The organism is Caulobacter sp. GW821-FHT05F04 (assembly GCF_059419665.1).
In genome coordinates, this window is record NZ_JBWKSF010000005.1 from 277,788 (window position 1) to 333,326 (window position 55,539).

The following is a 55,539-nucleotide window of genomic DNA, read 5'->3' on the forward strand; positions in this document are numbered from 1 at the left end:
ATCCGTCAACCGGTTCAGTTCGTCCTTCGAAAGGGCGGTGACAGGCTCTGAAGAGGCGGCGGCGTCGGTCATCGAAAAGCTCAACTGAAGAAGCTGCGGGCCTTGGCCAGCGCGTCCACGAACGCGTCGGCTTCGGCTTCCGTATTATATAGGGCGAAGGAGGCGCGGGCGCTCGATGTGACGCCGAAACGGCGCATCAAGGGCTCGGCGCAGTGGGTCCCGGCGCGCACGGCGACGCCGTAGCGGTCCAGCACCTGGGCGATGTCGTGGGCGTGAGCGCCCTCGACCGTGAACGACAGCACCGCGCCCTTGCCGGGCGCTTCGCCCAGGATCCGCACGCCGTTGACGCCACGCAGCCGCTCGGCGACCCGCTCGTAGAGGGCGTGCTCGTGGGCGAAGGCGGCGTCGCGATCCAGGCCGTTCAGCCAGTCGATCGCCGCGCCCAGGCCGACGGCCTCCAGGATCGCCGGCGTGCCGGCCTCGAAGCGATGCGGCGGGCCGGCATAGGTGATCCGATCCATCGAGACAGAACCGATCATCTCGCCGCCGCCCTGATAAGGCGGCAGCGCGGCGAGCCGCTCGGCCTTGCCGTAGAGCACGCCGATACCGGTCGGGCCGTACAGCTTGTGGCCGGAGAAGACGTAGAAATCGACGTCCAGCGCCTTCACGTCGACCTTGGCGTGGACGATGGCCTGGCAACCGTCCAGCAGCACCGGCGCGCCGGCCGCGTGGGCCAGGCGGACGATCTCGGCCACGTCATTGACCGTGCCCAGCACGTTCGACATGTGGGTGACGGCGACCATCTTGGTCTTCGCCGACAGCAGGCCCTTGAAGGCCTCCATGTCCAGGCGCCCGTCGTCCAGCACCGGGATGAACTTCAGGACCACGCCCTTGCGCTCGCGCAGGAAGTGCCACGGCACGATGTTGGCGTGGTGCTCCATCTCGGAGATCACGATCTCGTCGCCGGCGTTCAGCGACAGGCCAAACGAGCTGGCGACCAGGTTCACCGCTTCCGTGGCGCTCTTGGTCCAGACGACTTCAGTTGGCTCGGCGTTAATGAACTTGGCGACGGTTTCTCGCGCCTTTTCATAGGCTTCCGTCGTCTCGTTGGCCAGGGTGTGCAGGCCGCGATGGACGTTGGCGTACGAGGTGCGGGCCAGGTTCATCATCGCGTCCAGCACCGCGTCCGGCTTCTGGGCGCTGGCGGCGCTGTCCAGATAGATCAACGGCTTGCCGTGAACCGTCCGTTGCAGGATCGGGAACTGGGCGCGGATCGCCTCGACATCGAAGGGGGCGTCGCCAAGAGAAGTATTGGGAGCCATTACGCGGGACTCCCCAGCTTGTGGGCGACCCAGGCGGCGGCGATGGCGCGCGCGCCCTCGTGCGTGATGCGCTCGACCACCTCGCCGACGAAGGCGACGGTCAGCATGGCCTTGGCCTCAAGCTCCGGGATGCCGCGCTGGCGGGCGTAGAAGATGGCTTCCTCGTCCAGGGCGCCGATCGTGTTGCCGTGGGCGCAGGAGACGTCGTCGGCGAAGATCAGCAGTTCGGGCTTGGCGTCGATCTCGGCCTTGTCCGATAGGATCAGGGCGTGATGGCCCATCCGCGCGTCGGTCTGGTCCGCGCCGGGCGAGACCACGATGCGGCCCTGGAAGACGCCGCGCGCCTGATCATTGACCATGCCCTTGGTCAGCTGGCTGGTGACGCCGTCGACGCCGGCGTGGGTGACGACGGTGGTCTGGTCGGCGTGGCGCTGGCCGTCCAGCAGATAGACGCCGTCCAGGCGGACCTGGGCGTGGGCGCCAGGATGGTTGACCCGCGTCTCGATCCGCTGGCGACGCGCGCCCGAGGTGATCACGGTCTGGGCGTAGGTCGCGCCGGGGGCCAGGTCGATCTCGGCGGTGACGACACTGACGGCCTCGGCGTCGTCCTCGACCAGGATGATGCGTTCGACCGAAGCGCCCTCGCCCACGGCGATGTCGAGCACGACGTCGGACACATAGCCGGCGGCGCGACCCTCGTGGCTTTCCAGCAGGACCAGGCTTTCGCCCGGCTTGACCACCAGGGCATGGCTGGCGGCTTGCGAGGCCTTGTCGGCCAGGGCGACGAAGCGTAAGGCCGTGACGCCCGAGGCGATGTCGGCGCCAGCGATCCGGCGGCCGTTGACGAACACGGTTTCGGTCGAAGCCAGGTCAGCAAACGGACCGGCCGGAACCTCGCCGGCATGCGCGGGCGCGGCGGGCGGCAGAGTCCGCAGCAGGCCGCGCAGATCCGTCCAGCGCCAGTCCTCGTCGCGCCGCGAGGGCAGCTCGGTGACGTCGCCGGTCTTCAGGGCGGAGGCGAGGCTCATGCGGCGGCCACGTACTTGTCGTAGCCCTCGGCTTCCAGCTGCAGCGCCAGTTCCGGCCCGCCCGAGGCGACGATACGGCCGGCGGCCAGCACATGAACCTTGTCGGGTTTGATATAGTCCAGCAGGCGCTGGTAGTGGGTGATCACCAGCATGCCGCGCTCGGGCGAACGCAGGGCGTTGACGCCTTCGGAGACGATCTTCAGGGCGTCGATATCCAGGCCGCTGTCGGTCTCGTCCAGGATCAGGAACTTGGGCGAAAGCATCGACATCTGGAAGATTTCCATCCGCTTCTTCTCGCCGCCCGAGAAGCCGACGTTCAGGCCGCGCTTGAGCATCTCGAAGTCGATCTTCAGCGCCGCGGCCTTCTCCTTGGCCAGCTTCAGGAAGGCCGGGGCGGCGATCTCGTCCTCGCCCCGCGCGCGGCGCTGGGCGTTGAGGGCGGTGCGGATGAAGGTCAGGGCCGGAACGCCTGGGATTTCAAGCGGATACTGGAAAGACAGGAACAGACCCTTGGCGGCCCGCTCGTTCGGGTCCAGCGCCAGCAAGTCCTCGCCGTTGAGACTGGCCGAGCCTTCGGTGACCTCATAGCCGCCCCGGCCGCTCAGCACGTAGGACAGGGTCGACTTGCCGGCCCCGTTCGGGCCCATGATCGCGTGGACCTCGCCTGCGGGCACGGTGAGCGTGACGCCCTTCAGGATCGGCTTGTCCTCGACGCGGGCGTGAAGGTTCTGGATCTTAAGCATGGGTCTCGTTGAGTTTTCTGTATTCCGCCTCGTGGCCCGCGAAGGTTCCGGCGACGGCGATCTGGCCTTGGATGGCGGCGTTTAACAGCGAAAGATCCTCGGGCGGGATCCAGTATTCCTCGTGCCCCGGCGTGCCGGAGACCTTGTTCTCGTAGGCGTCCAGGAAGGCCTTCGAGACCTCGAAACGGACGACGTAGCCGCGCCGATAGGTCGTGTGGGCGGCGTTCCAGTTCCACGCCAGCTGGGCCGCATAGGCTTCGTTGGTGACGGGGCGGAAGACCGGCTGCTCGATGTCGTGCGGCGGAAAGGCCTTCCAGTCCAAAGCCTTGATATCCCGCAGCTCTTCCAAGGCAACCGGCTGGTAGAGAGTGACGGTCTTCATCCCACCGAGCCCTCCAAGCTGATCGCCACCAGCTTCTGGGCCTCGACGGCGAATTCCATGGGCAGTTGCTGCAGCACGTCCTTGACGAAGCCGTTGACCAGCAGGGCCACGGCCTCTTCCTGGCTAAGGCCGCGCTGCTGGCAGTAGAACAGCTGGTCGTCCGACAAGCGGGTGGTGGTGGCCTCGTGCTCGAACACCGTCTGGCCGTTGCGAGCCTCGATATACGGCACGGTGTGGGCCGCGCAGGTCTTGCCGATCAGCAAGGAGTCGCACTGGGTGAAGTTGCGCGCGCCCTTGGCCTTGGGGTGGGCCGAGACCAGGCCGCGATAGGTGCTGGTCGACTTGCCGGCGCTGATGCCCTTGGCGACGATCCGCGAGCGGGTGTTGGCGCCCAGGTGGATCATCTTCGTGCCGGTGTCGGCCTGCTGATGGCCGTTGGTCACGGCGATCGAGTAGAACTCGCCCGAGCTCCCTTCGCCGCGCAGCACGCAGGACGGATATTTCCAGGTGATGGCCGAGCCGGTCTCGACCTGGGTCCACGACACCTTGGAGCGGTCGCCGCGGCAGTCGGCGCGCTTGGTGACGAAGTTGTAGATGCCGCCCTTGCCGGTCTCCGGATCGCCCGGGTACCAGTTCTGGACGGTCGAGTACTTGATCTCGGCGTCGTCCAGCAGGACGAGCTCGACCACGGCCGCGTGCAGCTGGTTCTCGTCACGCATCGGGGCGGTGCAGCCCTCCAGGTACGAGCAGTAAGCGCCCTTGTCGGCGATGATCAAAGTCCGCTCGAACTGCCCGGAATCCTTGGCGTTTATCCGGAAATAGGTCGACAGCTCCATCGGGCAGCGCACGCCGGGCGGGATGTAGACGAAAGAGCCGTCCGAGAAGACCGCGCTGTTGAGGCACGCGAAATAGTTGTCCGAGGTCGGCACGACGCTGCCCAGGTACTGGCGCACCAGCTCCGGGTGTTCGCGGATCGCCTCGCTCATCGAGCAGAAGATGACGCCGACCGCGGCCAGCTCCTTCTTGAAGGTCGTGACGACGCTGACGCTGTCGAACACCGCGTCCACCGCATAGCGCGGCGCGCCTTCGACTCCGGCCAGAACCTCTTGTTCCTTAAGCGGAATGCCCAGCTTGGCGTAGACGGCCAGGATCTCGGGATCGACCTCGTCCAGGCTCTTGGGCCCTTCCTTGGTCGAGGGCGCGGCGTAGTAGTAGCTGTCCTGGTAGTCGATCTTGGGGAAGTTGACCTTCGCCCAGGTCGGCTCTTCCAGCTCAAGCCAGCGGCGATAGGCTTCCAGCCGCCAGTCCAGCATCCATTGCGGCTCGTCCTTCTTGGCCGAGATGAAGCGGACGATGTCCTCGGAGAGACCCTTGGGGGCGAACTCCTGCGCGATATCGCTCGTGAAGCCGTGCTCGTATTTTTCGAGCGCGGCGACGGTTTCGACAGTTTCCTTGACCGCGGCCACTACGCCACCTCCCGGCGCCGAGCGCCGATACGCTTCCAGGCGGCGAGCCAGGCGTCGCCGCACTTGATCCAATCGTCTTCCGTGCTGGCCCAGCCGCCGCTCACACGCAGGGCGAACGGAGCCAGATCGGCCCGGCCCATGGCTTCCACCACACGGCTGGCCTTGACCTTGCCCGACGAGCAGGCGCTACCGGCGCTGACCATGACTCCGGCGAGGTCCATGTTCATGACCTGGACCTCGGAGCCGAAGCCCTCGCCGGCGAAACACAGGGTTTGCGGCAACCGATCGGCGCCCTCGCCGAGCACGACCGCGCCTTGCGCCTTCAGCCGCTGGGCCAGGGCGTCGCGCCATTGAGCCTGTTCGGCCATGGAGGCAAGGCTTTCGCTTGCCATGCGGGCGGCCGCGCCGAAGCTGGCGATGCCGGCGACATTCTCGGTGCCGGCCCGGCGGCCGCGCTCCTGACCGCCGCCGTGCTGGCGCCGGGTGACGGTGGCGCGGGTTCCGGCGACAAGCGCGCCGACGCCTTGCGGGCCGCCCAGCTTGTGGGCCGATAGCGCCATGGTGTCGGCGCCGAGGGCCGAGAAGTCGACGGCGATCTTGCCGGCCGCCTGGACGGCGTCGACGTGCAGGAGGCCTTTAGCGGCGCGGACAAGGGCCGAGGCCTTGTCCACAGGCTGGATCACGCCGGTCTCGTTGTTGGCCAGCATCAGGCAAACCAGAGTCTTGCCTGGCTTTTCAAGCGCTTGCGCCAGCCAGGCGAGATTGACGATCCCCAGGCTATCCACAGGTATGACCTCTAGCGGGAGGCCGGACGCCTTGGCGGTCTCGGTCACCGCGTCGTGCTCGATGGCGCTGATGATGATGCGTTGGACGCCGGCGACCTTGGCGCTCTCGATGGCCAGGGCGTTGGCCTCGGTGCCGCCGCTGACGAAGGTCACCGAGCCGGCCGGCACGCCGACCAGGGCCCCGACCTCGGCGCGGGCGCGTTCCACCAGGTCGCGCGCGGCGCGGCCGGCGGCGTGGACCGACGAGGGATTGGCTGGGCTCTCCAGGGCGCGCAGCAGCGCTTCCCGCGCCTCCGGCCGCATCGGGGCCGTGGCGTTATAGTCGAGATAGACCGATGTGCGGGACATGCTCACTCGGCCGCGATCTCCATCGGACGGCCCACCGGGCCACCTTGGGGGCGAAGCTCGCCCTTCAGCACGTCGGCCACCGAGACCGAGGCCAGGTAGCCATGGATCTGACGGCCCATCTCTTCCCACAGGCCATGCGTCATGCAGCGCTCGCCGCCGGCCATGCAGCCCTTGGCCTGACCCTTGTTGAAATTGCAGCGGGTGGCGCGGAGCGGCTCGTCGACCGCCAGCACGATGTCGGAGATGAAGGTCTCGCCCGAGCCCTTGGCCAGGCGATAGCCGCCGCCGGGGCCGCGAGCGCTGATCACCAGGCCCTTACGGCGCAGGCGCGCGAACAACTGCTCCAGGTACGACAGCGAAATCTGCTGGCGCGCGGCGATCTCGGCCAGGGCCACGGCGCGGCCCTCGCTTTCGTCCTGGCGCTTGGCCAGGTCGGTCATCGCCATGACCGCGTATCGACCCTTGGTGCTCAGGCGCATCGCCTTACCCCTTGCAGATTCCGCGCGCATCGGCTTTTGCGTGTGCTACAAGCCGCGACTTCGCGCGCGGGCCCTATAAGCCCGCGACTGGTTGCGATCTAGGAAGACCAAGCGCAGTAGTCAAGTATTCTGGCGATCCAATCGTCGGATGACAGGCCGCTCGCGAGCTCAAGGGAACGACATGCCTGATGTGATTTTGACCGGCGCGTCCGGGCGGATCGAAGGTCGCTATTCTCCGGGCAAGACCGAGACGGCGCCGATCGCGCTGATCCTGCACCCCCACCCGAAGGCCGGCGGTCACATGAACCACCCGGTGTCGGTCCAGCTGTACCACCTGTTCATGAAGCGCGGTTTCGCGACCTTGCGCTTCAATTTCCGCGGCGTCGGCCGCAGCCAGGGCGAGTTCGACGCCGGCATCGGCGAGCTGGCCGACGCGGCCACCGCGCTCGACTGGCTGCAGACCAGCAACCCGGCCGCCAGCCAGACCTGGGTCGCCGGCTTCGACTTCGGCGCCTATATCGGCATGCAGCTCCTGATGCGCCGTCCCGAGACGGACGGCTTCATCTCGGTGTCGCCGCCGACCAACATGTACGACTTCAGCTTCCTGGCCCCCTGCCCGGCGTCCGGCCTGTTCCTGACGGGCTCGGCCGACACCATCACCCCGCCGGTCGAGGTGGAGCGCGTGGTCACCAAGCTGCGGACCCAGAAGGGCATCACGATCGACTACGAGGTCATCGACAAGGCCAGCCACTTCTGGACCGAGCACCTGCCCAGCGTCGAGAAGAGCGTCAGCGAGTATCTCGACAAGCGTCTGGCCGAAAACCCGATCTAGACGAGCCTACCGGTTCGAATTCCAGGCCTCCCTCCAGGGAGGCCTTTTTCGTTTATGCGGCGTGGCGGGGCGGCGATGGCGTAACATCGGTCACGATCCTATGTTTTCACTGATTGATGAATATCAGGGACGCGGTGATGCACTATGACATCGTCATTGTCGGCGGCGGCGCCGGCGGACTGGAACTGGCCTCGCGGCTGGGCCGCAGGCTGGGCGGCCGGCACAATACACCCCATCGGGGCAAGCGCCGGGTGCTGCTGATCGACCGCTCCAGCTTCCACATCTGGAAGCCGACCCTGCACGAGGTGGCGGCCGGCACGCTGGACGTCCACCAGGAAGGGATTTCCTATTCGATCCTGGGCCGCTCGAACGGCTTCAACTTCCTGCTCGGCGAGTTGGCCGCCTTCGACCCGGCCGCCAAGCGCCTGACCCTGAAACCCATCACCGACGCGGACGGCCAGTTGCTGGCCCCGGAGCGGACGATCACCTTCACCTTCGGCGTGCTGGCGATCGGCTCGGGCTCGAACCTCTTCGGCACGCCCGGCGCCGAACGGGCGCACCTGCTGGAGCGCACCGAGGACGCGGAGGCCTTCCACGCCCGGCTGCTGGCGGCCTTCACCAAGGCCTCGTTCTCGCCCGACAAGATCATGCGCGTGGCCATCGTCGGCGGCGGCGCCACCGGCGTGGAGCTGTCGGCCGAGCTGATCGAGGCGCATCGCGAACTGCTGGACAGCGTCGGCGACGAACAGCGTTTCCGCCTGGACATCACGGTGGTCGAGGCCGCGCCGAGGATCCTCAATGGCCTGCCGCCGAAGATCGCCGACAAGGCGACCTTGGCCCTCGAGCGCAAGGGCGTGGCGGTGAGAACGGGCGCCAAGGTGCTGGCCGTCCACGCCGACCGGCTGGAGACCAGCCAGGGCGACATCCCGGCCGACCTGATCGTCTGGGCCGCCGGCGTCAAGGCGGCCGAGGCCAATACCGGCTTCGGGCTGGAGACCAATCGCGGCAACCAGTTCGTGGTCAACGACCATCTGGAGACCTCGGCCCCCGACGTCTGGGCTCTGGGCGACTGCGCCGCCGCGCCGTGGAAGGATGGCAAGACCATCCCCGCCCGCGCCCAGGCCGCGCACCAGCAGGCCAGCTATCTGGAGCGGGCCCTGATCGCGCGACTGCACCAGGGCCGGATCAACGCGCCCTTTGTTTATCGCGACTTCGGCTCGCTGGTGTCTCTAGGCAACGACAAGGGCGTCGGCGCGCTGATGGGCGGCCTAGGCGGGCCGAACTTCTTCGTCGAGGGCCTGATCGCCAAGTGGGCCTACATGTCGCTGCACCTGGACCACCATCGGGCGATCCTGGGCGTGGGCCGCACGGCGACCCTGGCGCTGGCGCGACTGCTGCAGCAGCGGGTGTCGGGAAGACTCAAATTGCACTGAAGGGCTGCTCCCCCGCGTTGCGGGGGAGCTGTCGCGGAGCGACTGAGGGGGCTAGCTGGAGGTCGGCGGCACTCGCCCCCTCCGGCCCTCTGGGCCACCTCCCCCGCGACGCGGGGGAGGATCTAGGGCGTAACTATTCTTCCGCCCGGCATCGCCGCCTTCACGCCGGTCGTTCCCGGGAAGCTGATCGGCAGCCCCTTGGCCGTTCGCGCCGCCAGGTAGGCGAACGCCTCGGCCTCGATGCTGTCGCCGCGCCAGCCGTGGGCTTCGGCGGCCTCGACCGGCACGGGCGCGCGCTCGGCCAAGGTCCTCATGATCGCCGGATTGTGCCGGCCGCCGCCGCAGACGATCAGGGCGCTGGGCGTCTCGCCGCCTTGGCTGAAGGCGCGGAACACCCCCTCGGCGGTGAAGGCCACCAGGGTCGCGGCGGCGTCTTCGGGCGACAGGTGCGCCACGGGCTCCAGTGAGAAATCGTAGCGGTCCAGCGACTTCGGGACCGGCGCGTCGAAATACGGGCTCGACAGCAGGGCGTTCAGCGCTCGTTCGTCGACGCGCCCGACCGAGGCCAGCCTGCCGTCCTCGTCGAAGCGGGCGATGCCGCGCGCCTGCAGCATCAGGTCGATCATGCCGTTGCCCGGACCAGTGTCGAAGGCCAGCAGGGCTCCGTCCGGGCCGATCAGGGTGATGTTGGCCACCCCGCCGACGTTCAGCGCCGCCACCGGCGCGGCCAGCCCCGAGGCCCGGGCGCGGGCGGCATGGTAGATCGGCGCCAGGGGCGCGCCCTCCCCGCCAGCCGCCACGTCGGCGGTGCGGAAGTCGAAGGCCACCGGACGGCCCGTGGCCTTGGCCAGGCGCTCGGCGTCCAGCAACTGGACCGTGCGCCCGCTCCGCTCCGCGGTCGGCCGTTCGTGCAGCACCGTCTGGCCGTGGACGCCCAGCAGGTCGAACGCGCTCCATGACAGGCCGTGCTCTTCCAGGAAGCTCTCGGCGGCGTGGAAATGCTCGTCGGCGACGGCCTTGCGGGCCTCCTCGAAGATCGCCGGCTCGGGTTCGCCGCGCGGCCAGGCGCGGGCGATGTCGGTGGTCTTCAGCAGCAGATCGCGGGTCGCCTCGCGCAGCTTGCGCTCGCCCGCCGGGCCGAAGCCCTGGATGTCTTCGCCGTCGGTTTCCAGCACCGCCATGTCGACCGCGTCGAGCGAGGTGCCGGTCATAAATCCCAGGATCTTCATGGAGACGTTGACTGCCACGGGCGGCTAACGGTAGCTAGACCCATGATCGACGCTTTCGTCCTGGCCCGCCCCTATTACCGCCCGCTGCCATAGCGGGAGGCCGACCAGACATGTCGCCGCCCCGCCTCGCCGGGGTCGCTCTCATCCAGTCGATCATGCGCTCCGGCTCCCCTGCCCGGAGTTTGAAATGAAACCCTCACATTCAGGCCTCGCCGTGCTAGACGGCCCGCCATCCATTTCAGAGAGTCGAACCATGTCCGCCGCGCCGTCCTTCAAGTCGGAGTTCCTGCGAACCCTGGAGGCGCGCGGCTACATCCATCAGATCACCCATCCGGACGAGCTGGACGCCGCGGCCGCAGGCGGGATCATCACCGCTTACATCGGCTTCGACGCCACGGCCCCCAGCCTGCACGTCGGCAGCCTGATCCAGATCATGATGCTGCGCCGCCTGCAGCAGGCCGGCCACAAGCCGATCGTCCTGATGGGCGGCGGCACGACCAAGGTCGGCGACCCGACCGGCAAGGACGAGAGCCGCAAGCTGCTGTCGGACGCCGACATCGCCGCCAACATCGCCGGCATCAAGCAGGTCTTCGCCAAGTTCCTGACCTTCGGCGACGGCCCGACCGACGCCATCATGGTCGACAACGACGCCTGGCTCAGCAAGTTCGGCTACGTGCAGTTCCTGCGCGACTACGGCGTGCACTTCACGGTCAACCGGATGCTGGCCTTCGACTCGGTCAAGCTGCGGCTCGAGCGCGAGCAGCCGATGACCTTCCTCGAATTCAACTACATGCTGATGCAGGCGGTGGACTTCCTGGAGCTGAACCGCGCCCACGGCTGCGTGCTGCAGATGGGCGGCTCGGACCAGTGGGGCAACATCCTCAACGGCGTCGAGCTGACCCGCCGCGTCGACCACAAGGCCGCCTTCGGCCTGACGACGCCGCTGCTGGCCACCGCCTCGGGCGCCAAGATGGGCAAGACCATGGCCGGCGCGGTGTGGCTGAACGCCGAGCAACTGAGCCCCTACGACTACTGGCAGTTCTGGCGTAATACGGAGGACGCCGACGTCGGCCGCTTCCTGAAGCTGTTCACCGACCTGCCGCTGGAGAAGATCGCCGAGTTGGAAGCCCTCGAAGGCGTCCAGATCAACGACGCCAAGAAGGTGCTGGCCGACGAGGCCACCCGCATGGCCCACGGCGAAGAGGAGGCCCGCAAGGCCCGCGACGCCGCCGAGAAGGCCTTCGAGCAGGGCGCGCTGTCGGCCGACCTGCCGACCTTCGAGGTCCCGGCGGCCGAACTGGAAGCCGGTATCGTGCTGGCGGCCCTGTTCGCCGACGCGGGCCTGGCCGGTTCACGCGGCGAGGCCCGTCGTCTGGCCCAGGGCGGCGGCCTGAAGGTCAACGACAAGGCCGAGGCCAGCGCGGACCGGATGATTACCTCGGCCGACCTCGTCGAAGGCGTCGTCAAGCTGGCCGCCGGCAAGAAGAAGATCGTGTTGGTGAAGCCCGTTTAGTTATCGGTTGATTGTGCTCCCGGCCCTGGCGTAGCCAAGGGCCGGGGTGACCCTTTCCCCCAGGAGACGCGTTCGATGCTGCAGCCCGGCGACAAGGCCCCTGATTTCGACCTGCCGACCGACACCGGCCGCGTCAGCCTGGCCAGCCTGAAGGGCAAGAACGTCGTCCTCTACTTCTATCCGAAGGACGACACCGCCGGCTGCACGTCGGAAGCCCTGCAGTTCTCGTCGGAAGTCGAGGAGTTCCAGAAGCTGGGCGCGGTGATCGTCGGCGTGTCCAAGGACAGCGTCGCCTCGCACGCCAAGTTCCGCGCCAAGCACGACCTGACCATCGACCTGGCCGCCGACCCGCTGGGCGACGTTGTCGAGGCCTATGGCGCCTGGGTCGAAAAGAGCATGTATGGCCGCAAGTACATGGGCATCGACCGCTCGACCTTCCTGATCGACCGCGAAGGCGTCGTCCGCGAAGTCTGGCGCAAGGTGAAGGTGCCCGGCCACATCAAGGCCGTGATGACCGCCGCCAAGGCCATCAAGTAGATTTTCGTCTCGCTCTGTTCGCCTCGCCGCTTTCGTCTCGCGGGGGAACCCGTTGGTCGCCGAGGTGTTGTATCGGCGCATCCCCCTGTGGCTTTTGCGTTTGAATACAGCCTTAACGTTTGGTCCTGACGGTGAGGAAACGTTAAGGATCGAGGCGCAATGTGACTTTTCGCGAGTCGCGCTCACTTAGGGCGCGAAGAGTCTTGCGCGTTTCCGCTTTCTCGTAGCATATCGCCCAGACCTGAAACGGGGGGTTTCTTGGGCGATGGCGATCAAGCGCTTTAAGCGACTGCGGCACTCTCTCGAAGCCCTGTTTCCCGAACGGCACATCTATATCCGCTCCGGCGGCGAGATGCGCGGCTACGTCTTTTCCACCAACAAGCAGCTGCTGGGCGCGTCCGTCGTCGCCGTCACCGCGCTGTGGATGGGCGTCTGCACCGCGTCGATGGCGGTCAACGCCCTGGCGGTCAGCTCTACCGACCAGCAGGTCATCCGCCAGAAGGCCTATTACGAACGCCTGAACGCCGACCGCCAGGCTCGCCTGAACAGCGCCGTGGCCCAGCTGTCGGCCACCAATGGCTCGCTGGAAGACCTGGCCGCTTCGGTCGAGAAGCGTCACGCCGCCCTCGCCCTGCTGGTTTCCGACTTCAAGGGCGTGCCCGGCGCCGCCCAAGCCCTGACCGTCGCCAAGCCGCGCCTGCTGGCCGCCAGCCCGGTGCAGCGCATCCAGGCCACCCGGATGGATCAGGAGCGCCTGATCGACGCCGCCGAAAGCTTCGCCAAGAGCCGCGCCGAGCGCCTGCGCCTGGCCATGCGGATGGCGGGCCTGGACGCCGGCAACTTCACCGGTCGCGGCGTGTCGCTGGGCGGCCCGCTGATCGAGGCCAAGGATCCGCGCGCCCTGGCCGCGGTCCTCGACGTCGACGAGGATTTCGCCAGCCGTATCCAGCACGCGGCCAACGACATGTCGGACATGCGCAGCCTGGGCGCGGCGGCCAAGAAGCTGCCCTTCTACCGTCCGACCAGCAATCCGGCCCTGTCGTCCAGCTACGGCGTCCGCTTCGACCCGTTCACGCACCGGCCGGCCTTCCATTCTGGCCTGGACTTCCCCGGCGCCATGCGCACCCCGATCATGGCCACGGCCCCCGGCGTCATCTCATTCACAGGCGTCCGCTCCGGCTACGGCAACACGGTCGAAATCGACCACGGCGGCGGCTTCAAGACCCGCTACGCCCACCTGGCCTCCATCAGTGTCCGCGTCGGCGAGCGCGTGACCATCGGCAGCCGCGTCGGCGCCATGGGCTCGACCGGCCGTTCGACCGGGCCGCACCTCCACTACGAAGTCTGGGTCAACGGTAAGGCTCAGAATCCCAATCGCTACTTGAAGGCTGGTGAGTATGTTCAGCAAACAAGCTAAGTCGGGCTCGAAAAACCCGGCTCGCATCGAGCCCCTGCCGACCCCGATGACGGCGGCCCCCGCCGACCAGGCCCGCCGCGCGCCGCCGAAAGTGGCGTCCCTGCTGTCGGCCGACCTGACCATCGAGGGCAGCGTCACCGGCGAGGGCGAGCTGCAGATCGACGGCGTGGTCAAGGGCGATGTCCGCGTCGGCCGCCTGACCGTCGGCGAAACCGGCCACGTCGAGGGCGGCGTCTATGCCGAGGCGGTGGAAGTGCGCGGCCGCGTGGTCGGCGCGATCACCTCCAAGCAGGTCCGCCTCTATGGCACCTCATATGTCGATGGCGATATCACCCACGAGCAGCTGGCCATGGAAACCGGGGCCTTCTTCCAGGGGCGCAGCCTGAAGTTCCAGCGCCCCGCGCCGGTCGCCCAGCCGGCGCCGCCCCCGGAGCAACTGGCGATCGCCCAGGCCAAGCCCGTCGCGGGCTGAAGCTTCGGACTTTCCGAACGCAGGCTTCAGATACAAGAACGCCCCGGATCACCCGGGGCGTTTTCGTATTCCAGGGCGTGAACCTTAGCCTTCCGTCGCGTCGCGCGTGGCGCCGACGCGCTGGGCCAGCGAGGCGCCCATGAAGGCGTCGAGGTCGCCGTCCAGAACGCCTTGGGTATCGGAAGTCTCGACGTTGGTCCGCAGGTCCTTGACCATCTGGTAGGGCTGCAGGACGTAGCTGCGGATCTGGTGACCCCAGCCGATGTCGGTCTTCTGGTCCTCCAGCGCCTGCTGGGCGGCTTCACGCCGTTGCAGCTCGGCCTCGTAGAGACGGGCGCGCAGCATCTTCCACGCTTCTTCACGGTTCTGGTGCTGCGAGCGCCCGGCCTGGCAGGCCACGGCGATGCCGGTCGGGATGTGCGTCAGACGCACGGCCGAGTCGGTCTTGTTGATGTGCTGACCGCCGGCCCCGGAGGCGCGGTAGGTGTCGGTGCGCACGTCGGCCGGGTTGATCTCGATCTCGATCGTGTCGTCGACCACGGGATAGACCCAGGCCGAGGCGAACGAGGTATGGCGGCGGGCGCTGCTGTCGTAGGGGCTGATGCGCACCAGGCGGTGCACCCCGGCCTCGGTCTTCAGCCAGCCATAGGCGTTCGGGCCCTTGACCAGCAGGGTCGCGGACTTGATGCCGGCCTGGTCGCCGTCGGTCTCTTCGATCAGCTCGGTCGTCATGCCGTGGGCGTTGGCCCAGCGCGTGTACATGCGCAGCAGGATGCCTGCCCAGTCGCACGACTCAGTGCCGCCGGCCCCGGAGTTGATCTCGATATAGGCGTCGTTGCCGTCAGCCTCGCCCGAGAGCAGAGCCTCGAGTTCGGCGCGGCCGGCGCGTTCCTTGATGGCCTTCAGCTGGGCGCGGGCGTCGTTCAGGGAATCCTCGTCGGACTCCATGTCGGCCAGCTCGGCATATTCCAGCGCGTCCTTGACGTCGCGCTCGATGCCTTGCACGGCCTCGACCTTGGCGGCCAGGGCGGCGCGCTCGCGCGAGACGGCCTGGGCCTCGGTCGGACGATCCCACAGGGTCGGGTCTTCGACCCGGGCGTTCAGCTCATCGAGCTTTCGGAGGGCGACATCCCAGTCAAAGACGCCTCCTGAGCAGTCCAATGGACTGCTCGATGTCAGCCGCGGCGGCCTCGACATCCGGTCGCATCACGTTACTCCGTGACAGTGTTGAAGGGCGCGGGAAATAACGCGCGTCGCTCTCCCGCGCAATGAGAGTTCGTAGAGCCCGCCCTAATAGAGCCCACTGAGGGGATCGACCTTCTGCGGCGGCGGCTTGCCCGGCTGAGGCGCCGGCTGGACCGGTTGCGGCAGGCCCGGCGAGATCTGCTCGTACGGGATCGGTCCGGTCGGCGCGACCTCCACCTTGGGCTCGGTGCCTGGGCGGAAGGCCTCGCGGACGCCGCGCACCATGGCGAACTTGGCGTTCTTCGGCGGCTTGAAGTCGACGGCCGGCTGGCCGTCCAGCGCCACCTTCATGAAGTCCATGAACACCGGCACGGCGTCGGTCGCGCCCGTCTCGCCCTCCCCCAGCGAGCGGTTGTCGTCAAAACCGACGAAGACGCCGACCACGAGATTGGGCGAATAGCCGACGAACCAGGCGCTGCGGTACTCGTTGGTCGTGCCGGTCTTGCCGGCCAGCGGGCGACCGAGGGAGCTGACCGCGGCGGCGGTACCGCGCTGGACCACGCCCTGCAGCATGGAGGTGATCTGGTAGGCGGTGACCGGATCCATGATCTGCTCGCCTGGCGCGGCGAACCTGGGGCTTTCATCGCCGTTGAAGCCCGCGTCGCAGCGCTCGCAATCACGCTTGTCGGCCCGGAAGATGACCTTGCCCTCGCGGTCCTGCACCAGTTCGATCAGGTGCGGGTCGACGCGGCGGCCGCCGTTGACGAACGCGGCGTAGGCGGCCGTCAGCTTGAACGGCGTCGTTTCGCCCGCGCCCAGGGCCATGGCCAGGACGGGGTCCATGGTCTTGGTCACGCCGGCGCGCTGGGCGAAGTCGACGACCTTCTTCATGCCGACGCCCTGGGCCAGGCGCACGGTCATGGCGTTGATCGACTGCTCCAGGCCCTTGCGCAGCGGCTGAGCGCCGTAGAACTCCTTGTGGTAGTTCTCCGGGCTCCAGTCCTGGCCGTTCGCGCCCTTGAAGGTGATGGCGCTGTCGACGACGACACTGGCCGGCGTGTAGCCGTTCTCCAGCGCGGTGGCGTAGACGAACGGCTTGAACGACGAGCCGGGCTGGCGCATCGCCTGGGTGGCGCGGTTGAAGTTCGACAGTGAGTAGCTGTAGCCGCCGACCAGGGCGACGATCCGGCCGGTATAGGGCTCCATGGCCACCAGGGCGCCATTGACCGCCGGAACCTGGCGCAGGCGATAGCCGGCGTCGGTCTTCTCGACGAACACCAGGTCACCGGCCTTCAGGCCCTTGCCGTTCTTGGCCCAGGTGAGGTCCTCGCCGACGATCTGGCCCTCGCCCTCGTCCTTGACCAGGCGGACTCGGCCGTCGTTGGAGACGACCAGGGCCTGACGCCACTTGCCGCGCTCGGCTGGCGGGGCCTTGGCCAGGGCGGTCTTTTCCCAGGCCAGATCCGTCGATTCGACATGGCCCCAGGCTCCGCGCCAGCCGTGGCGGCGGTCGTACTTCTCCAGGCCGTCCATCAGCGCCGAGCGCGCGGCCGTCTGCAGCCGCGGATCCAGCGTGGTGCGCATGTAGTAACCGCCCTCGCTGAGGCGTGGCCCCAGCGTGGCCATACCGCGCTGGCGCACTTCCTCGACGAAATAGTCGGCGTCGCGATAGGCGGCCCGCTTGGGCGCGGCCTGGACCACCAGATCCTCGGCCATGGCCTTCTGGGCCTCGGCCTTCGACACCCAACCCTGATCGGCCATCTGGCCCAGCACCCAGTTGCGCCGGGTCATGGCTTTGGCCTTGTTGCGGATCGGATGGTAGTTGTCCGGTCCCTTCGGCAGCGAGGCCAGGAAGGCGCATTCGGCCAGGGTGAGATCCGGCAGCGACTTGCCGAAATAGTTGTAGGCAGCCGCGCCGACGCCGAACGAGCGATAGCCCAGCCAGATTTCGTTGAGGTACAGCTCGAGAATCTGCTGCTTGGTCAGCGACTGCTCGAGGCGATGGGCCAGGATCGCTTCCTTGAACTTGCGCCCGACCGTGGCGTCGCTGGTCAGCAGGACGTTCTTGGCGACCTGCTGGGTGATGGTCGAGCCGCCCTCGAGGCGTTTGCCGCGAACGACATTGCCGACGTTCTTGAGCATGGCCCGCGACAGGCCCGAGACGTCGACGCCGCCGTGCTGGAAGAAGTTGCGATCCTCGGCCGCCAGGAAGGCCTGGGCCAGCTGCGGCGGGATCTGGTCGTAGGGGATGAAGATCCGGCGCTCTTTGCTGTATTCGCCGATCAGGGTGCCGTCCCAGGCGTAGACGCGCGTCGCCGTCGGCGGACGATAGTCCTGCAGTTCACCGGCGTCGGGCATGTCATGGAACAGCCAGGCGGCGTAGATCGCGATCGCGAAACCCGCGACCGCGATGGCCGAAAGCACCGCCACGCCCGCGATGGCCATCCATCGTTCGGTGGGTTTCAGATCCACGCGACCTCCGTCGAGGCAGGCCCCCTCGCCTGCCGCACACACTTCACTAGATCGCTTGGCGCCGAACCGTAAGCGGTTTTGCGGTCGCACCTCGCGGGGCGAAGCACGAACGATCGTCCCTGTGATTAGAGGGCGACAGGCAAAAGGGGAAGCGGCTGCCCTCCCCGTTCCTTGTCGGTCGCGCGATGGCCGCCGAAATTAGCTTTCAGTTTCGGCGATCGCGATCCCGTCAGGACTTGCGCAGACCCGCCGAGAAATAGGCCTCGATCGAGTCGCCGACCGCGTCGACCAGGCGATTGCGGCTGGCCTTGGTGGTCAGGAAGGCTTCGTCTTCCGGATTGGTGATGAAGCCCATCTCCAGCAGCACGGCGGGCACGTCCGGCGCCAGCAAGACTATGAAGCCGGCGTCGCGGTGGCTGCGGCGCAGCAGCGTGGTTTCCTCGCCGACGCTGGCCAGCAGCAGCTGGGCGAAGGCGGCCGAACGGTTCTTGGTGGCGCGCTGCGACAGGTCCAGCAGGATCTGGCTGACGGCGCGATCGCGGCCCGGCAGATTGGTCTTCATCAGCCAGTCGTCCTTGTCGAGGACGAGGCCAACGCGCTCGGAGCCCTTGTCAGACACGGTGTAGACCGAAGCGCCGCGCGTGCTGACGTCGGGCCCCGAGTCGGCATGCAGGGAAATAAAGAGATCAGCGTCGGCGCGACGGGCGATCTGCACGCGGCCTTCCAGCGGGATGAAGGTGTCGGTCTCGCGAGTCAGCACGACCTGGAAGCGGCCGGTGCGCTCCAGGCGCGCCTTCAGCGCCTTGGCCGCGGCCAGGGTGACGTCCTTCTCGAAGACAGTGGCGCCCAGCGAGCCGGGATCCTTGCCGCCGTGGCCGGCGTCGATGACGATGACCTTCTTCAGGCGCAGCGGCGCGGCCTTGACCGGTCCGCTGGCGAAGGTCAGGCGTGGAGCCTGCGGGGCGGCGACCTGCGGCGCGGCCTCGACGGCCTTCAGGTCGATCACGTAGCGATAGGCGGTCGCGCCGTCGCCTGGCGGCAGCAGGAATCGGCGGCGGACCTCGGCCTTGCCCGTCAGGTCCAGGCGCAGACGGGCGCCGCCCGCGGCCTCGTCGATCACCCAGCGCTTGACCAGGCCCTGGCCGGAACCTTGCAGATCGCCGGACACCAGCACGTTCGGCAGGGCCATGACCAGGCGCTGGTCGCTCATGCCGTCGGAGATCAGCTTGCCGACCGCGGCGCGATCCAGGTCGATGACGACGCGGGTTTCGTTGCGGTCGCCGCCGAAGCGGACCTTCTGCACGCCGGCCGGCGCGGCCGGTCCCTGGGCGGTGGCCACGGCGACGCCGGCGACCGTGAGGCCCCCGACAATCAGGGCCGCCCGGACCCAGCCCATGCGGGCCAAACTGATAAGAAGCTTACGCATTCCCGCCCGCGTAATCCGAAACTGGTGAACTGAATGTCAATATCTCCCGGGCGGTAGCCAAAGGGTTAAGTCCAGATCATCCGTCGAAAGCTTTTCTTTTGTGCGTCGATGTGGCTACAGTCCCGCCGTGCGCGAATGTCGTGATCGTCACGACTCCGTGCGGGCCGTCCGAGCCCCGAAAGTGGTCTTGAACCTCTTCCGGCGCGAAGGCGGCAGACTAGATAGTGTTCGAGAGACGGCCGATCTGGCGGGCAAGACGCCGACCGAGACGCCGGATCTAGGGCTCGCGTCGGGCTCAAACGCCCTTCTGGCGACGACGCGCCATCCGATCCGCGCCATCCGGCGCGACAACACCACCTCCTCGCGCCACTCGTGACGCGACAGGCAAACCATCCAGTCCGCGCTTCATGCGCGGTAGGGAAAAACGAAACCCCCAATGGGCTGCGCCGCACCCGACCGCCTTTGGCACCCGACCCTTCGCAACCGCGCTGACGGTGCGACGGTCGGCGACGCGCGCGCCCTTCATTCAGAACGGCGACCGGGCCTCGCGCCCGCCGCGCGCCGTGGAGACTTCCTTAATGTCGAAGAAGATGCTGATCGACGCAGCACACGCCGAAGAGACGCGTGTGGTCGTCGTGGACGGAACCCGGGTTGAAGAGTTCGATTTCGAAAGCCAGACCCGCAAACAGCTTCGCGGAAATATCTACCTCGCCAAGGTGACCCGCGTTGAACCCAGCCTCCAGGCTGCGTTCATCGAGTACGGCGGTAACCGCCACGGGTTCCTGGCGTTCAACGAAATCCACCCGGACTATTACCAGATTCCGGTCGCCGACCGTGAAGCGCTGATGCGCGACGATTCGGGTGACGACGATGACGACACCCCGGTCTCGCGTCGCGCCTCGGGCGGCGACGACGAGGACGACGTCAACGGCGGCCACGCGGTCGACGACGACGATGATGACGTCGAAGAAGAGCTGGCCCGCCGCAAACGCCGGCTGATGCGCAAGTACAAGATCCAGGAGGTGATCCGCCGCCGGCAGATCATGCTGGTCCAGGTCGTCAAGGAAGAGCGTGGCAACAAGGGCGCGGCCCTGACCACCTATCTGTCGCTGGCCGGCCGCTACGGCGTCCTGATGCCCAACACCGCCCGAGGCGGCGGCATCAGCCGCAAGATCACCGCGGTGTCCGACCGCCGTCGCCTGAAGAGCGTGGTCAACAGCCTGGACGTGCCGCAGGGCATGGGCCTGATCGTCCGCACGGCCGGCGCCAAGCGCACCAAGGCCGAGGTCAAGCGCGACTACGAATATCTGCTGCGTCTGTGGGAAAACATCCGCGACAACACGCTGCACTCGGTCGCCCCGGCGCTGATCTACGAGGAAGAAGACCTCGTCAAGCGCGCCATCCGCGACATGTACGACAAGGACCTCGAGGGGATCTGGGTCGAGGGCGACGCCGGCTACAAGGAAGCGCGCGACTTCATGCGCATGCTGATGCCGAGCCAGTCCAAGAAGGTCTTCAACTACCGCGACCCGACCCCGCTGTTCGTCAAGCACAAGATCGAGGACCATCTGGCCCAGATCTATTCGCCGGTCGTGCCGCTGCGTTCCGGCGGTTATCTGGTGATCAACCAGACCGAGGCGCTGGTCGCCATCGACGTCAACTCGGGCAAGGCCACGCGCGAGCGCAACATCGAGGCCACGGCCCTCAAGACGAATATGGAAGCGGCCGAGGAAGCCGCTCGCCAGCTGCGTCTGCGCGACCTGGCCGGCCTGATCGTCATCGACTTCATCGACATGGATGAAGGCAAGAACAACCGCGCGGTCGAGAAGGTCCTCAAGGACGCGCTCAAGGACGACCGCGCCCGCATCCAGATGGGCAAGATCTCGGGCTTCGGCCTGATGGAGATCAGCCGCCAGCGTCGCCGCACCGGCGTCCTCGAAGGCACGACCCACGTCTGCGAACACTGCGAAGGCACCGGCCGCGTCCGCTCGGTCGAGTCCAGCGCCCTGGCCGCCCTGCGCGCGGTCGAGGCCGAGGCCCTCAAGGGCTCCGGCGCGGTGATCCTGAAGGTCGCCCGCTCGGTCGGCCTCTACATCCTCAACGAAAAGCGCGACTACCTGCAGCGCCTGCAGCAGACGCACGGCCTGCACGTGACCGTCGTGGTCGACGACAGCCTGCACGCCGGCGACCAGGAGATCGAGCGCACCGAGCTGGGTGAGCGCATCGCCGTCGCCCCGGCTCCGTATGTCGAGGAAGACGACGATTTCGATCCGTCGGCCTTCGAGGACGAGGAAGACGACGAAGAGATCCTCGACGACGAGGACGAAGAGAGTCTTGAGCGCGAGGACACCGACGACGACGAGGCCTCGGCCCGCAAGCAGGCCCGCGACGACGATCGCGGCGACCGCAAGGGCCGTCGGGGCCGTCGCGATCGCGGCCGTGGCCGGGGTCGTCGTGACGAACGCGAGACCGAAGGCGAGGCTCCGGCCGAAGCCGAAGTCGAAGGCGACGAAGACGAGCTCGAAGGCGACGCCGACGACCGCGCCGAATTCGGCGATGATGATGACGGCGCCCGTCGCCGTCGCCGCCGCGGTCGCCGTGGCGGCCGTCGTGGCGGTCGCGAGGACGGCGATCGTCCGACCGACGCCTTCGTCTGGATCCGTCCGCGCGTCCCGTTCGGCGAGAACGTCTTCACCTGGCACGACCCCGCCGCCCTGGTCGGCGGCAATAGCGAACCGCGCCGTCCGGCGCCGGAAGCCCGCGTCGAGCGTGAAGAGACCGCGGAGCGTCCGGAACGCGTCGAGCGCGAGGAACGTCCGGCCCGCGAACGCGGCCGTCGTGGCCGTGACCGTGGTCGCCGCAACCGCGACGACGCTCCCGTGGTCGAGACTTCGGCCGAAGCGACCGCCGTCGTCGACGCGATCAGCCCCGCTGAACCGGTGGAGCCCTACGAAACGCCGGTCCTGACGCCGCCGGTGATCTCGGGTCCGCCCGCCGACGTCTGGGTCGAACTGCCCGAGGCCGAGGAAGCGCCGAAGAAGCCCAAGCGTGTCCGCTCGCGCGGCAAGAAGGCCGTCGCCGAGGACGCCGCCCCCGAGGCGGCTGTCGAAGCTGTCGCCGAAGCCGTGACCGAGAGCGCCGCCGTGGTTGCGCCAGAACCGACCTCGGAGCCCGCTCCGGAACCGGTCGTCGAGGCCGCGCCCGCGCCGGTTGTGGAAGCGCCGCCGGAACCTGTTGTCGAAGCGGTCCCGGCCGCTCCGGCCGAGCCGGATCCGAACGAGATCACCACCCCGCCCGAAAAGCCCCGCAAGGGCTGGTGGCGCCGGTAGGCTGACCTGATGACGGCCCGCGCATCGCTGGATGCGCGGGCCGAAATCGTCTTGAGGCGGAAGCGAGACCCTTGTTCCCTCGCCTCCAGCTTCCAAGTTAGACTGGTCGGGGTTCGCGGGGGCGCGATCTGGAGATCACTCAATGACCTCGCGTAGCGGGCAAGCTGGGAAGCGACTCGGCGTGGCTTTGTCCGCGTTGGCCGTGCTCGCGTCCAGTATTCCCCAGATCGCTCTGGCCCAGGATGACGGCCCTTCCCTGATCCGGGACACCGAGATCGAGGAAATCCTGCACCACGACGCCGACCCGATCTATGCGGCGGCGGGCCTGGATCCGAGGACCGTTCGCATCCTGATCGTCGGCGACAAGTCGCTGAACGCCTTCGCCACCCAGGGCCTGCAGATGGGCCTCAATACCGGCCTGATCCTGCAGACCGAGAACCCCAACCAGCTACGCGGCGTCATCGCCCACGAAACCGGACACCTGGCCGGCGGGCACCCGATCCGGTCCGGCGAGATGACGCGCGCGGGCCTCAAGCCGATGATCCTGACCATGGGCCTGGGCGTCCTGGCGGCTCTGGCCGGGTCCGCCGACGGCGCCGCCGTCCTGCTGGGCAACGCCCAATACGCCGGGGCGCTGGGCGCGCTAGGCTACAGTCGCGAGCAGGAATCGCGCGCCGACCAGGCCGGCGCCGGCTTCCTGGAGGCCACCGGCCAGTCAGGGCGCGGCCTCGTCGAGTTCTTCGACAACTTCCGCTATCAGGAAGTCTTCGATCAGGCCCGCCGCTACGAATATTTCCGCAGCCACCCCCTGTCGTCCGAACGGATCGAGGTGCTGCGCAGCCGCGTCGAACGCCAGCCGCACTACAGCGCCGTCGACACGCCCGAGGACCTGGCCCAGCACGAGATCATGAAGGCCAAGCTGGAAGGGTTCCTGAACCCGCAGGTCGCCTTGATGAAATACAAGGAAACCGACACCGGCTTTCCGGCCCGCTACGCGCGCGCGATCGCCTACTACCAGATGAAGGAGCCCGACCGGGCCCTTCAGCTGCTGGAGCCGTTGATCGCCGACCATCCCGACAATCCCTACCTGTGGGAGCTGAAGGGCCAGATCCTGTTCGAATTCAACCGCGTGGCTCAGGCCGAGGAGCCGCAGCGCAAGTCAGTGCAGCTGAAGCCCGACGCGGCCCTGCTGCGCGTCAATCTCGGCCAGACCCTGATCAATCTCAACGATCCGAAGAAGGTCGAGGAAGGCGTCCAGGAGCTCAAGCGCAGCCTGCTGAACGATCCGGACAATTCGGTGACCTGGCGCCTGCTGGCCCAGGCCTACGACACCCAGAAGAAGGACGGCGAGGCGCGTCTGGCCACGGCCGAGCAGTACTACTCGCTCGGCGCCGTGCGCGAGGCCCGCGTCTTCGCCATGCGCGCCCGAGAGCTGCTGACCAAGAACACCCCCGACTGGCGCCGCGCCACCGACATCGTCCTGGCCTCGCGCCCCTCCAACCAGGACCTGAAGGATCTGGCCAAGGACGGCGCGGCGCAATCCAACCTTAGCCACTAGAGCCCGTCCCGTTTAGATTCCATCTAAAGCTAAAGCGCGCTAGCCGCCTCACTCTTCCACGTTCGAGATCTTCATGACCCTGCTCCGTCGCGCCGCGCCCCTCGCTGTTCCGCTAGCCATCGCCGGCTTGGCCCTCGCCGGCTGCGAACGCCCCGCGCCCAAGCCTAGCAAGGCCTTCGGAGAAAAGGTCCGCGCCTATCTGCTGGAGCACCCCGAGGTGCTGATGGAGGCCAGCCAGAAGCTGCAGGAAAAGCAGGCCTCGCAGCAGGCCGCCTCGGCCCAGAAGGCCATCGGCCAATACCGACAGGCCATCGAGCGCGACCCGCGCGACATCGTGATCAATCCGAACGGCTCGATCACCGTCACCGAGTTCTTCGACTATCGCTGCGGCTATTGCCGCCACGCCGCGCCCGAGATCGTCGACCTCGTCCAGAAGAACCCGGATGTCCGCCTGGTGCTGAAGGACTTCGTGATCTTCGGCCACGATAGCGAGGCCGCCGCCCGCCTGGCGCTGGGCGCCAAGGACCAGGGCAAGAGCCTGGAGCTCTACAAGGCGCTGATGGCCGAGAACGCCCTGGATGCAGCCGCCGCCCTGCGGATCGCGGCCGGCCTGGGCATCGACATGACCAGGGCCAAGGCCGCCGGCGAGAGCGAGGCCGTCACCCAGCACCTGGCCGACACCGACACCCTGGCCAAGACCCTGCAACTGTCGGGCACCCCAGCCTTCATCGTCGGCGACACCCTGGTTCCGGGCGCGGACATCAACGCGCTGAAGCTGGCGATCGACCAGACGCGCGCGGCCAAGGCGAAGGCGGGTTGAGGAGCCGCCCTCGTCCTTCGACAAGCTCAGGATGAGGGCGACTTCACCCGCGTATCATTTGAAAACCTCACCCTGAGCTTGTCGAAGGGCGAGGTTTTCAGCGTCCGAGGTCAGATCAGCCCGCCCAGCGGCGAGCTCGGATCGGCGTACAGGCGCTTCTGCATCCGCCCGGCCAGATACGCCTCCCGCCCGGCGATGACCGCGTGCTTCATGGCTCTGGCCATGCGGATCGGATCCTTGGCCTCGGCGATGGCGGTGTTCATCAGGATGGCGTCGCAGCCCAGCTCCATGCCGATCGCCGCGTCCGAGGCCGTGCCGACGCCGGCGTCGACCAGCACCGGGACCTTGGCGTTCTCGACGATGATCCGCAGGTTGACGCGATTCTGGATGCCCAGACCCGAGCCGATCGGCGCGCCCAGCGGCATGATCGCCACCGCGCCGGCCTCTTCCAGCTTGCGGGCATAGACCGGATCGTCCGAGCAATAGACCATCACCTGGAAACCCTCGGCGACCAGCAGCTTCAGCGAGCGCAGGGTCTCTTCCATGTCCGGGAACAGGGTCTTGGGGTCGCTGAGGACCTCCAGCTTGACCAGGTCCCAGCCGCCGGCCTCGCGGGCCAGGCGCAGGGTGCGCACGGCGTCCTCGCCGGTGAAGCAGCCGGCCGTGTTGGGCAGATAGGTGAATTCGCTGGGCTTGACGTAGTCGACCAGCAGCGGCTGGGTCGGGTCGGTCAGGTTCACGCGGCGCACGGCCACGGTGACGATCTCGGCCCCGGCCGCGCGGGCGGCGGCGGCGTTGGTCGCATAGTCCTTGTACTTGCCCGTGCCGACGATCAGGCGCGAACGGAAGGTGCGACCGGCGACGGTCCAGGTTTCATCGGCGTCCGGAGACGTGACGGAGTCGGGGGAAACGTGCGCGTTCATGGGGGTGGTTTACGCCCGGGAAGCCGGCGTTTCAAATGCGGAGGATCAACCGCCGCCGATAAACGTCACGATCTCGATGCGGTCGCCATCCGCCAATTCCGTGTCGGCGTAGGTCGAGCGCGGCGCGATCTCGAGGTTGCGCTCGACCGCCACCTTGCGGGCGTCCAGGCCCAGGGCGCCTACCAGATCGGCGATCGTGACGACGTCGGCCACGTCCCGCTCTTCCCCGTTCAGTAAAAGCCTCATCTCACCTCCGAAGCGAGCCGTGCTTGTGACCCGGCGGAACCGGCTATACAAGACCCTCGGAATCGACGGCGGAGCCGCATGGTAAAACCGATCCACGTGCTGAGCGGGCCCAACCTCAACCTGTTGGGGACCCGGGAGCCCGAGATTTACGGCAAGGACACCCTCGAGGATGTCCGTACGCGCTGTGAGGCGCGGGCGGCTTCGCGTGGCGTTTCGGTGGTCTTCCGCCAGTCCAATCATGAGGGGGTGCTGATCGACTGGGTGCAGGAGGCGCGTGAGTCGGCCTCGGCGCTGATCATCAATCCGGCCGGCTACGGCCACACCTCGATCGCGCTTCTGGATGCGCTCAAGACCTTGAGCATCCCGGTGATCGAGTGCCACCTGTCCAACCCGGCGGCGAGGGAGGAATTCCGCCGCCACACCTTCGTTTCGCTGGCCGCCACCGGGATCGTCTCGGGCTTCGGCGCGGCGAGTTATGAACTGGCGATCGAGGCCGCCTTCGGCCTGATCCGCGCTTAACAACGATAACGCCCGGCGTTTTCCGCCGCCGAGGCGCTCAAGAGAACAAGGTAAGCTTCCATGTCGAACCCCAAGGCCCCCGCCGATCCGGTCGAAGCTCCCGCGATCGACGCCCGTCTGGTCCGCAAGCTGGCGGACATCCTGAAGGACACGGGCCTGTCCGAGATCGAAGTCGAGCACGCCGGCCTGAAGATCCGCGTGGCGCGCGAACTGACCGCGGCTCCGGTCAACTACGTCCAGGCCGCCGCGCCGGCCTATGCCCCGGCTCCGGTCGCCGCCCCGGCCGCCGCGCCCGCGCCCGCCGCTGAAGCCGCTCCGGCCGCCGCCCGTGGCGACGCCGTGAAGTCGCCGATGGTCGGCACCGCCTATCTCTCGCCTCAGCCGGGCGCCGACGCCTTCATCAAGGTGGGCGACACCGTCTCGGCCGGTCAGACCCTGCTGATCGTCGAAGCCATGAAGACCATGAACCCGATCGCGGCCCCGAAGGCCGGCAAGGTCGTCGAGATCCTGGTCGCCGACGCCCAGCCCGTCGAGTTCGGCGAGCCTCTCGTCGTCATCGAGTAACGCTCATGTTCGACAAGATTCTCATCGCGAACCGGGGCGAGATCGCGCTCCGGGTTCACCGCGCCTGCAAGGAAATGGGCATCGCCACCGTGGCGGTTCACTCCGAAGCGGACCGCAATTCCATGTGGGTGCGCCTGGCGGACGAAAGCGTCTGCATCGGCCCCGCCCCGGCCGCCAAGAGCTACCTGAACATCCCGTCGATCATCGCGGCGGCCGAGATCACCGGCGCCCAGGGCATCCACCCGGGCTACGGCTTCCTGTCGGAGAACGCCCGCTTCGCCGAGATCGTCAACGCGCACGGCTTCACCTTTATCGGTCCGAAGCCCGAGCACATCCGGATGATGGGCGACAAGATCACCGCCAAGCAGGCCGTGAAGGACGCCGGCATCCCGGTCGTCCCCGGCTCGGACGGCGGCGTCTCGACCGAGGAAGAGGCCTTCGAGGCCGCCGAGAAGATCGGCTTCCCGGTGCTGATCAAGGCCGCCGCCGGCGGCGGCGGGCGGGGGATGAAGGTCGCCCATACGCGTGAGGATCTCGCCGAAGCCGTCTCGACGGCTCGCGCGGAGGCTCGCGCCGCGTTCGGCGACGACACGGTCTATATGGAGCGCTATCTCCAGAAGCCGCGCCACATCGAACTGCAGATCATCGCCGACAGCCACGGCAACGTGGTCCACCTGGGCGAACGCGACTGCTCGCTGCAGCGCCGCCACCAGAAAGTCCTGGAAGAAGCGCCCTCGCCGGCCCTGTCGGCCGAAGGTCGCGCCAAGATCGGCAAGGTCGTCGTCGACGCCGTCAAGGCCATCGGCTACCTGGGCGTCGGGACCATCGAGTTCCTGTGGGAAAACGACGAGTTCTTCTTCATCGAGATGAACACCCGCCTGCAGGTCGAGCACCCGGTCACCGAAGCCATCACCGGCATCGACCTGGTGCGGGAACAGATCCGCATCGCCGCCGGCCTGCCGCTGTCGTTCACCCAGGAAGACGTCGTCTTCGAGGGCCACGCCATCGAGTGCCGGATCAACGCCGAGAACGCGCGAACCTTCACGCCCTCGCCTGGTACGATCACCGACTTCCACGCCCCCGGCGGCCTGGGTGTTCGCCTGGATTCGGCGATCTACACCGGCTATGCGATCCCGCCCTACTACGACAGCTTGATCGGCAAGCTGATCGTGCATGGCCGCGACCGCGCCGAGTGCATCGCCCGCCTGAAGCGTTGCCTGGGTGAGATGGTCGTAGGCGGCATCGAGACCACGATCCCGCTGTTCCAGGACCTCCTGGTGCAGCCCGACATCCTGGCCGGCGACTACGACATCCACTGGCTGGAGCGCTGGATCAAAGCTCAAGAGAGCTGATCTGGAGCCGGCGATGGACGACGCCTTCACGGTCGACGATCTGATCGCCTGCTACGCGCGCGGCGTCTTCCCCATGGCGGACGCCCGCGAGGACGAAAGCGTCTTCTTGATCGATCCCGAGCGGCGGGGCGTCCTGCCGCTCGGGGGCTTTCACATCCCCAAGCGCCTGGCGCGCACCGTCCGCAACGGGCCCTACGAGGTTCGTATCGACACCGCCTTCGACGCGGTCATCGAGGCTTGCGCGGCCTCCAGGCCTGGCCGGGTCGAGACCTGGATCAACCACCCCATCCAACGCCTCTATGGCCAGCTCTACGCGCGCGGCCTGGCTCACAGCGTCGAGACCTGGCTGGGCGATGAGTTGGTTGGCGGCCTCTACGGCGTGTCGCTGGGCGGGGCGTTCTTCGGCGAGAGCATGTTCTCGACCGCGCGCGACGCCAGCAAGGTGGCGCTGGTCCACCTGGTGGCGCGGTTACTGGCCGGCGGCTACCAGCTATTGGACACCCAGTTCCTGACCGAGCACCTGACGCAGTTCGGGACGATCGAGATCAGCCGCGCGGACTATCGCCGACGACTGGCCAAGGCCCTGACGGTCCAGGGAGACTTCTACGGCTTGGCGGGCGGCGCGACCGGGGCGGCCTGCTTGCAGGCGATCAGCCAGGCGTCATAGACCGGGTGCTGCAGCGGGTTCAGGCCCGGCGAGCTGGCGTACATCCAACCCTTGTAGACCTGGCGTCCGGGCGGTGCGGCGCGGCCGGCCTGGGCCTTGGGCTGGGTGTCGACCACGAGATAGGCGGCTGTCTCCGGCGCGACCTCGTCGGCCGCCGCCGTTTCGCAGGCGCGGACGGTGAAGACCAGGGTCTTGTAGCGGATCGGCTGGCCGACCGGGACCTCGAACCGCATGGTCTCTGTGGTGACCTTGTCCAGAGCCTGCAGGATGGCGATCGTGTAGCGCTGGCGCTTGGCCGGCTCGGGCGGCTTGGCCGGGGTCGTCGCGGCCGGCTTGGGCGCCGTCGCGGCGGCGGGCGGCGGAGAGGCCGGCGGATTGGGATTGGCGATCGCGGGCGAGACCGTGGTCGGCTGGGCCGGCCGCAATTCGCCCGGAGTCGGCGCGGGAGTCACGGGACGCGGCGTCGGCGCCGCGGGGGCCTGAACGGCCGCCGGAGGGGTCTGGGCCTGCGGGGCGCCGTTCTGCCGCGCCATGGCGGCGCCCGTTACGGTCAGACCCGACAGGACCACGCCAAGGGCCGTGACTTTGGCGACCAGGGACGCCCGGCGGGCCATCGAGACTATTCCGGCTTCCAGGCTTCGTAGTCGCTGGTGGCCGCCGCGCGTTCGCCGCCACGGGCCAGCGAGCCCTTCGGACGCCAGGCGTGCACGGTGCCGGTCAGGTTCGGGATGTGATCCTTCTCCCAGTCACGACGGTTCAGCGGCGTCTGGGTCGGGACCTCGTCGAACGTGTAGTGCAGCCAGCCGCTCCAGTCCGGCGGGACCTTGGAGGCTTCGGCATAGCCACTGTAGATCACCCAGCGGCGCTTGCGGGCGTCATAGCTGTCGCTGTTGTCGCGGGCTTCGAAGTAGCGGTTGCCGTAGTCGTCCTTGCCCACGAACACGCCGCGGCGGCCGATGTGGAAGCGCTGACCAATGGTCGCGCCGTTCCACCACGTGAAGATCGCTTTCAGCACTACGTTCGCACCCGAATTTATAAGGCTTTGCAGGCCGCGACACGCACGGCGAAGCGGCCGGACTATAGGGTTTCGCGGCCTCAGCGTCCAGCGTCGCTCCACGGGAGAAGACTTCAACATCTTGTGGATTAGAGCCCTCACACCCGCAACATCTATTGAGGCTCGGCGATCGAGGTTCTAGCTTGGGGTGCGACCTTACGCGCGTCCCGCCGGCGCGGAATCACGCGTTAAGGATTTGACAAGATATCGCGATCGCCAGACGAACCCGGAACTCGCCCATGCGCACGCCCGCCAAAGCCGCCGGAGTTGCTCCCGTCATGGAGTGGCGCGACCTCGAACGCAGCGACAGCATCGTGGTCGTCTCGGCCCCGACCGCCTGGAGCGACGCCCGCGTCGAGGCCTGGCTGGACTGGGCCGGCGAGATCGAACCCAAGGCCGCGCTGGGCGGCGGTCCAGCCCGCTACGCCGAGCGCGTGGCCCAGGCGGGCCTGGCCCAGGGCCTGTTCGGCGACAAGGCCGACGCCAGCGCCTTCCGCGACGCCCTGCTGGCCACCATGCTGTCGGGGATCGCCACCCCGGCCGGCGGCCAGGCGGGCCTGGACCTGCTGCCGGAGATCGCCGAGTTCGAGTTCCAGACCATCGTCAAGGACAGCCTGGGTCGCCGCCGCGGCCGCGCCCTCGCCGCCCGGGCCGCCGCGCGGCTGGACGCCGCCCTGGCCCAGGTGGCCGACGCTGTTCGCCGCTGCTCGGGCGACCCGCGCGCCTGCGCCGACGTCCGCAAGAACCCGGCCCTGGCCCGCGCCGCCCGCAAGGCCCGCGAACTGGGCGCCGACGACCGCACCCTTCTCGACGCCATCGCCACGGCCGATGCGCCGCGCGCGGCGCTGCCCGAGCTGTCGGTCGAGCGCGAGCCGGCCATGGTCGCTTCGGCCTCGCGCCAGGGCGTCGCGGCCGGCGATGAAGCCGCCGCCTTCGCCGCCCAGGTCGGCTGGGAGACGAACGCCCTTACCCTGGCCCTGTCGCCAACGGACGCCGAGATCCTGGCGCGCGGCGTGGGCGTCGGCGCGGCCATCGACGCCAGCGCCTTTCTCGACGCCGACGGCTTCGACGTCGAGCGATTCACCTATGTCTGCCACCTGTGGGGCACGGCCCTGGAGCTGGAGCGCGGCGAGCGCCCCGCCCGTCTGAGCCTGGCAGGCGTCGGCGACTGCCTGCTCAGCCAAGGTTGGGCCCAGACCGGCGTCGAGGGCCGTGACGGCGCGGCCGCCCTCTGGGCGCTGGCCGTCGGCGCGGCCCTGTCGGCCAGCGCCGAGGCCGCCGCCGCGATGGGACCGGACACCGCCTTCGCCCAGGACAAGCAGAGCGTGCTCAAGACCCTGGCCGAGCGCCGGGTCCGCGCCGCCGCCCTGCGCTCGGCCCTGGCCACCGAGGCCGCCGCCGCCCTGGCGACCGCCCATGCCCTGGCCCGCAAGCATGGCCTGCGTTCGGCCGCCCTGGTCGGTCCTTTCGAAGATCCGGAAGCGACCCTGCGCCTCGGCGGCGCGCCGGTCGGCCCGGCGGGCGCCATGTCGCCGGTTTCGGTCGCCCAGACCGCCGACGGCTTCCTGCTGCCGACCTTCAGCGCCGCCGCCTTCGAGGCCCTGTCGAGCGAAGGCGGCGACCTGGACGCCGCGCGCCGTCACGCCCTGGGCCACGGCTCGCTGGCCGAGAGCCCGGCGATCGACCACGCCATGCTGCAGGCGCGCGGGTTCACCGCCCACGAGATCGAGAAGGCCGAGCACGCCCTGCGCGAGAACCACGGCCTGCGCGCCGCCTTCGCCCCGGCCGTGATCGGCGCGGGCTTTCTGCGCGACGTGCTGGGGGTCTCGGCCGAGGACGTGGCCCGCCGCGACTTCGACACCCTGGCTTTCGCCGACTTTTCGGTCTCCGAGATCGCCGCCGCCGAGCGCCATGCCCTGGGCGCGGGCACCTTGGGCGACTGCGAAGCGCTGAACCCGGAGCTGCGCGAGGCTTTCAAATCGGTCGAGGCTCCGGTCTTCGCTGATCGCCTCGCCATGCTGGCGGCCGTCGAGGCCTTCGCCTGCCTGCCGACGCCGGTGGCGATCCCCGTGGCCTTCGACAGCCGTCCCGCCGACGCCGTCCGCGCCCAGGCCGCCGCGGCTCGCTCGGGGATTCGGGCGTTCCGCCTGCAACGCGCCGCCGCGCCGGCCGACTTCAAGCTGGACCTGCCTGACGAGCCCGCCGCCGAGGCGCCGCGCGCTGCGGCGTCCCTTCGAGACCAGATGGCCCGCGAACCCACGGTCACCGAACGCGTGGTCGAGAAGATCGTCGAGCGCGACCGCTCGCGCCGCCGCCTGCCCGATCGCCGCAAGGGCTACATCCAGAAGGCGGCCGTCGGGGGTCACAAGGTCTATCTGCATACCGGCGAGTACGAGGACGGCGAACTGGGCGAGCTGTTCATCGACATGCACAAGGAAGGCGCGGCGTTCCGCAGCCTGATGAACAACTTCGCCATCGCCGTGTCGCTGGGCCTGCAACACGGCGTGCCCCTGCACGAGTTCGTCGACGCCTTCGTCTACACGAAGTTCGAGCCGGCGGGCCCGGTCACCGGCAACGACTCGATAAAGTCGGCGACCTCGATCCTGGACTATGTCTTTCGCGAGCTGGGCGTTTCGTATCTCGGCCGCGACGATCTGGCCAATGGCGATCCGGGTGAGTTCAACGCCGACGGCCTGGGCGCGGGCAAGGGCCGCCCGGGCGACGATATCGACGATGCCGAACCCACTCCAGTGCCTGCCAGCCTGTTCATTTCCAAGGGTTTTTCGCGCGGCGCCGCGCATGACAACCTGGTCTTCGCCTCGTTCGGCCGCCGCCGCTTGGAGGGCCAGAATCGTCCGGGCGCCGAGGGCGAGATGTGCCCAGCCTGTGGCGACCTCTCGCTGACCAGGCGCGGCGGCATGACGGTCTGCGACACCTGCGGAGCGCAATCTGACCACCCAGGGCCCGTCGCCTCGTCCTGAGCGCGTTCGGCTGGCGTTAAGCTTGCTGCGGCAGGGTGAAAACGCCCTTTTCGCGTAGGACCTGCGCCAGAATGAAACCGATCGCTCTTCTTTCGGCCCTCGCCGTGCTGGTCTTCGCCAGTTCGGCCGGGGCTCAGAACGCCGCCCAGATCTCGGCTGTCCGCAATGGCGCCAACTGCCCGCGCTGCAACCTGTTCCAGGCCGATCTGTCGAACCTGACGCTGAAGAACAAGAACCTGGCGGGCGCGCGCCTGCGTCAGGCCGACTTCTCGACGGCGATCATGAACCGCACCCGCTTCACCGGCGGCGACCTGCGCGACGTCAACGCCTATGGCGCGGTCATGACCGGCGCCAACTTCGCCCGCGCGGACCTGACCAACGCCAGCTTCGTCGGCGCCTATCTGCAGGGCGCGAATTTCTCCGGGGCCAGACTATCGGGCGCCAACTTCTCGGGCGCCGAAATGGACCGTGCGATCGGTCTCACCCAGGCTCAGCTGGACCAGGCCTGCGGCGACGGTTCGACCTATCTGCCGGGCAATCTGCGCATCCCGCTCTGCCGTTAAATCCCCGTCATTACCGCAATTTAAGTGGCTTCCACGCGGCCGCCGGTTCAAACCGTAACTCACACAGTCGCGTATGGACTGAACGGAGAACTTGATGTCCCGCCTGGGCGCCTCCATCGCCGCCTTGACCCTGAGCCTGCTGGCCATGTCCGGCCAGGCTCAGGCCTCGATCGAAGACAAGGACGTCGCCAAGCTGACCTCCTTCGGCGGGATGTGCGCCAACTGCGATCTGGCCGGTCGCAAGCTGATGAACGCCAAGTTCGCCGGGGCCAAGTTCGTCAAGGCCATCCTGATCGGCTCGGACCTGCGCGGCGCGATGTTCTACGGCTCGGACTTCGGCTGGGCCGATCTGAGCCGCGCCGATCTGCGCGGCGCCGAGATGCGCGGCGCCAACTTCACCGGCGCCAACTTCACCGACGCCCGCATGTCCGGCATCGAGAGCAGCGGCGCCAACTTCACCCAGGCCACCCTGGTCCGCGTCGACCTGTCGTCGGCCGAACTGCACGCCGCCAACATGGTGGGCGCCAACCTGCAGAAGGCGCGCTTTTCCAACGCCGAGCTGATCGCCGCCAACCTGTCGGGCGCCAACGCCCGCGACGCCGACTTCTCGAACGCCGACATCAACCACGCCAATTTCCAGGGCGCCCGCTTCGACGGCGCCCGGTTCCGCAACGCCGACATGACCGGCTCGAACCTGCGCGGCGCCATCTTCAACGGCGCGGACTTCCGCAACGCCGACCTGACCATGGTCAATCTCAGCGGCGCCGATCTGTCGAGCGCCCGGGGCCTGGAACAGGACCAGTTGGACGAGGCCTGCGGCGACAATTCCACCCGCCTGCCCTCGGGCCTGAGCGTCCGGCCGTGCAACGGGATCAAGGGCGGACGTTTCATGCTGCTGCGCGAAGTGCCCAAGGCGCCGCCGGCCCCGCCCGCGCCCCCTGCCCCGCCAGCGCCCAAGAAGTGGTGATCTGGCTTTAAGCCAACCAATCAAGAAAAAGCCCTCCGATCGCGAGATCGGAGGGCTTCCTTGTTCCGGACTCTCGTCCCGCGCCTAGACCTTGATGGGGGGCGCGGTGCGGATGTGCAGCTCCTTGAGCTGCTTGTCGAGCACGTTGGCCGGGGCGTTCATCAGCAGGTCCTGGCCCTGCTGGTTCAGCGGGAAGGCGATGACCTCGCGGATGGCCACCTGATCGGCCAGCAGCATGACGATGCGGTCGATGCCGGGGGCCAGGCCGCCGTGCGGCGGGGCGCCATAGCGGAAGGCGTTCAGCATGCCGCCGAACTGGTCCTCGACCACTTCGGGGCCGTAGCCGGCGGTGGCGAAGGCCTTGAGCATGATCTCGGGCTTGTGGTTCCGGATCGCGCCCGAGCACAGCTCGTAGCCGTTGCAGACGATGTCGTACTGGTAAGCGCGGATGGTCAGCGGGTCCTGGGTTTCCAGGGCCTCCAGACCGCCTTGCGGCATCGAGAACGGATTGTGCGAGAAGTCGACCTTCTTCTCTTCCTCGTTCCACTCGAACATCGGGAAGTCGACGATCCAGCAGAACTTGAACTGGTTCTCGTCGACCAGCTTCAGCTCCGTGCCGACCCGCGTGCGGGCCAGGCCCGCGAACTTGGTGAACACCGACGGATCGCCGGCCACGAAGAAGGCGGCGTCGCCCGCGCCAAGGCCCAGCGATTCCATCAGGGCTTGCGTCGGCTCGCCCAGGTTTTTGGCGATCGGGCCGCCCCAGCCGCCCTGGTCTTCCGACCAGAAGACGTAGCCCAGGCCCGGCTGACCCTCGCCCTGAGCCCAGCTGTTCATGCGGTCACAGAAGGCGCGGCTGCCGCCCGTCGGGGCCGGGATCGCCCAGATCTGGTTCTTGGCGTCCGCGCCCAGGATCTTGGCGAACAGGCCAAAGCCGCCGTCACGGAAGTGCTCCGAGACGTTCTGCATCTTGATCGGGTTGCGCAGGTCCGGCTTGTCGCTGCCGTACCAGGCCATCGACTGGGCGTAGGTCAGGCGCTCGAAACCCTTGTGCTCGAACGATTGGCCGAAGTCGTTGGTGAAGGTGTGCGCGCCGTCGATCGGCGAGACCGGCTTGCCGTTCGAGAACTCCTCGAACACCCCGTGCATGACGGGCTCGATGGCCGCGAACACGTCTTCCTGCGTCACGAAGCTCATCTCGACGTCGAGCTGGTAGAACTCCAGCGAACGGTCGGCGCGCAGGTCTTCGTCGCGGAAGCACGGGGCGATCTGGAAGTAGCGGTCGAAGCCGGAGACCATCAGCAGCTGCTTGAACTGCTGGGGCGCCTGCGGCAGGGCGTAGAACTTCTCCGGGTGCAGACGCGAGGGCACCAGGAAGTCGCGCGCGCCTTCCGGCGAGCTGGCCGTCAGGATCGGCGTCTGGAACTCGTTGAAGCCCTGCGCGAACATGCGGTTGCGGATCGACTGGATCACGCGCGAGCGCAGGACGATGTTCTTGTGCAGGGTCTCGCGACGCAGGTCGAGATAGCGGTGCTTGAGGCGGATCTCTTCCGGATAGTCCGGCTCGCCGAAGACCGGCAGCGGCAGCTCGGCGGCTTCGCTCAGCACCTCGACGGCCGAGACACGGATCTCGATCTCGCCGGTCGGCAGGTTCGGGTTCACCACGCTGGCGTCACGAGCGACGACTTCGCCGTCGACGCGGATCACGCTTTCGGCGCGCAGACGCTCGACGATCGCGAAGCCCGGGGTCTCCGGGTGCAGGACGAGCTGCGTCAGGCCGTGGTGGTCGCGCAGGTCGATAAAGACCAGGCCGCCATGGTCGCGCTTGCGGTGGATCCACCCCGACAGGCGCACCGAGGAACCGGTGTCGGAGGCGCGCAGGGCGCCGCAGTTGTGGGTGCGATAGGCGTGCATGGAGGTCATGAAAGTCTTGAATACGCGGTGATTTGCAAGGCGCGGTAAGGCGCACGTGGGCGCCATGATGTCAAGGATTCTGGGACGGACCATGCGCTCGCACGGCCCGTCCGCGGAAGCTTTTCAGCCCTAGGCGGCCTCGACGATGGCCAGGAAGTCCTTGGCCTTCAGCGAGGCGCCGCCGACCAGGGCCCCGCCCACGTCCGGCGCGGCCAGGATCTCCCGGGCGTTCTCGGGCTTCACCGAGCCGCCGTAGAGGATCTGGACGGCGCCCCCCTGCGCGCCGAACAGAGCGATCAGCTCGGCGCGGATCGCCGCGTGCATCTCGATGATGTTGTCGACCGAGGCCACGTGGCCCGTGCCGATGGCCCACAACGGCTCGTAGGCGACGTTGAAGGCCTTGCCGGCCAGGCCGGGCGCCAGGGAGTTGCGCAGCTGGCCGACGACGAAGGCCACCGCCTCCCCCGCTTCCCGCTGCGCCAGGCTCTCGCCGACGCAGACGATGGGCTCCAGCCCCGCCGCGATAGCCGCTTCGGCCTTGGCGGCGACCTGCTGGCAGGTCTCGCTGTGGTCGGTGCGCCGCTCGGAATGGCCGACGATCACCAGGGTTCCGCCGGCGTCGACGATCATCTCGGCCGAGATGTCGCCGGTGTGCGCCCCACTGACCTTGCCGTGGCAATCCTGACCGCCAGTCAGGAGATGAGAACCCTCGACGGCCTCGGCGAGACGGTGCAGCAGGGTGGCGGGCGGGAAGATGGCGACGCGGGCCCCGGCGGGCTGGCGCTCCAGGCCGGCCGCGACGGCGCGCGCCTCGTCGAGCGCGGCCGAAAGGCCATTCATCTTCCAGTTTCCGGCGATCAGCGGCCGGGGAGTCGTGTTCGATAAGGTCATAAAGGCCTTCTTGAGGTCACGCTCCCTTGGGAAGTCAAGCCCACGCCGCTTGCCCACGCGCACGCGGCTCTACTATACCCGCTGCTCTCGACCGCCGTGCTCATTCGCGCGGCGATCCGCCTGGAAGGTTTTCGAACGCATGCTCGCCGGTTTCCGCTCCTTCGCCAAATCGCCGTTCGCGGTGCTGCTGTTTGGCTTGCTGATCGTCAGCTTCGCCATTTTCGGCATCAGCGACGTCTTCAAGGGCCCCAAGGGCTCGGGCGTGATCAGCGCGGGATCGCGCACCCTGTCCGCCCAGGACTTCAAGCTGCGCTTCGACAATTATCGCAAGGGCATGGAGCAGCGCAGCGGCCAGGCCTTGACGCCTGACCAGGCCGTCGAGCAAGGCATCGACCGCCAGATCGTCCAGGAACTGGCCCTGCAGGAATCGATCGCCGCGGCCATCCAGGGCATGGGCGTGAAGCCGTCCGACAAGCTGGTCGGCGACATCGTGCACCAGCAGATGAGCCAGCTGCCGCCCAGCCAGCGTCCGTTCAACCCGATCACCGGCAAGTTCGACCCGCAGATGTATGCCGGCCTCCTGGCCCAGAACAACCTGACGCCGGCGAACTACGAAGCCTCGCTGCGTGACGAGATCGCCAACGCCCACTTCTTTTCGGCGGTCGCCGGCGGCCTGAAGGCCCCGCGCATCTACGCCGCTTTGCAGGGCGCCTATGTGCTGGAAGAGCGCGACGTCGCCGCCTTCGCCGTGAACCCGGCCTCGGTCACGCGTCCGGCCCCGCCGACCGACGCCCAGCTGACCGCCTTCATGAAGGAGAACGCCGAGCGCCTAACGCGTCCGGAAACCCGCGTGCTGTCGATCATGCGCGTCAGCGCCAAGGCCCTGGAGCCGACCGTCGCCATCGACCCCGCCGCCGTGCAGAAGGCCTACGACTTCCGCAAGGACAGCCTGGCCAAGCCCGAGACCCGCACCATCATCCAGATCGTCGCCCCGGACGCCAAGGCCGCCGCCACGATTTCGCAGCGCCTGACCAAGGGCGAGGACCCGGTCGCCGTCGCCAAGACGTTCGGCAAGACCCCCCTCGTCCTGACCGACAAGCCCAAGACCGCCGTTCCGGACCGCAAGGTCGCCGACGCCGCGTTCAGCCTGGCCGCCGGTCAGGTCAGCGGCCCCATCACGGGCGAACTCGGTGTCTCGGTCATCAAGATCGTCAAGGTCACGCCGGGCTCGACCGCCTCGCTGGAGAGCGTGCGTCCGCAGATCGAGGCCGAGGTCCGCGCCCAGACCGCCCAGACCAAGGCCTACGAGCAGACCCAGACCTATCAGGACGCGCATGACGGCGGCGCCGATCTGGTCGCCGCGGCCAGCAAGGCCGGCGCCCTGGTGCTGACGACCGCGCCGGTCACCGCGCAAGGCGCGGACGAGACCGGCCAGCCGGTCGCCGGCCTGACGCCAGACATCGTCAAGACCGCCTTCGGCCTGTCGCAAGGCGGGGAAAGCGATCTGATCGAGGCCGGCAAGGGCGAATACTACGCCGTGAAGGTGGAGAAGGTGATCCCGGCCGCCATGCCGCCGCTGGCCGAGATCAAGCCGCAGCTGACCGCCGTGTGGATGGGTCAGGAAATGAGCAAGCGCCTGAAGGCCAAGGCCGACGAACTGGTCGCTCGCGTCAAGAAGGGCGAGTCGATCGAGGCTGTCGCCGCTTCGGTGCAGTCCAAGGTCCAGCAGGTCCCGGGCCTGTCGCGCCAGAACGCCCAGCAGCACATGGGCCTGGGCCGCGAGTTCCTGGGCGCCGCCTTCCAGGCCAAGAAGAACGAGGCCTTCGCCACCCGCGCCGGTCCGCAGGGCGAGGCCTATGTCGTCGCCAAGCTGGAAGCCATCCGCTCGGCCCCGACCGCCGCCATCGCCCAGATCACCGCCATGGCCGGCGCCCAGGCGGGCGAGGGCCTGATGCGCGACCTCGGCGAAGCCGCGCGCAACGCCGCCAAGGTCCAGCTGAAGACCAAGAGCAACCTGACCCTGGCGCGCCAGGCCATCGGCGTCGACACCGAAGCCCTGGCCAAGGCCGAAGCCGCCAAGTCTGGAAAGAAAGCCGAGTAATGAGTCTGGAGCCCGCGTTCGACGCCTTTTCGGAAATCTACGATTCCGGACGGCAGCAGGTCGTCTGGACCCGCCTGATCGATGATCTCGAGACGCCGGTCTCGGCCTATCTGAAGATCGCCCAGGCGCGTCCCTACAGCTTTCTGTTCGAAAGCGTCGAAGGCGGGGCCTGGCGCGGTCGCTACTCGATCGTGACCATGAACCCGGACCTGGTGTGGCGCTGCCGCGGCGACCAGGCCGAGATCGCCGAGGGCGACGACATCGCCGCCGGCCGCTACACGCCCCAGCCCGGCGGCGCGCTGGACAGCCTGCGCGACCTGGTGGCCCAGGCGCGGATGGAGCTGCCCAAGGGCCTGCCGCCCATGGCCGCCGGCGTGTTCGGGGCCCTGGGCTACGATTTGGTGCGCCTGGTCGAACGTCTGCCCGATATCAATGAAGACACGCTGGGCCTGCCGGACGGGATCATGACCCGGCCGTCGATCGTCGCCGTCTTCGACGCCATCGCCCAGGAGATCATCCTGACCACGGCCGTCCGCCCGCAAGCCGGTGTCTCGGCCCAGGACGCCTATGCCGCCGCCCGCTCGCGGATCGAGACGGTGATGGCCGACCTGCGTCGTCCGCTGGCCCACGACGCGCCCCGCGCGCCGCGCGGTCCGATGGACTTCACGACGCCGGTCAGCCGCGCCGACTACGCCGACGTGGTCGCCAAGGCCAAGGACTACATCGCCGCCGGCGACATCTTCCAAGTCGTGGCCAGCCACCGCTTCCGCGCGCCCTTCGACCTGCCGCCGTTCGCCCTGTACCGTTCGCTGCGCCGGACCAATCCGTCGCCGTTTCTGTTCTTCCTGAACCTGGACGGCTTCAACCTGGTCGGCTCCAGCCCCGAGATCCTGGTTCGCCTGCGCGACAACAAGATCACCATCCGGCCGATCGCCGGCACCCGTCCGCGCGGCGCCACGCCCGAGGAAGACGCGGCGCTCGAAGCCGAACTGCTGGCCGATCCCAAGGAACGCGCCGAGCACCTGATGTTGCTGGATCTCGGCCGCAACGACGTGGGCCGCGTGGCCATGCTCAACCACCAGGGCCGCAATACCCCGGCTGAGCGTCCCAAGGGCCCGAACGTCCGCGTGACCGAGAGCTTCAAGATCGAGCGCTACAGCCACGTCATGCACATCGTCTCGAACGTCGAGGGCACGGCGCCCGATGGCGTCGATCCAGTCGACGTACTGATGGCCGCCCTGCCCGCCGGCACGCTCTCGGGCGCTCCGAAGGTTCGGGCCATGGAGATCATCGACGAGCTGGAAGTCGAAAAGCGCGGCATCGGCTATGCCGGCGCCGTGGGCTATTTCGGCGCCGATGGCTCGGTCGACACCTGCATCGTGCTGCGCACGGCGCTGGTCAAGGACGGCATGATGTACGTCCAGGCCGGCGGCGGCATCGTCGCCGACAGCGACCCGGACGCCGAGTATGACGAGACCCTGCACAAGTCCCGCGCCCTCAAGCGCGCGGCCGAGGAAGCCTGGCGATTCAGCTGAGCCTTAGGGCTGACTTCTTCCCTTTGGACTAAGGACCGCCGAGCCGGTCGTCCGGGAGATGCTGAGTGACCGCCGGCGGCGCCAGCACCATCACCGTGGCGAAGGCCAGCGCGCAGATCGCGGCGAAAGCCGCGGCGGCCAGAACCGGCCCCATCTTCTGGACACGGTTCTTCCGCCGCAACAACGCGCGAACATAGGCGACGGCGACAGGGTCCAGGGCGGAATCACGCGGGTCCATCGCCATATGATGCTTGAAGACCGCAACCGCTGTAACCGTAACTGAAAGCCGCGCGCGAAATTGCCGCTACACTTCGGCTCCGCCCGCGCCACAGCCATTTTGGATGGCATCCAAAATGGCTGCGCCTTCAAGAAACCTGGAGCGCGTTAGTGCGGCGAAACCGCTTACACTTTCGCCTAACGCGCTCTAGAACCGACCTCCGAAAGGCGGCGTCATGATCCTCGTCATCGATAACTACGACAGCTTCACCTACAACCTCGTTCACTATCTGAACGAGCTGGGCGCCGAGACGGTCGTCTACCGCAACGACGCGCTGACGGTGCAGGAGGCCCTGGGCCTGAAGCCCGACGCGGTGCTGCTGTCGCCCGGCCCCAAGGCCCCGGACCAGGCCGGCATCTGCCTGCCGCTGCTGCGCGCCGCGCCGGCCGACCTGCCGATCCTGGGCGTCTGCCTCGGCCACCAGGCCATTGGCCAGGCCTATGGCGGCGAGGTGATCCGCGCCAAGCAGGTCATGCACGGCAAGGTCAGCAAGGTGCGCCACGACGACAAGGGCATCTTCAAGGGCCTGCCGAACCCGTTCACCGCCACCCGGTATCACAGCCTGGCCGTCCGCAAGGAGGACCTGCCGCCCGAGTTGGAGGTCACCGCCTGGACCGACGACGGCGAGATCATGGGCGTCCAGCACAAGACCCGGCCCGTGTTCGGCGTCCAGTTCCACCCGGAATCGATCGCCACCGAGGGCGGCCATCAGATGCTGGCCAATTTCATGGACCTGGCGGGCGTCAAGCGCGACGCGGCGGTCTGGGTCTAGGACGGTCAACATGTCCGATGCATTCAAGCCGCTGTTGGCCAAGCTGGCCGACGGCCAGACCCTGGGCGAGGAGGACGCCGAGGTGTTCTTCGCCGCCTGCCTGCGCGGCGAACCGACGCCGGCCCAGGTCGCCGCCGCCGTCACCGCCATGCGCCTGCGCGGCGAGACCGTGGGCGAGATCGCCGCCAGCGCCCGCGCCATGCGCCGCGCGGCCGTCCAGCTGGAGCATCCCTACGACGTCATCGATGTCTGCGGCACCGGCGGCGACGGCCTGCACACCCTGAACATCTCCACCGCCGTCGGCTTCGTGGCCGCGGGCGGCGGCCTCAAGGTCGCCAAGCACGGCAACCGCGCCATCACCTCCAAGTCCGGCACGGCCGACGTCCTGACCGCCCTGGGCGTCAATATCGACGCCACGCGCGAGCAGCAGCGGCGGGCCCTGGACGAGGCCGGCATCTGCTTCCTGTTCGCCCAGGCCCATCACGGGGCGATGAAGCATGTCTCGCCGATCCGCCAGCAGCTGGGCTTCCGCACCATCTTCAACCTGCTGGGCCCGCTGACCAATCCGGCCGGCGCCAAGCGGCAGGTGGTCGGCGTCTCGGCGCCGCGCTTCGTCGAGCCGATCGCCAAGGCCCTGGGAGCCCTGGGCGCTGAGCGCGCCTGGTCGGTGCATGGCGCGGGCATGGACGAGTTGACCACCACGGGCGAGACCGAGGTCGCCGAATGGCGGGACGGCCGCATCCATCTCTTCAAGATCACGCCCGAGGCCGTCGGCCTTCCGCGCGCCTCGCTGTCGGACATCACCGGCGGCGATCCCGCGTTCAACGCCGCCGCGCTCACCCGCCTGCTCGACGGCGAGAAGGGGCCCTATCGCGACATCGTGCTGCTGAACGCCGCCGCCGCCTTCCTGGTCGCCGACAAGGTCGAGACCCTGGTCGAGGGCATCGAACTGGCCGCCAACGTCATCGACGAAGGCCGCGCCAAGGCGGCCCTCGCCGGCCTGGTGGCCGCAACGAACACGGAAGCCGCCGCATGACCGACATCCTCGCCAAGATCGCCGCCTACAAGCGCGACGAGGTCACCGACCGCAAGCGCCGTCGCACCCAGGCCGCCCTGGACTCCGCCGCCCGCAACGCCTCGTCGCCGCGCGGCTTCAAGCGGGCGCTCGCTCAGGGCCACGCGCCCGGCAAGCTGTCGCTGATCGCCGAGATCAAGAAGGCCTCGCCCTCCAAGGGCCTGATCCGGGCCGACTTCGATCCGCCGGCCCTGGCCCGCAACTACGAGGCCGGCGGCGCGGCCTGCCTGTCGGTGCTGACCGACGGACCCAGCTTCCAGGGCGCCGACGCCTATCTGATCGATGCTCGCGCGGCGACCGCCCTGCCCTGCATCCGCAAGGATTTCCTGGTGGACCCCTGGCAGGTGTCCGAGAGCCGCGCCCTCGGCGCCGACGCCATCCTGGTCATCCTGGCGATGATCGACGACGTGCTGGCCGCCGAGCTGATGGCCGAGGCCAGGCGTCTGGGCATGGACGCCCTGGTGGAGGTCCACGACGAGGCGGAGATGGCCCGCGCCGGCGCCCTGGGCTCGGACCTGGTGGGGATCAATAACCGCGACCTGAAAAGCTTCGTCGTCGACCTGGCCGTCACCGAGCGGCTGTCGGCGCAGGCGCCGAGGGACGCCCTGCTGGTCACCGAAAGCGGCATCTTCACCCACGACGACGTGGTGCGGATGGAGGCCACCGGCGCCAAGGCCATGCTGGTCGGCGAAAGCCTGATGCGTCAGGCCGACGTCACGGCCGCCACGCGCGCTCTGCTCGGCTAAAGGATCGGGTACGCGCCATCTGGCGTTTTCGGCCTCGTCCGCTCACAGTCGCCTCAACAAGAAAGCCGCCGCGCCGCGACGCCGGCGACGCCACGCGAGGAAGCGCGAATGCATTGGGTCGCCCGCGTGGTGAATTGGTCCCTCGTCGCCTTTTTCAAGCGCGAGGGCTGGACGATCGAAGGCTCGGCGCCGACGACGACCCGCAAGTTCGTGATCATCGCCGCCCCGCACACCAGCAACTGGGACTTCGTCTATTTCCTGGGCGCGGCTGACGCCCTGAACTTGAAGCTGAGCTTCATGGGCAAGGCCTCGCTGTTCCGCTGGCCGTTCGAGACGCTGATGAAGGACCTTGGCGGCGTGTCGATCGACCGCTCCCAGTCACGCGATACGGTCCAGGCCATGGTCGACGAGTTCGCCCGCCGCGACGAATTCATGCTGACGATCGCGCCCGAGGGCACACGCGGCAAGGCGGGCGGCTGGAAAACAGGCTTCTACAACATCGCCCTGAAGGCCGGCGTGCCGATGGTGCCCGGCTTCATGGACTACAAGCGCAAGGTGGTGGGCCTGGGTCCGGCGATGATCCCCAGCGGCGACTATGAGAAGGACCTGGCGACGCTGGCGGCGTTCTATGCGCCCGTCACGCCCAAGCACCCGGAACTGAAGACCGTCCCCTAGGGTGGATCAACGGCCGGGTTGGCTGAAGCCTGGTCGCTCGCTAGGGTCCGCGCCGCTCTTTCGTTGAAAGGAATCGGATGCGGGCCCTTCTCTCCAAGCTGCGGCGCGCCCTCTCGCCAACGCCAACACCGCCGCCGTCCGACGCCGTGGCCGCCCCACAGGGGCTATGGCACCTCGTCGGCGCGGCCGACGCCGACTTCATCCGCGTGGGCCAGCAGTTCAAGGAACTGTTCGTCGCCGCCGGCCTGCAGCCGCATCACGCCATCCTCGATGTCGGCTGCGGCATCGGCCGCGCCGCCGCCCCGCTGGTCGACTATCTGGATGAGTCGGGCCGCTATGCCGGCTTCGACGTGATGGCCGAGGCCATCGACTGGTGCAAAGCCAACATCGCCGTCGGCGACCCGCGCTTCGAATTCACCCACGCCGACATGCATAGCGACCGGTACAATCCGGGCGGCTCGCAGCCGGCCAGCGCCTTCGTCTTTCCCTATCCTGACGCCAGCTTCGACTATGTCTGGCTGGGTTCGGTGTTCACCCACCTGCTGGCCGCCGACCAGGCCCAGTTCGCGCGCGAGATCGCCCGGGTGCTCAAGCCCGGCGGGACCAGCATAGTCTCCTGGTATCTGATCGACGAGGAGGCGCGCGCCAACACGGGCGGCGGCGAGATCGCCTTCGACTTCGTCCATGCCCTGGACGGTTGCTGGACCGCGACGCCGGACCTGCCGGAGGCGGTGATCGGCTATGACCTGGAGCCGATCCTGGCGCAGTACGAGGCTCTCAACCTCGACGTCCTGAACCAGGCCCTCGGCGTCTGGCGCCGTCAGCCGATGCAGGACCAGGACATCATCATCGCCCGCAAGCGCCCCTGAAAGCTTTCGTTAAGCTTTTGATTCTGGTCGCCTTTTCGACAGCATCAGGCTCTAGCCCTTGAATTTCCTGGACTTTTGGCCTGCGGCAACGCTCGACTTGACTTTGAGGCGGAACGCCTAGAGAACATTCGCGAGGTTTGCGGTTTGTTCCGCGTTCCAGCCGAGGTCGACATGCTCACCCGCAAGCAGCACGAACTGCTGATGTTCATCCACGAGCGGATCAAGGAGACCGGCGTCTCCCCGTCCTTCGACGAGATGAAGGAGGCCCTGGACCTGGCGTCCAAGTCGGGCATCCACCGGCTCATCACGGCCCTGGAAGAACGCGGCTTCATTCGCCGTCTCGCTCACCGGGCCCGCGCGCTGGAAGTGGTGAAGCTGCCGCAGCAGGCCACGACGGCCGCCCCGCCCAAGGGGCGAGGCGCCTTCCGGCCGCAGGTGTTCGAAGGCGGCGGCGCGCCGTCGTCGGCCTCCGTATCCGCCGCGCCGGCCAATGACAGCCGCGAACTGCCGATCCTGGGCAAGATCGCCGCCGGCACGCCGATCGACGCCATCCAGCACGAGCGCGAACGTCTGCCGGTGCCCGAATCCATGTTGGGCAATGGCGAGCACTATGTTCTCGAGGTGCAAGGCGACTCGATGATCGAGGCCGGCATCCTCGACGGCGACTACGTGATCATCAAGAAAGGCGACACCGCCACCTCGGGCGAGATCGTCGTCGCCCTGGTCGGCGAGGAAGCCACCCTCAAGCGCCTGCGCAAGAAGGGCGGCTCGATCGCCCTGGAGGCCGCCAACCCCAAGTACGAGACCCGCATCTTCGGTCCCGACCAGGTCGAGGTGCAGGGCAAGCTGGTGGGGCTGATCCGCCGGTATCACTAGGCGCTTCGGAGCGCTTGAAATTCGGCCCCGATCTTCATCCGAGGATCGGGGTCCTTTCGTATCGGGTGACGCTTACAGCCGCCCCTCCTCCGCCAGCCGCTTGGCGACGGCGTCGAACCCGGCCCAGGCCGCCGCGGCCAGCGCCCCGCCCGTGCTGACCCGGCGCACGCCCAGCGCGCCGAGGCTCTCGACGGACATCTCAGGCCCCCAGAACAGCACATTGACCGGCTTGGGCGCCACGGCCTGGACGATCGCCCGGATCTCTTCCGGATCGGTCACCGCAGGCGCGTAGAGACAGTCGGCCCCCGCCTCCGCGTAGGCCTTGAGCCGCTCCAGGGTTGGAGCGAGGTCGCGGTTTCCGCGCAGATAGCCTTCGGTGCGGCCGACCAGGATCACGTCCTGGCCCGAGGCGTCGATCGCCGCGCGGGCCGCCTTCAGACGTTCGACGGCGACCGGCAGGTCGTAGAGCGCCGAGCCCGACCAGTCCTCGATCGACAGGCCCGCGACGCCGGCCTCGATGGCCAGGGTCACGCTCTCGCCGACGCCCTCGGGCGTGTCGGCGAAGCCGTTCTCGAAGTCGGCGTTCACCGGCAGGTCGGTGGCGGCGCACAACATGCGCAGGTGATCGATGACCTCATCGCGGGTGATCTGGCCATCGTCCTTGCCCATCGCCCAGGCCATGCCGGCGCTGGTCGAGGCCAGGGCCTTGAAGCCGAGCTTTTCCAGACGCTTGGCGCCGCCGACATCCCACGGATTGGGCAGGGCGAAGCAGCCGTCGGCGTGCAGGGCGCGGAAGGCGGCGCGGCGGGCGACGAAAGGGTTCGACATGACAGTCCTCCGGCGGATTGCGTCCCGCGCTCCGACAAGGCTTAACGGGCGCTGGTGACATCGGCTGTCAGCAGGCGGCTCCCCGCTGGACGACTCCACGGCCGGTCGCCGCGCAGGGGCTGAGCCCAGACGATGCGCCAGCCATCGGGCCGGCGATAGAGCTCCGCGGCCCCGCCCCGCGCGAAATCCTCGGCGGTCAGCAGCACGGTGTCGGCGCACAATGGCGGCATGCGCGCCGGGGCCGGGGCGCGGATCACCACGACCTCGCTGCGCACGCAGAGACCCGCCAGCGTCTCGGCGTCGGGAGTCTTGCGGCTCCACGCCAGCGACAGCCGTACGGGCGCGCCCGGCTCCGGCGCGCAGATCCGTTTGTCGCAGCCATAGAGGCTCCAGGTCGCCGGGGTCAGGCCACGCCGTCGCGCCCACAGTTCCGCTCCGAACCGCTTGGCGTCGGTGCGCAACAGCACGGCCGCGTCGCCCGAGCGGACGGCGGCGGTCGCCCCGTCGGCGGCGATCCAAGCGTCCGGCGCGGCGGGCCTGGGCCACAGGGCCACCGCCAGGGCCAGGGGCGCGCCGATCCAGCGCAACCGCCCCCGCCAGAGGCACAGGATCATCAGGCCCAGGAAGGCGACCACCAGCACCTGCGGCGGCGCGCTGGCCACGATCCGCTGGGCGCCATGAGCGTCGGCGAAGCCGCTGGCGATCCCGACCATGCCGTCTATCCCCCAACCGGCCAGGACCAGGAACGGCGCGCCCAGGCCGAACGGCTCCAGCAGCGTCCCGACCGCCAGGAACGGCATGATCACGAACGACGACAGCGGCGCGACCGCCAGATTGGCCGGCAGGCCCCAGACGGCGACGCGATTGAAGTGCTGCATGGCGAAGGGCGCGGTAGCCAGGCCCGCCACCAGGCTCGCGGCGACCGAGGCCGCCAGCCAGGTCAGTCCCGCCTGCGGCCAGCGGATCCACCACGGCGTCGAGATCTCCTTCACCGGCCGAGGCCAGCTTTCGGCCAGGGCCACCAGGGCGGCGGTGGCGGCGAACGACATCTGAAAGCCGGGTTCGCCGGCTGTTTCGGGTTTCATGGCGAGGATCAGCAGCGCCGCGACCGCCAGGCCGTGCAGAGTGATGGCGCGGCGGTCAAACAGAATGGCCAGGAAGGCGACGCTCGCCGTGATCGCCGAGCGCTCAGCTGGCGGCGGCGCGCCGGAGATGACCAGGTAGCCCAGCACGGCGGCGAGGCCGGCGATGGCGGCGATCTTCTTGCCCGGCGCCCGTAAGGCCAGCCACGGCCAGGCGGCGACGCCCAGCCGCACGGCGCCGAACACGAAGCCGCCGACGATGGCCATGTGCAGGCCCGAGATGGAGAGGATATGCGCCAGGCCCGAGGCGCGCATGGCCTCGGTCTGATCCTCGGTGATCCAGGCCTCGTGGCCGGTGACCATGGCCGCGCCGATGCCGCCGCTGCTGGGGCCCATCCGCGCCAGGATCCGCTGGGCCAGGCTCCAGCGGAAGGCGTTGACCGCCATGGTCAGGCGCAACCTCAAGGGGGGCGGATCGAGCCGCGTCGTCCCCAGGCCGCCGATCACGAAGCCGACGCCGCCGATCGAGTCGAACCAGGCGTCGCGACCGAAATCGTAGGACCCCGGCGCGGCCGGCGGCGGCGGCGGTCCCAGCATGGCGCGCAGGTGCACGGCCTGGCCCGGCGCCGGCGTCTGGTTCTCGCCGATCGTCACCCGGATCCGGCGCGGTGTCCGTTCGGGCGGCAGGCCCGAGACCGTCACCGGCGCGATCAGCAGGCGCGGCCCGCCCGCGCCAGGACTGACTACATCGACCACGAAGCCGTCCACCCGTCGCACGACCCGCTCGCCCGCCATCAGCGGCGCGGCTACGCGATCGTTGCGGATCTTGGCGGCGAGACCGCCCGCCGCTCCGAACGCGGCCAGGCTGGCCAGCACGACAAGGCCACGCGGGGCGTTCCAGCGCTGGCAGACCCACCAGATCGCCGCCAGTGATCCGGTCGCCAAGACCAGCATCCAGAGCGAGGGTTCAGCGCCAACCTCCAGGTAGGCCGCCGCGCCGAGACCGAACGCCACCGGCGTCCAAAGAAACGCCCGATCCAGATTGACTCGCCCTTCCGTCAGCAGCGCGGCTTTCACGGCGGACCATGACAAGCGGGGCGCGGACGCCGACGGCGCCGTCTCGGCCGCTTCAACGCCTAACATCCGGAAACCCTTGTGCTTTTGACGGATGAGCCAAGTTCGCCGCGACGCGGAAAACCGCTAGGTCCGGCACGAAGCGGCGTGCTAAGACGCGCCGCCCAAGCCGCCTTGCGGTTCGTGCTCGTCAACGCCATTTCGGCGTCCAGCCCCACAGTTTTGAAGCCCATGTCGAACCCCACCTCCACCGGCCCCGTTTCGACGGGCGTCGTCACGCGCTTCGCCCCCTCGCCCACCGGCTTCCTGCATATCGGCGGCGCTCGCACGGCGCTGTTCAACTGGTTATATGCACGCCATACGGGAGGGAAGTTCCTTGTTCGCGTCGAGGACACTGATCGCGAACGCTCGACCGAGGCCGCCGTCGCGGCGATCTTCGAGGGCCTGAACTGGCTGGGCCTGGAATCGGACGAAGAGGTCATCTTCCAGCACACCCGCGCCCCGCGTCACGTCGAGGTGGTCCATGAACTCCTCGCCAAGGGCCGCGCCTATCGCTGCTGGATGACCGTCGAGGAACTGGAAGTCGCCCGCGAGAAGGCCCGCGCCGAAGGCAAGGCCATCCGCTCGCCGTGGCGCGATGCGCCCGAAGGCGACCTGTCGGTCCCGCACGTGATCCGCTTCAAGGGCCCGCTGGACGGCGAAACCGTCGTCAACGACCTCGTGAAGGGTCCGGTGACGTTCAAGAACATCGAACTGGACGATCTCGTTCTGCTGCGCGCTGACGGCGCGCCGACCTACAACCTGGCCGTGGTGGTCGACGACCACGACATGGGGGTCACCCACGTGATCCGCGGCGACGACCACCTGAACAACGCCGCCCGCCAGAGCCTGATCTACCAGGCGATGGACTGGGACGTGCCGGCCTTCGCCCACATCCCGCTGATCCACGGCCCGGACGGCGCCAAGCTCAGCAAGCGCCACGGCGCCCAGGCGGTCGGCGAGTTCGCCGACCTCGGCTACATCCCCGAAGGCATGCGCAACTACCTGGCGCGCCTGGGCTGGGGCCATGGCGACGACGAGGTGTTCAACGACGAACAGGCGATCGCCTGGTTCGACGTCGCCGACGTGGTCAAGGCGCCAGCGCGCCTGGACTGGGCCAAGCTGAACCACATCAACGCCCAGCACCTGCGCAAGGCCGACGACGCGCGCCTGACGGACCTGGCGCTGGACGCCGCCCAGAAGCGCGGCGAGCCCCTGCCCGCCGATGCCCGCGAGCGCATCGCCCGCACGGTTCCGGAAGTGAAAGAAGGGGCCAAGACCATCCTGGAGCTGGTCGACCACTGTGCGTTCGCACTGAAGACTCGGCCGTTCGCGCTGGAAGAGAAAACCCAAAAGCAGCTGACCGAAGAAACCGTCGAGCGCCTCAAGCGTCTGCGCGATCAGCTGGCCGCCGCCCCAGCCTTCGACGCGGCGACGCTGGAAACCGTGTTGAAAACGTTCGCGGAATCCGAAGGCGTCGGCTTTGGCAAGTTCGGTCCGGCCCTGCGCGGGATTCTGACCGGCGGCGCCCAGGCCCCCGATCTGAACAAGACCATGGCCGCGCTCTCGCGCGAAGAGAGTTTGGGGCGCCTTGACGACGCCCTGGCGCCGCGCGCATGAGGCGCTATAACGCACCTGCGAAAACGAAAGTTGGACTGCTCGTTCCAATTTATGAAGGGGTCTAAGTATGACCGATAAAGCCACGCTGACGATCGGCGACAAGAGCTACGACCTGCCGATCCTCAAGGGCAGCACGGGTCCGGACGTCCTCGACATCCGGAAAGTCTACGCTGAAAGCGACCACTTCACGTTCGATCCGGGCTTCACCTCGACCGCGTCGTGCGAGAGCAAGATCACCTATATCGACGGCGACGCCGGCGTTCTGCTGCACCGCGGTTATCCGATCGACCAGCTGGCCGAGAAGTCCTCGTTCCTCGAGGTCTGCCATCTGCTGCTGAACGGCGAACTGCCGAGCGCCGCTGAGTTCGCGCAGTTCGAAAAGAACATCACCTACCACACGATGCTGCACGCGCAGTTCGATGCCTTCTTCCAAGGCTTCCGCCGCGACGCCCACCCGATGGCCGTTATGACCGGCGCCGTCGGCGCTCTGTCGGCCTTCTACGCCGACAGCATCAATGTCGACGACGCTCGTGAGCGCGAGATCAGCGCCCATCGCCTGATCGCCAAGATGCCGACGATCGCCGCCCGCGCCTACAAGTACACGGTCGGACAGCCGTTCGTGTCGCCGCGCAACGACCTGTCCTACTCGGAAAACTTCCTGCGCATGTGCTTCGCCGTGCCGGCCGAGGACTGGAAGCCGAACCCGGTGCTGACCCGCGCCATGGACCGGATCTTCATCCTGCACGCCGACCACGAGCAGAACGCCTCGACCTCGACCGTCCGCCTGGCCGGTTCGTCGGGCGCGCACCCGTTCGCCTGCATCGCCGCCGGCATCGCCTGCCTGTGGGGCCCGTCGCACGGCGGCGCCAACCAGGAAGCGCTGGAGATGCTGGAAACCATCGGTTCGGTCGAGAACATCCCGGACTACGTCCAGGGCGTGAAGGACCGCAAGTACAAGCTGATGGGCTTCGGCCACCGCGTGTACAAGAACTTCGACCCGCGCGCGAAGGTCATGCAGAAGACCGCCCACGAAGTGCTGGCGGAACTGGGCCACAACAACGACCCGTTGCTGCAGGTCGCCCAGGAACTGGAAAAGGTCGCCCTGAGCGATCCGTACTTCATCGACCGCAAGCTGTACCCGAACATCGACTTCTATTCGGGCATCACCCTGCGCGCGATGGGCTTCCCGACCAACATGTTCACCGTGCTGTTCGCCCTGGCCCGCACCGTCGGCTGGATCAGCCAGTGGAAGGAAATGTTCGAGGACCCCACCCGCAAGATCGGTCGTCCGCGCCAGCTCTATACGGGCGCCACGCAACGCGACTACGTGCCGGTTGAGAAGCGCTAGGCGCTTCGCCTTCGGAACAACGGATCAGGCCCCGCTTCGGCGGGGCCTTTTTCGTTTCTAGCGCTTGAGAAGGAAGCTCAGGACCTCGGCCACGGCGCGGTACAGCGCTTCGGGAATCTCCTCGTCGATTTCCAGGGTCGAGAGGGCCTGGGCCAGGACGGGGTCTTCCTCGATCGGCACGCCGTGCTCGCGGGCCGTCTCGATGATCTTCTCGCCCAACCAACCCTGGCCCGAGGCCACGACCTTGGGCGCGTTGGTGTCTTCGTAGAGCAGCGCGACGGCGATGCGCGGTCGCGCCGAGGGCCCGGTGATTCCGCTCATGAGGCCTGGTCCACGAAATGGCCCAGCGGACTGGCGGCGCCCGGACTGGGCGGCGCGCCGGAATGGACGGCGACTTCGGGCGACAACTCGGCCCGGCGCAAGGCCGCGCCCAGGCTCTCCTCGCCAGCGCGAAGGCGCGCGATGGTCTCGGCCCTCTCGGCCCACAGCGATACGCGCGTGTGCGAACCGGTCAGGGTGATCAGGGCGTGGACGGGCCCCAGCGGCTCGAGGTCGAGCGAGAAGCGGGCCTTGTAGGTGCGCTCCGCCGGACCGAAGACGCCACCGCCAGAGCCGCCGCCGTCATGGCTGATCTCGAACTGGGCGACGGCCAGGCCCTGTGGCGTCATGAACGGCAGGTCGAGGTTCAGGCGGCCGGCCTGCTGCGGACGAGCCTCGGCGGCTTCGGGTTCGTGCGGCTCGGGCAGAGAGGCGATCTGCATCAGGTCCTGCCGGGCCAGGGCGCCGTTGGTCCCCTTCAGCAGACGGCGCACGAGGTCGGCGGGCGCCTGGTCTATGGGCATTTCAGGCGCGGCCGGCTTCTGCCCGGCCATCGGGCCGCCGGCATAGGGCGGCGGCGGGACCTTGGAGCGCCCAGAGTCGGCCGGCGCCGCGCCGTAGCCCCGCGGCGTCAAGGCGCGTGGCTCAGCCGGCGGTCCGGCGATCGGGCCCTCGGCGAGGGCCTCCTCGGCGATCAGGCCTAGCTGAACCAGCGCCGACATCGCGGCGCGAACCGGCGTCTGGACGGGCGCCGAGGACTTGGGCGGGGCCACGAAAGCGCCGAAGCGCGCCGCCAGACCGTCGTCCTCCGGCGGAGGCAAAGGCGCCTTGGCGGTCGCCGGGAGAGTCTCGGGTGCGGCCTCGTGGACCTCGGCGGCCTGGGGCGACGTCGGCGCGACCTTCGGATCGGGCTGGACGATCACGCTCGTCACGGGAGTGTTCGGAGCGGCCGGCCGTTGCGCCGTCGCGGGGACAGATGGAGCCGCGCGAGGCGGTTCGGTCGCAGGCGCCTCCAGCTCTTCGCCAGCGGCGGACGTCGAGACCGGCTCCATACTTGGCGCGTCCGACACCCGCGGCGGAGCCTTGGCCAGCCAGGCCGACAGCGCGCCGCGGAACACCAGCAACGCGGCCTTCATGTCGTTGACCTCGGGAACACGGGGCGCGCCATCCTGAACTGGCGTCACGGCCGCGCGGGCCATTCGGGCCTCCAGGAAGACCCCGGACCGCTCGATGGCCTGGCGCAGGCCCTGAGGCGTGGCGATCTCGGCGGCCGACGGAGCCCTGGCCAGCAACGCCCTGCCCGCCTCGCGCACCTCGGTCGGCATGTCGGGACGACCGACCACGGCGCGGACATTGGCCATCAGCGGCGCTATCCCCGTCTGACGCGGCACCGCCTCGGCGGCGGCGGTGCGCACGGCGCGGACCAGGCGTGTCTCGGGCTTGGCCGGGGTAGCCTGTTGCAGCGCCGACGGAACGGCCTTGGCGCCCGGCGCGTCGCCGGCATGGCCGGCGTCCTGGGTCGCGGCCTGCCCAGCCTGCTCGACGGGACCACCGGCATGGGCCTGGGTAGCGGGAGGACGGCCGACGATCTCGCCCAGCTGAGCGGTGGAATTGGCAAGCGCCTGGCGCGCCATCGCCTGCAACGTCGCGACAGAATCGGCCGCCGTTCCAGCCGCGGGGGCTGGAAGGATCGGGGTCACGGGCGTGGTCGGGTCGATGGCCACGACAACGGCTCCACGGCGACAGTTATGGGGATCTTAGCCCCCGGGTGTAAATCGCTGGTTAACCTTCAAAGTATGAACTCAAGGCGTCTCGCCTTCAGGGCGAGTCTAGTTTCGGCGTGTGAGGTGCGTTCTGGATACGCGGTGGCTGAGCATCGTCGAGCATCGCCGCCGCGATCTGCTGTCCATCGTGCCGATGACCCTGCTGGCCGCCGCCGGGAGCTGCGCGTGGCTCGATGCCTCGATCTGCGTCGTCTGGCTGGGGGCCGCCCTGGCGCTGGTCGCCGCCAGCCAGCTGCTCTGCCGGTTCATCGCCAAGCATGGCCAGGCCGCGCCGGTCCTTGAGACCGTGCTGGCGGCCTTCACCCTGGTCTACACCTTCATCTATGCCAGCCTGCCGTCGGCCCTGGTGCTGCTGAGCGAGCGCGCGTCGGTGCTGGCCGGCGGCGCGATGATGGCCGCCATCGCGCTGAGCTGCACGGCCGAGTTCGTGATCTCCCGCCGGATCGGCCTGGCCGCCCTGGCCGCCGTGGTGCTGCAAGTGCTGCTGATCACGGTTCTGACCCTCCCGTCGACCGGCCCCGTCCAGCTGGCGCTCTCCCTGGTCGCGGTGCTCTGCTTCTTCGCCTACGTGCTGCGCTATGCCCTGCATCGCGAAGCGACGGTCCGGCAGATGGCCGAAGCCACCGCGCTGGCCCAGGCCCGCGAGGCAGAGGCGGCCAGCGCCAACCGCGCCAAGACCGCCTTCCTGGCGACCATGAGCCACGAGATCCGCACGCCGCTGAACGGCATCCTGGGCATGGCGCAGGTGATGCAGGCCGACGAACTTTCGCCGGCCCAGCGCGAGCGCCTGGGCGTAGTCCGCCAATCGGGCAAGGCCCTGACCGCGATCCTCAACGATCTGCTGGACCTGGCCCGCATCGAGTCGGGCCAACTGGAGCTGCGGCTCGAGCCGTTCGACCTGCGCGACCTGCTGGTCGGCTGCGGCCAGACCTTCGCCGCCCTGGCTCTGGGCAAGGGGTTGAGCCACGATCTGTCCATCTCCCCGACCGCCGAGGGCGCCTATCTGGGCGACGCCGCCCGGCTGCGACAGATCCTGCACAACCTGCTGTCCAACGCCGTGAAGTTCACTGAGGCTGGCGGCGTGTCCATCGTGGCTGACTACG

The 55,539-nt window shown here is 68.3% G+C and carries 53 protein-coding genes (2 of these 53 running past the window's edge); 30 read left to right on the forward strand and 23 right to left on the reverse strand.

Annotated features, from left to right (window positions below; genetic code table 11):
* The 8 genes in view from AC07R7_RS15590 to AC07R7_RS15625 are tightly spaced (at most 8 nt apart) and all read right to left on the reverse strand, a layout consistent with a single transcriptional unit that may run on beyond the window.
* Positions 1–72, reverse strand: partial view of an SUF system Fe-S cluster assembly protein gene (locus AC07R7_RS15590; RefSeq protein WP_492104582.1) — the 5' portion only. It extends 288 nt beyond the left edge of the window; 72 of the gene's 360 nt are visible here — the first part of the coding sequence; the start codon lies at positions 70–72; its stop codon lies beyond the left edge, outside the window.
* 8 nt (positions 73–80) lie between these two features.
* Entirely contained in the window at positions 81–1,322 is a 1,242-nt protein-coding gene (locus AC07R7_RS15595; protein WP_494635806.1) for an aminotransferase class V-fold PLP-dependent enzyme, read from the reverse strand.
* Positions 1,322–2,350: a Fe-S cluster assembly protein SufD gene (gene sufD / locus AC07R7_RS15600; RefSeq protein WP_494635807.1), complete on the reverse strand. Its 1,029-nt coding sequence runs from the start codon at positions 2,348–2,350 to the stop codon at positions 1,322–1,324. Before sufD ends, AC07R7_RS15595 begins: the two co-directional genes overlap by 1 nt.
* Positions 2,347–3,093 carry a Fe-S cluster assembly ATPase SufC gene (sufC, locus tag AC07R7_RS15605; RefSeq protein ID WP_494635808.1) on the reverse strand — a complete coding sequence of 249 codons (747 nt, stop codon included), beginning with the start codon at positions 3,091–3,093 and terminating at the stop codon, positions 2,347–2,349. The genes sufD and sufC overlap by 4 nt, the downstream gene beginning before the upstream one ends.
* Entirely contained in the window at positions 3,086–3,475 is a 390-nt protein-coding gene (locus tag AC07R7_RS15610; RefSeq protein ID WP_494635809.1) for a hypothetical protein, read from the reverse strand. The genes sufC and AC07R7_RS15610 overlap by 8 nt, the downstream gene beginning before the upstream one ends.
* The gene (gene sufB, locus AC07R7_RS15615) at positions 3,472–4,941 is read right to left on the reverse strand and encodes a Fe-S cluster assembly protein SufB (RefSeq protein ID WP_492885118.1); all 1,470 of its coding nucleotides are present in this window, start codon (positions 4,939–4,941) and stop codon (positions 3,472–3,474) included. The genes AC07R7_RS15610 and sufB overlap by 4 nt, the downstream gene beginning before the upstream one ends.
* A complete protein-coding gene (locus AC07R7_RS15620) occupies positions 4,941–6,080 on the reverse strand; it encodes a cysteine desulfurase family protein (RefSeq protein ID WP_494635810.1) in 1,140 nt (379 codons plus the stop codon). Before AC07R7_RS15620 ends, sufB begins: the two co-directional genes overlap by 1 nt.
* Positions 6,077–6,553: an Rrf2 family transcriptional regulator gene (locus AC07R7_RS15625; RefSeq protein ID WP_492885114.1), complete on the reverse strand. Its 477-nt coding sequence runs from the start codon at positions 6,551–6,553 to the stop codon at positions 6,077–6,079. The genes AC07R7_RS15620 and AC07R7_RS15625 overlap by 4 nt, the downstream gene beginning before the upstream one ends.
* Before the next feature lie 181 nt (positions 6,554–6,734).
* Between AC07R7_RS15625 and AC07R7_RS15630 the strand changes: the two genes are divergently transcribed.
* Together AC07R7_RS15630 and AC07R7_RS15635 are read left to right on the forward strand one after the other, a co-directional pair.
* Positions 6,735–7,385 carry an alpha/beta hydrolase gene (locus AC07R7_RS15630; RefSeq protein ID WP_125158488.1) on the forward strand — a complete coding sequence of 217 codons (651 nt, stop codon included), beginning with the start codon at positions 6,735–6,737 and terminating at the stop codon, positions 7,383–7,385.
* Positions 7,386–7,522: 137 nt separating this feature from the next.
* Positions 7,523–8,818, forward strand: a complete 1,296-nt coding sequence (locus AC07R7_RS15635; protein WP_494635811.1) for an NAD(P)/FAD-dependent oxidoreductase — start codon at positions 7,523–7,525, stop codon at positions 8,816–8,818.
* A 122-nt stretch (positions 8,819–8,940) separates the two neighbouring features.
* Here the strand turns inward: AC07R7_RS15635 and AC07R7_RS15640 are convergent, their stop codons facing one another.
* Positions 8,941–10,047: an anhydro-N-acetylmuramic acid kinase gene (locus AC07R7_RS15640; protein WP_494635812.1), complete on the reverse strand. Its 1,107-nt coding sequence runs from the start codon at positions 10,045–10,047 to the stop codon at positions 8,941–8,943.
* 42 nt (positions 10,048–10,089) lie between these two features.
* On the opposite strand from AC07R7_RS15640, the gene AC07R7_RS15645 reads away from it, so the two are divergent.
* From AC07R7_RS15645 to AC07R7_RS15665, 5 genes are all read left to right on the forward strand, one after another.
* Positions 10,090–10,140 (forward strand): hypothetical protein, encoded by a 51-nt coding sequence (locus AC07R7_RS15645; RefSeq protein WP_024265744.1) that lies wholly within the window; start codon positions 10,090–10,092, stop codon positions 10,138–10,140.
* A gap of 94 nt (positions 10,141–10,234) precedes the next feature.
* Positions 10,235–11,560 (forward strand): tyrosine--tRNA ligase, encoded by a 1,326-nt coding sequence (gene tyrS / locus AC07R7_RS15650; RefSeq protein ID WP_494635813.1) that lies wholly within the window; start codon positions 10,235–10,237, stop codon positions 11,558–11,560.
* Between the two features lie 75 nt (positions 11,561–11,635).
* On the forward strand, positions 11,636–12,097 hold the full coding sequence (locus tag AC07R7_RS15655; RefSeq protein WP_492838503.1) for a peroxiredoxin: 462 nt from the start codon (positions 11,636–11,638) through the stop codon (positions 12,095–12,097).
* Between the two features lie 265 nt (positions 12,098–12,362).
* Complete coding sequence (locus AC07R7_RS15660; protein WP_492838504.1) at positions 12,363–13,514, forward strand: M23 family metallopeptidase; 1,152 nt, start codon at positions 12,363–12,365, stop codon at positions 13,512–13,514.
* Positions 13,495–13,986 (forward strand): bactofilin family protein, encoded by a 492-nt coding sequence (locus tag AC07R7_RS15665; RefSeq protein ID WP_492838505.1) that lies wholly within the window; start codon positions 13,495–13,497, stop codon positions 13,984–13,986. Before AC07R7_RS15660 ends, AC07R7_RS15665 begins: the two co-directional genes overlap by 20 nt.
* A gap of 84 nt (positions 13,987–14,070) precedes the next feature.
* Here AC07R7_RS15665 and prfB read toward each other — a convergent pair.
* The 3 genes from prfB to AC07R7_RS15680 all read right to left on the reverse strand — a co-directional run bounded on the left by prfB (position 14,071) and on the right by AC07R7_RS15680 (position 19,069).
* Positions 14,071–15,193, reverse strand: a protein-coding gene (gene prfB, locus AC07R7_RS15670) for a peptide chain release factor 2 (protein ID WP_492885108.1) whose coding sequence is annotated in 2 segments (ribosomal slippage) — positions 14,071–15,123 and positions 15,125–15,193 — 1,122 coding nt in all. Because the reading frame shifts where the segments join, the coding sequence is not laid out codon by codon here.
* 83 nt (positions 15,194–15,276) lie between these two features.
* Positions 15,277–17,643: a penicillin-binding protein 1A gene (locus tag AC07R7_RS15675; protein ID WP_494635814.1), complete on the reverse strand. Its 2,367-nt coding sequence runs from the start codon at positions 17,641–17,643 to the stop codon at positions 15,277–15,279.
* A 229-nt stretch (positions 17,644–17,872) separates the two neighbouring features.
* The gene (locus tag AC07R7_RS15680; RefSeq protein ID WP_494635815.1) at positions 17,873–19,069 is read right to left on the reverse strand and encodes an N-acetylmuramoyl-L-alanine amidase family protein; all 1,197 of its coding nucleotides are present in this window, start codon (positions 19,067–19,069) and stop codon (positions 17,873–17,875) included.
* A 187-nt stretch (positions 19,070–19,256) separates the two neighbouring features.
* Between AC07R7_RS15680 and AC07R7_RS15685 the strand changes: the two genes are divergently transcribed.
* From AC07R7_RS15685 to AC07R7_RS15705, 5 genes are all read left to right on the forward strand, one after another.
* Entirely contained in the window at positions 19,257–19,445 is a 189-nt protein-coding gene (locus AC07R7_RS15685; protein ID WP_494635816.1) for a hypothetical protein, read from the forward strand.
* A gap of 60 nt (positions 19,446–19,505) precedes the next feature.
* Complete coding sequence (locus AC07R7_RS15690; RefSeq protein ID WP_099577706.1) at positions 19,506–19,724, forward strand: hypothetical protein; 219 nt, start codon at positions 19,506–19,508, stop codon at positions 19,722–19,724.
* Positions 19,648–22,398: an Rne/Rng family ribonuclease gene (locus AC07R7_RS15695; RefSeq protein WP_494635817.1), complete on the forward strand. Its 2,751-nt coding sequence runs from the start codon at positions 19,648–19,650 to the stop codon at positions 22,396–22,398. Before AC07R7_RS15690 ends, AC07R7_RS15695 begins: the two co-directional genes overlap by 77 nt.
* A gap of 142 nt (positions 22,399–22,540) precedes the next feature.
* Positions 22,541–23,956, forward strand: coding sequence for a M48 family metalloprotease (locus AC07R7_RS15700; protein ID WP_492838510.1), 1,416 nt, complete (start codon positions 22,541–22,543; stop codon positions 23,954–23,956).
* 73 nt (positions 23,957–24,029) lie between these two features.
* Positions 24,030–24,776, forward strand: a complete 747-nt coding sequence (locus AC07R7_RS15705; protein ID WP_494635818.1) for a DsbA family protein — start codon at positions 24,030–24,032, stop codon at positions 24,774–24,776.
* Between the two features lie 110 nt (positions 24,777–24,886).
* On the opposite strand, the gene AC07R7_RS15710 is transcribed toward AC07R7_RS15705, so the two are convergent.
* The gene (locus AC07R7_RS15710) at positions 24,887–25,699 is read right to left on the reverse strand and encodes a thiazole synthase (protein ID WP_492885096.1); all 813 of its coding nucleotides are present in this window, start codon (positions 25,697–25,699) and stop codon (positions 24,887–24,889) included.
* A gap of 45 nt (positions 25,700–25,744) precedes the next feature.
* Positions 25,745–25,945, reverse strand: a complete 201-nt coding sequence (thiS, locus tag AC07R7_RS15715) for a sulfur carrier protein ThiS (protein ID WP_492885095.1) — start codon at positions 25,943–25,945, stop codon at positions 25,745–25,747.
* Positions 25,946–26,023: 78 nt separating this feature from the next.
* Between thiS and aroQ the strand changes: the two genes are divergently transcribed.
* From aroQ to aat, 4 genes are read left to right on the forward strand one after another with little or no spacing between them, the layout of a single operon-like run.
* A complete protein-coding gene (gene aroQ, locus AC07R7_RS15720) occupies positions 26,024–26,464 on the forward strand; it encodes a type II 3-dehydroquinate dehydratase (RefSeq protein ID WP_492838519.1) in 441 nt (146 codons plus the stop codon).
* Positions 26,465–26,524: 60 nt separating this feature from the next.
* Positions 26,525–27,028: an acetyl-CoA carboxylase biotin carboxyl carrier protein gene (gene accB / locus AC07R7_RS15725; RefSeq protein WP_492838521.1), complete on the forward strand. Its 504-nt coding sequence runs from the start codon at positions 26,525–26,527 to the stop codon at positions 27,026–27,028.
* Positions 27,029–27,033: 5 nt separating this feature from the next.
* Positions 27,034–28,380, forward strand: coding sequence for an acetyl-CoA carboxylase biotin carboxylase subunit (gene accC, locus AC07R7_RS15730; protein WP_494635819.1), 1,347 nt, complete (start codon positions 27,034–27,036; stop codon positions 28,378–28,380).
* Between the two features lie 13 nt (positions 28,381–28,393).
* Positions 28,394–29,047, forward strand: a complete 654-nt coding sequence (gene aat, locus AC07R7_RS15735) for a leucyl/phenylalanyl-tRNA--protein transferase (RefSeq protein WP_492885092.1) — start codon at positions 28,394–28,396, stop codon at positions 29,045–29,047.
* Here the strand turns inward: aat and AC07R7_RS15740 are convergent.
* Together AC07R7_RS15740 and AC07R7_RS15745 are read right to left on the reverse strand one after the other, a co-directional pair.
* A complete protein-coding gene (locus tag AC07R7_RS15740) occupies positions 28,984–29,661 on the reverse strand; it encodes a DUF2155 domain-containing protein (protein WP_492885091.1) in 678 nt (225 codons plus the stop codon). The two genes, aat and AC07R7_RS15740, sit on opposite strands and share 64 nt — an antisense overlap.
* Positions 29,662–29,666: 5 nt before the next feature.
* Positions 29,667–30,062 (reverse strand): NADH:ubiquinone oxidoreductase subunit NDUFA12, encoded by a 396-nt coding sequence (locus AC07R7_RS15745; RefSeq protein WP_492838525.1) that lies wholly within the window; start codon positions 30,060–30,062, stop codon positions 29,667–29,669.
* Positions 30,063–30,340: 278 nt separating this feature from the next.
* On the opposite strand from AC07R7_RS15745, the gene AC07R7_RS15750 reads away from it, so the two are divergent.
* The 3 genes from AC07R7_RS15750 (at position 30,341) to AC07R7_RS15760 (ending at position 34,612) form a co-directional block, all read left to right on the forward strand.
* On the forward strand, positions 30,341–33,082 hold the full coding sequence (locus tag AC07R7_RS15750; protein ID WP_494635820.1) for a TSCPD domain-containing protein: 2,742 nt from the start codon (positions 30,341–30,343) through the stop codon (positions 33,080–33,082).
* Positions 33,083–33,153: 71 nt separating this feature from the next.
* Positions 33,154–33,645 (forward strand): pentapeptide repeat-containing protein, encoded by a 492-nt coding sequence (locus AC07R7_RS15755; protein WP_492885087.1) that lies wholly within the window; start codon positions 33,154–33,156, stop codon positions 33,643–33,645.
* A 94-nt stretch (positions 33,646–33,739) separates the two neighbouring features.
* Positions 33,740–34,612, forward strand: coding sequence for a pentapeptide repeat-containing protein (locus AC07R7_RS15760; RefSeq protein WP_494635821.1), 873 nt, complete (start codon positions 33,740–33,742; stop codon positions 34,610–34,612).
* Positions 34,613–34,696: 84 nt separating this feature from the next.
* On the opposite strand, the gene aspS is transcribed toward AC07R7_RS15760, so the two are convergent.
* Both aspS and tpiA read right to left on the reverse strand, forming a co-directional pair.
* Positions 34,697–36,535 (reverse strand): aspartate--tRNA ligase, encoded by a 1,839-nt coding sequence (aspS, locus tag AC07R7_RS15765; RefSeq protein ID WP_492885084.1) that lies wholly within the window; start codon positions 36,533–36,535, stop codon positions 34,697–34,699.
* A gap of 120 nt (positions 36,536–36,655) precedes the next feature.
* Entirely contained in the window at positions 36,656–37,417 is a 762-nt protein-coding gene (tpiA, locus tag AC07R7_RS15770) for a triose-phosphate isomerase (protein WP_494635822.1), read from the reverse strand.
* Between the two features lie 139 nt (positions 37,418–37,556).
* Here tpiA and AC07R7_RS15775 point away from each other — a divergent pair, with 139 nt between their 5' ends.
* Entirely contained in the window at positions 37,557–39,518 is a 1,962-nt protein-coding gene (locus tag AC07R7_RS15775) for a peptidyl-prolyl cis-trans isomerase (protein WP_492838531.1), read from the forward strand.
* Positions 39,518–41,053, forward strand: a complete 1,536-nt coding sequence (trpE, locus tag AC07R7_RS15780; RefSeq protein WP_494635823.1) for an anthranilate synthase component I — start codon at positions 39,518–39,520, stop codon at positions 41,051–41,053. Before AC07R7_RS15775 ends, trpE begins: the two co-directional genes overlap by 1 nt.
* Before the next feature lie 28 nt (positions 41,054–41,081).
* Here the strand turns inward: trpE and AC07R7_RS15785 are convergent, their stop codons facing one another.
* Entirely contained in the window at positions 41,082–41,291 is a 210-nt protein-coding gene (locus AC07R7_RS15785; RefSeq protein ID WP_492885510.1) for a hypothetical protein, read from the reverse strand.
* A 214-nt stretch (positions 41,292–41,505) separates the two neighbouring features.
* Between AC07R7_RS15785 and AC07R7_RS15790 the strand changes: the two genes are divergently transcribed.
* The 6 genes from AC07R7_RS15790 to lexA all read left to right on the forward strand — a co-directional run bounded on the left by AC07R7_RS15790 (position 41,506) and on the right by lexA (position 46,343).
* Positions 41,506–42,102 carry an anthranilate synthase component II gene (locus AC07R7_RS15790; RefSeq protein ID WP_492838533.1) on the forward strand — a complete coding sequence of 199 codons (597 nt, stop codon included), beginning with the start codon at positions 41,506–41,508 and terminating at the stop codon, positions 42,100–42,102.
* 10 nt (positions 42,103–42,112) lie between these two features.
* Positions 42,113–43,138 carry an anthranilate phosphoribosyltransferase gene (trpD, locus tag AC07R7_RS15795; protein WP_494635824.1) on the forward strand — a complete coding sequence of 342 codons (1,026 nt, stop codon included), beginning with the start codon at positions 42,113–42,115 and terminating at the stop codon, positions 43,136–43,138.
* Positions 43,135–43,923 (forward strand): indole-3-glycerol phosphate synthase TrpC, encoded by a 789-nt coding sequence (gene trpC / locus AC07R7_RS15800; protein WP_494635825.1) that lies wholly within the window; start codon positions 43,135–43,137, stop codon positions 43,921–43,923. The genes trpD and trpC overlap by 4 nt, the downstream gene beginning before the upstream one ends.
* A 108-nt stretch (positions 43,924–44,031) precedes the next feature.
* A complete protein-coding gene (locus tag AC07R7_RS15805; RefSeq protein ID WP_494635826.1) occupies positions 44,032–44,598 on the forward strand; it encodes a lysophospholipid acyltransferase family protein in 567 nt (188 codons plus the stop codon).
* 77 nt (positions 44,599–44,675) lie between these two features.
* Positions 44,676–45,467, forward strand: coding sequence for a class I SAM-dependent methyltransferase (locus AC07R7_RS15810; RefSeq protein ID WP_494635827.1), 792 nt, complete (start codon positions 44,676–44,678; stop codon positions 45,465–45,467).
* A gap of 171 nt (positions 45,468–45,638) precedes the next feature.
* Positions 45,639–46,343 (forward strand): transcriptional repressor LexA, encoded by a 705-nt coding sequence (gene lexA, locus AC07R7_RS15815; RefSeq protein ID WP_492838538.1) that lies wholly within the window; start codon positions 45,639–45,641, stop codon positions 46,341–46,343.
* Positions 46,344–46,415: 72 nt separating this feature from the next.
* On the opposite strand, the gene AC07R7_RS15820 is transcribed toward lexA, so the two are convergent.
* Positions 46,416–47,171, reverse strand: a complete 756-nt coding sequence (locus tag AC07R7_RS15820; protein WP_494635828.1) for an isocitrate lyase/PEP mutase family protein — start codon at positions 47,169–47,171, stop codon at positions 46,416–46,418.
* A 41-nt stretch (positions 47,172–47,212) separates the two neighbouring features.
* The gene (locus AC07R7_RS15825; protein WP_494635829.1) at positions 47,213–49,396 is read right to left on the reverse strand and encodes a ComEC/Rec2 family competence protein; all 2,184 of its coding nucleotides are present in this window, start codon (positions 49,394–49,396) and stop codon (positions 47,213–47,215) included.
* 162 nt (positions 49,397–49,558) lie between these two features.
* Here AC07R7_RS15825 and gltX point away from each other — a divergent pair, with 162 nt between their 5' ends.
* Positions 49,559–50,986 (forward strand): glutamate--tRNA ligase, encoded by a 1,428-nt coding sequence (gene gltX / locus AC07R7_RS15830; RefSeq protein ID WP_494635830.1) that lies wholly within the window; start codon positions 49,559–49,561, stop codon positions 50,984–50,986.
* A gap of 67 nt (positions 50,987–51,053) precedes the next feature.
* Entirely contained in the window at positions 51,054–52,334 is a 1,281-nt protein-coding gene (gene gltA / locus AC07R7_RS15835) for a citrate synthase (protein WP_494635831.1), read from the forward strand.
* Between the two features lie 57 nt (positions 52,335–52,391).
* Here gltA and AC07R7_RS15840 read toward each other — a convergent pair whose 3' ends face one another.
* Both AC07R7_RS15840 and fliK read right to left on the reverse strand, forming a co-directional pair.
* The gene (locus AC07R7_RS15840; RefSeq protein ID WP_494635832.1) at positions 52,392–52,655 is read right to left on the reverse strand and encodes an EscU/YscU/HrcU family type III secretion system export apparatus switch protein; all 264 of its coding nucleotides are present in this window, start codon (positions 52,653–52,655) and stop codon (positions 52,392–52,394) included.
* Entirely contained in the window at positions 52,652–54,376 is a 1,725-nt protein-coding gene (gene fliK, locus AC07R7_RS15845; protein ID WP_494635833.1) for a flagellar hook-length control protein FliK, read from the reverse strand. Before fliK ends, AC07R7_RS15840 begins: the two co-directional genes overlap by 4 nt.
* A gap of 118 nt (positions 54,377–54,494) precedes the next feature.
* Here fliK and AC07R7_RS15850 point away from each other — a divergent pair, with 118 nt between their 5' ends.
* Positions 54,495–55,539, forward strand: the 5' portion of a protein-coding gene (locus tag AC07R7_RS15850; protein WP_494635834.1) for an ATP-binding protein. It continues 698 nt past the right edge of the window; only the first 1,045 of its 1,743 coding nucleotides appear in the window; its start codon is at positions 54,495–54,497; the stop codon falls past the right edge of the window.

What these genes read in the sequence shown, in the direction of transcription:
- AC07R7_RS15595 (WP_494635806.1), bottom strand. Translation starts at nt 1,322, where the DNA reads ATGGCTCCCAATACTTCTCTTGGCGACGCCCCCTTCGATGTCGAGGCG.
- sufD (WP_494635807.1), bottom strand. Translation starts at nt 2,350, where the DNA reads ATGAGCCTCGCCTCCGCCCTGAAGACCGGCGACGTCACCGAGCTGCCC.
- sufC (WP_494635808.1), bottom strand. Translation starts at nt 3,093, where the DNA reads ATGCTTAAGATCCAGAACCTTCACGCCCGCGTCGAGGACAAGCCGATC.
- AC07R7_RS15610 (WP_494635809.1), bottom strand. Translation starts at nt 3,475, where the DNA reads ATGAAGACCGTCACTCTCTACCAGCCGGTTGCCTTGGAAGAGCTGCGG.
- AC07R7_RS15625 (WP_492885114.1), bottom strand. Translation starts at nt 6,553, where the DNA reads ATGCGCCTGAGCACCAAGGGTCGATACGCGGTCATGGCGATGACCGAC.
- AC07R7_RS15630 (WP_125158488.1), top strand. Translation starts at nt 6,735, where the DNA reads ATGCCTGATGTGATTTTGACCGGCGCGTCCGGGCGGATCGAAGGTCGC.
- AC07R7_RS15635 (WP_494635811.1), top strand. Translation starts at nt 7,523, where the DNA reads ATGCACTATGACATCGTCATTGTCGGCGGCGGCGCCGGCGGACTGGAA.
- AC07R7_RS15640 (WP_494635812.1), bottom strand. Translation starts at nt 10,047, where the DNA reads ATGAAGATCCTGGGATTTATGACCGGCACCTCGCTCGACGCGGTCGAC.
- tyrS (WP_494635813.1), top strand. Translation starts at nt 10,235, where the DNA reads ATGAAACCCTCACATTCAGGCCTCGCCGTGCTAGACGGCCCGCCATCC.
- AC07R7_RS15655 (WP_492838503.1), top strand. Translation starts at nt 11,636, where the DNA reads ATGCTGCAGCCCGGCGACAAGGCCCCTGATTTCGACCTGCCGACCGAC.
- AC07R7_RS15660 (WP_492838504.1), top strand. Translation starts at nt 12,363, where the DNA reads ATGGCGATCAAGCGCTTTAAGCGACTGCGGCACTCTCTCGAAGCCCTG.
- AC07R7_RS15665 (WP_492838505.1), top strand. Translation starts at nt 13,495, where the DNA reads ATGTTCAGCAAACAAGCTAAGTCGGGCTCGAAAAACCCGGCTCGCATC.
- AC07R7_RS15680 (WP_494635815.1), bottom strand. Translation starts at nt 19,069, where the DNA reads ATGCGTAAGCTTCTTATCAGTTTGGCCCGCATGGGCTGGGTCCGGGCG.
- AC07R7_RS15690 (WP_099577706.1), top strand. Translation starts at nt 19,506, where the DNA reads ATGGGCTGCGCCGCACCCGACCGCCTTTGGCACCCGACCCTTCGCAAC.
- AC07R7_RS15695 (WP_494635817.1), top strand. Translation starts at nt 19,648, where the DNA reads ATGTCGAAGAAGATGCTGATCGACGCAGCACACGCCGAAGAGACGCGT.
- AC07R7_RS15700 (WP_492838510.1), top strand. Translation starts at nt 22,541, where the DNA reads ATGACCTCGCGTAGCGGGCAAGCTGGGAAGCGACTCGGCGTGGCTTTG.
- AC07R7_RS15705 (WP_494635818.1), top strand. Translation starts at nt 24,030, where the DNA reads ATGACCCTGCTCCGTCGCGCCGCGCCCCTCGCTGTTCCGCTAGCCATC.
- AC07R7_RS15710 (WP_492885096.1), bottom strand. Translation starts at nt 25,699, where the DNA reads ATGAACGCGCACGTTTCCCCCGACTCCGTCACGTCTCCGGACGCCGAT.
- thiS (WP_492885095.1), bottom strand. Translation starts at nt 25,945, where the DNA reads ATGAGGCTTTTACTGAACGGGGAAGAGCGGGACGTGGCCGACGTCGTC.
- aroQ (WP_492838519.1), top strand. Translation starts at nt 26,024, where the DNA reads ATGGTAAAACCGATCCACGTGCTGAGCGGGCCCAACCTCAACCTGTTG.
- accB (WP_492838521.1), top strand. Translation starts at nt 26,525, where the DNA reads ATGTCGAACCCCAAGGCCCCCGCCGATCCGGTCGAAGCTCCCGCGATC.
- accC (WP_494635819.1), top strand. Translation starts at nt 27,034, where the DNA reads ATGTTCGACAAGATTCTCATCGCGAACCGGGGCGAGATCGCGCTCCGG.
- aat (WP_492885092.1), top strand. Translation starts at nt 28,394, where the DNA reads ATGGACGACGCCTTCACGGTCGACGATCTGATCGCCTGCTACGCGCGC.
- AC07R7_RS15740 (WP_492885091.1), bottom strand. Translation starts at nt 29,661, where the DNA reads ATGGCCCGCCGGGCGTCCCTGGTCGCCAAAGTCACGGCCCTTGGCGTG.
- AC07R7_RS15750 (WP_494635820.1), top strand. Translation starts at nt 30,341, where the DNA reads ATGCGCACGCCCGCCAAAGCCGCCGGAGTTGCTCCCGTCATGGAGTGG.
- AC07R7_RS15755 (WP_492885087.1), top strand. Translation starts at nt 33,154, where the DNA reads ATGAAACCGATCGCTCTTCTTTCGGCCCTCGCCGTGCTGGTCTTCGCC.
- AC07R7_RS15760 (WP_494635821.1), top strand. Translation starts at nt 33,740, where the DNA reads ATGTCCCGCCTGGGCGCCTCCATCGCCGCCTTGACCCTGAGCCTGCTG.
- aspS (WP_492885084.1), bottom strand. Translation starts at nt 36,535, where the DNA reads ATGACCTCCATGCACGCCTATCGCACCCACAACTGCGGCGCCCTGCGC.
- tpiA (WP_494635822.1), bottom strand. Translation starts at nt 37,417, where the DNA reads ATGACCTTATCGAACACGACTCCCCGGCCGCTGATCGCCGGAAACTGG.
- AC07R7_RS15775 (WP_492838531.1), top strand. Translation starts at nt 37,557, where the DNA reads ATGCTCGCCGGTTTCCGCTCCTTCGCCAAATCGCCGTTCGCGGTGCTG.
- trpE (WP_494635823.1), top strand. Translation starts at nt 39,518, where the DNA reads ATGAGTCTGGAGCCCGCGTTCGACGCCTTTTCGGAAATCTACGATTCC.
- AC07R7_RS15785 (WP_492885510.1), bottom strand. Translation starts at nt 41,291, where the DNA reads ATGGACCCGCGTGATTCCGCCCTGGACCCTGTCGCCGTCGCCTATGTT.
- AC07R7_RS15790 (WP_492838533.1), top strand. Translation starts at nt 41,506, where the DNA reads ATGATCCTCGTCATCGATAACTACGACAGCTTCACCTACAACCTCGTT.
- trpD (WP_494635824.1), top strand. Translation starts at nt 42,113, where the DNA reads ATGTCCGATGCATTCAAGCCGCTGTTGGCCAAGCTGGCCGACGGCCAG.
- trpC (WP_494635825.1), top strand. Translation starts at nt 43,135, where the DNA reads ATGACCGACATCCTCGCCAAGATCGCCGCCTACAAGCGCGACGAGGTC.
- AC07R7_RS15805 (WP_494635826.1), top strand. Translation starts at nt 44,032, where the DNA reads ATGCATTGGGTCGCCCGCGTGGTGAATTGGTCCCTCGTCGCCTTTTTC.
- AC07R7_RS15810 (WP_494635827.1), top strand. Translation starts at nt 44,676, where the DNA reads ATGCGGGCCCTTCTCTCCAAGCTGCGGCGCGCCCTCTCGCCAACGCCA.
- lexA (WP_492838538.1), top strand. Translation starts at nt 45,639, where the DNA reads ATGCTCACCCGCAAGCAGCACGAACTGCTGATGTTCATCCACGAGCGG.
- AC07R7_RS15820 (WP_494635828.1), bottom strand. Translation starts at nt 47,171, where the DNA reads ATGTCGAACCCTTTCGTCGCCCGCCGCGCCGCCTTCCGCGCCCTGCAC.
- AC07R7_RS15825 (WP_494635829.1), bottom strand. Translation starts at nt 49,396, where the DNA reads ATGTTAGGCGTTGAAGCGGCCGAGACGGCGCCGTCGGCGTCCGCGCCC.
- gltX (WP_494635830.1), top strand. Translation starts at nt 49,559, where the DNA reads ATGTCGAACCCCACCTCCACCGGCCCCGTTTCGACGGGCGTCGTCACG.
- gltA (WP_494635831.1), top strand. Translation starts at nt 51,054, where the DNA reads ATGACCGATAAAGCCACGCTGACGATCGGCGACAAGAGCTACGACCTG.
- AC07R7_RS15840 (WP_494635832.1), bottom strand. Translation starts at nt 52,655, where the DNA reads ATGAGCGGAATCACCGGGCCCTCGGCGCGACCGCGCATCGCCGTCGCG.